This is a genomic window from Halobacteriovorax sp. RZ-2 (assembly GCF_043196685.1).
Lineage (GTDB): Bacteria > Bdellovibrionota > Bacteriovoracia > Bacteriovoracales > Bacteriovoracaceae > Halobacteriovorax_A.
Genome location: NZ_JBEBMR010000003.1, coordinates 173,015 through 230,685, shown reverse-complemented (window position 1 = coordinate 230,685; position 57,671 = coordinate 173,015). Strand labels below are relative to the sequence as shown.

Genomic DNA, 57,671 nt, shown 5'->3' with positions numbered 1-57,671 from the left:
CTTAACTTTCTAACAACTTCTTACTAACTCAATTACAGATTTGTCGTTTACTCTCCAAGGCCCTACTATATTTCTTCACGAACTAAGGAGAGAATAGTGAAAAAATTAATCATAAGCGCATTATTGCCATTCTCAATCTTTGCCATGGATAAGACAATTTGTGGAATGGATGAGCGCGTACCATCAAGTGATCCAAAAGTAGGACGCTCTCTAGAAAGAGCAAGAGATAAGGCCGGTTGTACAGTTACATTAGTATCAAATTCATGTGCAATCTCAGTAGGTCACTGTGCCGCCACATTCAATGTTATTGAATTCAATACACCTCCTTCAACAAGAAGAGGTATTGCACACCCTGATCCAAAAGATATCTATCAAGCTGACAAAGCGACAATCAAATATAAGAGCAATGGCCAAGGTGATGACTGGGCCGTATTTAAAATTAAACCACACAAAACAACTGGACTTCTTCCAGGTCAAGCACAAGGCTTCTACCCTATTGCAAAAGAAGCTCCAGCTGAAGGTACACTTCTTTCAATCACTGGTTATGGAAATGACAATGAGTTTGAAAGAAAATTTGCTCAACAAAATAATATTGGGCCATTAACTGAAATTGGTGGTGACTACTATGGAAGCCATAGGCCTGCAATTTTAAACCACAGAGTTGATACAATGGGTGGAAACTCAGGTTCAAGTATCCTTGACTTAAACACTGGTGAAATTGTTGGTGTACACTCTCATGGTGGTTGTTACGGAAGTAACGAATCTAATGCAAATGCTGGAACTGTACTTCAACTACACCCAGAATTTAAAGCAGCAGTTGAGAACTGCCTTGCAAGTGAATAGATTAAATACTTAATATTTACTATATCGAAAAGGGCCCTCATTGGGCCTTTTTTTATCTATAAAGTCTACACAAAGCATTGATAAGAATTCAGAAATCCTCTAAATTGACCCATCGCAACACACAAAAGGATTTCCATGAATAGATTAACACCTATCTTTTTATTATTGTTATCGCCTTCAATATTCGCCTTAGAAAAATCAATTTGCGGAATTGATGATCGAATCCCTTCACATGATCTAAAAGTAGGTCGCGCACTCTATAGTGAAACAGCAACTGATGGCTGCACTGTAACCATGATTTCTAAAGACTGCGCTATCTCGGTAGGACATTGTCATAAATACTTTAAACTCATTGAATTTAATACGCCTGCCTCCGATGAAGAAGGAATTAATTACTCAGCAAAGGAAGATGTCTACAAGGTAGATGAGAGCTCTGTGATCTATAGCAACGCTGGCCCTGGAAATGACTGGGCCGTAATGAAGCTACTCCCAAATGCTCATACACAAAAATACGCAGGAGCGGCCCAAGGCTTTTATGAGCTAGACTATACAGTACCTGAAAGCAAGGCCCTTATATCGATTACCGGCCATGGTTACGATGTAGAAGTAGAAAGATCATTTGCTCAACAAAATGGAATTGGTTACCTAGAAAGTGTCGGAAGAACTGGAGTTATCCGCCATAAAGTTGATACTACAGGAGGGAATTCTGGCTCAAGTATCATTAACTTAAAATCAGGAAAAATTATTGGCGTACACTCTCATGGGGGTTGTTCAAATAGTCATTATGGATATGCAACAAATCTCGGTACGAGTGTTGCCACGAATCTTAATTTTAAGACGGCCATTCAAGCTTGTTTAAAATCAGAATAAAAAAAAGCCTCTCATATATTCAATTGAGAGGCCTTTTATTTTCTATGATTTCTTTTTTTTCTTTTTACCTTTCTTCTTTTTAGAACCTTTCTTTTTTCGATTCTTAGCAATGAAGACACCAGCTCCAACAACAAGTGCAATGATTAGATAAAGTGTCATATCATCGCCACCAGAGCCTTTACCTTTTTGTCTTTGCCCACCAACACCAATATCATTAAGGCCAGCTTCATTATCTAAGAAGTCACCCGAGGCACCAGGAACAGCTTCACCTTTGTTACCTGCAAGCTTAAGCCCATCAGCATTATTCTTAATACGAGAGAACACCTGCATTGTTTCGATGATCTTATCAAAGATTGGCTTATAAGTTTGGTAGTGTTCTTTAGCAACAGAGAATGTTACCGCAACTCCTAACTCTCCTTTTACTGTCGCAAGGTAGCGAGTAAAAAAGCCAGGAACTTCACTTGATAAGTGAAGAGAGTCTACCCAAGTGTGACCTTGACCTTGAATCTTCTTCATTCTTGTATATGAAGGCTCAGAGATTTGTGTTTTACCACCAGGTAGTTTAAATGTTTTGGCCTGCTCAAGATAGGCCTTGTATTGAATAAGATCATCTTGCTTACCACGGTGCTTTGCCGCGAAAATAATGATGGCCTCTTTCTTTCTTCTGTCATTAGTGGACTGACAAACATACTCACTTCCCTCAATCGAACATTCCCAACCATTTGGTAGTTCGAACTCAAGAAAGTTAGAAGTATAAGGTTTCGCAATTACAGCTGATGTTGCCAGTAGGTAGAAAGCAATTAAAATTTGCTTCATCATCGATAATATCCTTTTTATGTTTATATTCAATATTTTAGCTTAACTTACAATTATATCAATTACTAAATATTTCCTCATTTCAGCTACTTAATCCTAGCAGCAAAGCCTTTTTCTATTGGCACCTTACGATAGCGAGCTACTACCTTAACAATGGCCGATGCACTCGAGACTTCATAAACCTTTCCTTGGGCAACTAAGATATTGCCACCAAAGTAGTCAGTCTTGTAAATATCAACAATATTTCCGGCCTGGATGTCATCAAGAGATCCATGATCAATCTTGATAAAAACACCTCTTGGTGAAACCTTAATAACATTGGCCTCAACAGAGTATTCTTTAAAACTCTCTTCAAATTTCTGTTGTGCTGTCACACCACCAGTGGTCCAACTTAGGCCAATCGTTGTATAGAAATCTTTATCTGTTGAAGTTCCTAAAACCTTTGTCCCAACAGTAGCGTAGGCAAGGTACTTATTACCAAATATCGTTTGTGCACTAGCATCAAGATTTACAAATTGACGATTAATGGAATTCCATCTTGAAGTGTAGCCACTTGCCACAATAGGTTTTGAATTAGGATTGTCTGTGTATTCATCTCCACCGAGTGAATAAACACCATTAGCAGAAAACCAGAAGGCCCAGTCAACATAGTGTTTAACAAGACGAGCATCAAAAGTAACTTCAGATGAAATAGGGGCCCCAGGGATACGATAACCGATCTTAAAATCGTATGACGTCCACTTAGTTGATTCAAATTTTGCCAGGAAATTAACTTTGATATCATTTCCACCATCACCTAGGATTAACTCATCACTTGGAGCTGAACCAGAGTATGTATCGACAGTGTAAGGTCTGAAGCGATAGATTGCACTAAGAGCAAAATCTCTTCCGCGTTTTTTATCTAGGCCATAGAAGGCCCCAATATAAAAAGATTCAAGTCCTGCTGTGGTTTGAGTCTCATTTGTATCGCCACTACTAACATAGCGGCCTTTAAGACCTGCTAGAAGCTGAAATTTTGACATGATGGCATATTGGTAATCAAGATTAGCATCAAGAAGATTGTAGCTTACGTCATCATTATAAACGACTTCATTTCCATCGCTATCAACCTGAGAAAGAGTTGAAGAAAAACTTCCCTCTATCTTAACTCTCGATGCACCCTTATTTAATGCTGTGGCATCTGATTGATAGATACGAGGATTTGCCAAGGCAAGCGGCCCAGCGGCAAGTAAAGTCGTTAACGTAATAAAGATCTTTATAAATTCCATATGTTATATAGAATAACCTTCTTTATTACTTTTTAATATAGATAGAATTCTTTTACCTAGCAGGCGATATTTTGCTGTCTTATCCCGAGTTTATCAATCAAGATTTTCGTACACCACTTTTTCTCGGCCAAGTAACTTTGAAAGACAATCCCATTCTCACTTGCAACCCGCTTCATCGACAAAAGGCCAATACCATTAGAGGCCTTATCTAAATCAGCATGCTGATCAATTTCATTGGAAAGAATGATTTGAATCTTTTCACCAATATCACTGATATGACAGTGAATCTTCCCCTCAGGCCTAGACCATAGGTAGATATTCTTTGAAATATTTTTTATGAGTCGTTCAAAAATTTGTTTATCACAAGAAAATTCGATAGGGGCCAGCTCACGCCCAGAGGCCTCAATCACTAAATCCACACTGAGCTGATAGATCTCAAATTGCGTCTGACATGTTTGAATTAAGTCGGCGAATCGATAGGGGCCATTTTCTTTTAAACGATTAAATTGTGAGGTGATTTGATTTTCCAGTGCCGCAACTTCATTATAGATGACTTCTAGGCCGGCCTGATCCATCTGCCCATCACGAGACTCCAGATATAATTTTAGCCCATGCGTATGGTTAAGAAGATCATGAAGGAAATGAAGAGCTTCATTATTTTCTTTTAATTTTGAATCAGACATAAAAAGGCCTCTATTTTTAGAGGCCTTATTATTTCTTACTTAGATTAATCCGTCGTACTTTGCTTCACTACCAAGGGCCTCTTCAATTCTTAGTAGTTGATTGTATTTTGCAAGACGATCACTTCTTGAAGCAGAACCTGTTTTAATTAGTCCGCTTGAAGTTGCTACCGCAAGATCAGCAATGAATGCATCACTTGTTTCTCCTGAACGGTGAGAAATAATTGCTCTGAAGTCATTTTCAAAGGCCAGCTTTAGCGTATCAAATGTCTCACTTAGAGATCCGATTTGATTGATCTTAACTAAGATCGAGTTTGCTTGCTTCTTCTCAATACCTTCAGCTAGAATCTTCTTATTCGTTACAAATAAGTCATCACCAACTAGTAGACACTTATCCCCTAACTTAGCAGTCAGCTTTACCCAACCAGAATAGTCAGCTTCGTCCAGCCCGTCTTCAATTGAATATATCGGATATTTTGAAACTAAATTTGAGTAATATTCAACCATATCTTCACTTGAATAGCTCTTACCTTGCATTTGGTAACTACCATCTTTAAAGAACTCTGATGCTGCAGCATCAAGAGAAATTGAGATATCTTGACCTGGTTTATACCCAGCTTTTTCAATTGCACTTAGGATTAGATCGAGGGCCTCTTCGTGTGACTTAAGCGATGGTGCAAAACCACCTTCATCACCAACATTTGTTGAATATCCTTTTTCAGTTAAAACACTTTTTAAAGCATGGAAAGTTTCAACACCAGCTCTTAGGTTTTCACTAAATGACTTTTTCATATGAGGAATAATCATGAATTCTTGAATATCAAGATTATTTGAAGCGTGTTCACCACCATTGATAATATTCATCATTGGTGTTGGAAGACGGTACTTATCACTTGCTACTGGAACACCTAAGTCTTCTCTTAAGTAAGCGTATAGTGACTTTCCTTTTTCAAGAGCACCTGCACGAGCAACACACATTGAAACAGCAAGGATCGCATTAGCACCTAGCTTTTCTTTATTTTCAGTTCCATCAACATCAAGCATTACTTGGTCAACCGCTCTTAGATCAAAAACATCCATTCCGATGATTTTTGGTGCGATATATTCATTGATATTTGAAATTGCCTTTCTAACAGACTTTCCAAGGTAGTAAGACTTATCACCATCTCTTAACTCTAAAGCTTCTTTAGAGCCAGTTGATGCCCCTGAAGGAACCGCTGCACGGGCCATGAAACCATTTTCAGTTACTAGGTCAACCTCAACAGTTGGGTTTCCTCGTGAGTCTAAGATTTGACGTGGAGTTATAGATTTAATTTTAGACATATACCAATCCTTCGTTAGTTTAAAATTTGCCATATTTTAACTTACGCTTTTAAGGATCGTCACTTAGAAAAAGGGAAAACCTTCTAAATTTTGTTTTTTAACTTTGCGCCATAAATCAGGACTTCGACTATCGCGATAGTAGAAAAAATCAACAATGTCGCCATCATTAGTTATGACACATTGATCGGCCATATGCTTGGCCACATGATAACAAGGAGAGATACTATGGGCCCCAACACTGGCCTTAAAAAGATCTTTTACGAATGGATAATGAGTGCATCCCAAAATGATATAATCATAACTCTCCTTCTCACTTGAAGGAAAAATAGACTCGACAATCTCTTTAGAAATTTCTTCTTCATTTAATCGACCACTATCAAAGCTATCTTCAATAATTTTTGCAAGATTCTTTGAGACACGATACACCAAGTGACCTGCGGGATCATAACGATCTTTTAAGCTCTGAAATCGCATCGAGTCGGCCGTAATTTTGGTTGTAAGAACAACTCCCTTTTGCTGCTTAAGCTCAGGTCTTAGGTTAATCACATTAATAAATGGCTCAATTCCAAAGAATCGAATAGAAGGATAATTTGCGCGTAACTCATTAATGGCCATGGCCGTTGCGGAATTACAGGCAATTAAGATTGTATCGATACCGTGCGAGATGAAGTCATCAACAATATTTCGACAAAAGCTAAACACTTCTTCTTTTGTCTTATTACCATAAGGTGCATTTAGACGGTCTGCAAAGTAATAAATTTCGCAACGATCCATAAGTTTTGCGACCTCACGCAATACGCTAAGCCCACCAATGCCTGAATCAAAAATCCCTATCTTCAATATTTCACCTTAAATGCTAGACATCCCTAAAAAAGTCGTTATTTTATCTCATATGGGTATTAAAAATAAATTTGTAAACTTTTTCACTAGAATTAATAAAAATCGTCTATCTAATGATGATAGCAGAGACAAGATCTTAAAGTCTATGCAAGACTCACTACAAAATCCGGTGCGAATCTGCTTGGCCCATAATAATTTTGAAAAGTCTCCATTACGTGAGGATCGTAAAAACCTTCACGATATCTACCTCCACACTGAAGCACAAGATAGCAACTTATTAATGCACTTCGATCAAATGAGTATATTGAACTTAGTGGACAAAGAATTTATCGAATACCAAAAAGAAGTCTTAGACTTTGATGCAAAAAAATACGAACACCTGGCAATTAAGGCCATGATCGATGGCTCAATTGATTCTCTTAAAACGATTTCGCCTAAGAGCGGATTAAATGAAGACAAGTCACTTGAGTGGCTCAAGGTAACACTACTTACTCTGAAAAAGTCTCTTGCTCGCATTGATCACAGAAGCACAATCTTAAGTTACAAGGTTTTCTTTGGACAATGGGAAGAGTCACCTATCCTAAGAGTGATGATTTATAATCTTGATATCAAATTAACTTTTCTTGCGGATCAATTAAAACTGGAAGTTAAGAATAAAGAGAATCGTGCAGAGTTTGACTCTCAGGCAAAAAAATATGAAGCCAACTTCAGTCAGCTTCATAATGATGTATTAAATGAAGTTATTAATTTATTTGTTAGCTTAAAACAAAGTATCAATTAATTCCTAATTAAATTTAGAATTAAGCTTTGTTAAAAATTCCTGTGCACTTGTGGTAGCAATGGCCGTGTACTGGTAAGAATCTAGGATTTCTGACTGTACATCTTTTTTAAGAGCATAAAGCTTTTTAAGATCAACGCCCTTAGGCTTTCCTTCAGATAGCTTATTAAGTTGTTTATTGATTGAACGAAGCTCTCCAATATAAGTGTTAATTTCAATCTCCGTTCCAAAAGAGTTTAAGTTCTTTGTCGAGTTAATAAGAATCTCAGAAAGATTTGAAGTCTTCTTCTTTTCATTCTTTAAAGTCGCAACAACATCATACTTACCACGACAATTTGTAATGCGCCCTTTTAGAGAAGGACAATTAAAAGCAAGATTCTTAATCTCATAACGAACCTTTGTGTTATCACGAAAACCAATTTTTGCAATCACACGATTAAGGTTTGCGATAATATCTTTTTTAAGAATTTTTGCTGCCTGATTCTTATCAAGTCCTAATTTGTGATTCTTTAGTTTAGTCAAAACTGAAGACTTTGCGTTTGCTGCACTTTCAATATTAACTAAGTTATTCTTTTCTAATTTGATATTAACGAGTGAGTTCTTTTCGACTAAAAGAGATTCGTCAATAGCGACTTCTAAAGTCTCTGTTGAGGATTTCTTCTTAAGGCCAACTTGTAGTCTCGGTCGCTCAATTCTTGTAAAGGCCAATTCCTTATACTGTCCTTGTCCATAATTTTTGAAAGTATAGATCTGTTCAGACTTAAGCTGAAAACGAATTGAATCAATATCATCTTGAATTGTTTCAACTGCAAAAGTATTTGCAGAAAGAGCAATTGCTGTCATCATTAGAGTTGATTTGATGAATGATTTCGTTCTATTTCTCATTTAATTTTTCCCTCAAAAATAAAATTAGGCTAACTGACGCCTTCAATAATATCAGTGGAAAGTGTTCTTTTGTGCTTAGTTGAAAAATAGTAATGCCATGTTCATTTTCTATGCACTAAATTTTTGACACACCTACAGGAATCTACGCAGTTTAAATTTTATTGCATTTTAATCCAATGTAATTACAATTAATTATATGAAAATAGATGTGGATATTGACAAGTTTTCAGGGGGTTACAAAGTGACGTTCCCCCTATCTGAATTCAGTGACTTAAGTGACTTTAAGATGAGTATTGCTATCATTAAGGTATTTAGCGCCGACATGGAGCTTGAGCCAGAACTAGAGGTAGATGACATCAAAGAAATCGTCGAAAAGACTAAAGAGCTAGATCAGGATCGATTTATTGTAGAAATCTATGAAGACGGAATTGAAGTCGATATCTAGAAGCCTTCTTCTGTATCTCTAAGCTGCTTTCTTCTTAACCATATCCTTAACCCAGTCAGGGGCCAAGAAATTTGACTTAGGAAATGGTAGCTTGTGAACTACGATATCTTCAAAGAAAGTTGGCACGTAATTACACGGTACCATCTCTCCAATATACTTTCCTGTTTGTGGATCCTTACCTGTCTGAACCCAACGGAAAATATCACGAACAATATAATTTCCATTATTATCGACACCAAGAACTTCTGAAATATGTGAAGTACGACGTCCACCATCATGATAACGGCTACATTGAACGATAATCTGTAGGGCACTTCCTACCATCTTTCTAACGGCATCAGGTGGAATCTTTGTGTCACCCATAAGACATAGCGTCTCAAGACGTGTACAAGCATCAATTGGGTTATTGGCGTGAACAGTTCCCATTGAACCATCGTGACCAGTATTCATTACCTGCACAAGATCTAGGGCCTCGTCTCCACGAACTTCCCCTACAATAATTCTATCAGGGCGAAGTCTCATGGCAGAGATAACAAGATCACGAATTGAAACCTCTTCAATCCCCTTTAATTCATCTGCCTTTCTTGTTTCAAAATTAACAACGTGTTCGGCATCAACTTGTAGCTCGGCCGCATCCTCAATAATGATAAGACGTTGTGTTTTAGGAATTCGTCCCCCTAAAACATTGAGCATCGTCGTCTTTCCAGAACCAGTCCCCCCTGAAACGAGAATATTCTTTCCAAGGTAAACACAAATATCTAAGAATCTTGCAGCAACATCAGACATTGAACCGAATGAAATCATATCCTTTAGTGTTAAGCTGTCTTTAGAGAATTTACGAATGGCCACAGTTGTTCCATTCTTTGCCATTGGAGGCAGAACAACGTGAATACGAGAACCGTCTGGAAGACGAGCATCCAGACGAGGATTGTCTTCATCAATTGTACGGTTTACTGATTGGGCAATGGCACGCATTGCTGAGATTAGGGATGATTCATCTTCAAATTGATTTGGAACTTTGAAAACAAGTCCTTTCTTTTCAACAAAGATTTCATGAGGGCCATTGATCATAACTTCAGATACACCCTCATCTTCCAGAAGGTCACCAATTGGATAAAGTAAATTCTTAATCGCATCGCTAAATACCGAAGACATAATCCCTCACAATCACTTTTTATAAATTACTCTAGTCGTCTTTTGGACGCCATACGCGCACTCGTTCACTTTCACGAGATGCAATCTCTCTTTTTTGTTCGTCTTTCTTTGCCTTTTCACGTGGATGCTCAATGACAGTTAAAGTCCCACTTATCTGTCCTGATGGGCAATAGAATTTAAAGCGGCCAGGGGTATCAAGAAAAACAGAAGCTTCTCTAACTTCACCCTTCTTGGCCTCAACGTATACTTCGTGCTCTTTCAAAATAAGACAACTTGGTAAATTTGTCGCTGAAGTGACATAGAGATTAAGCTTCTCACCTACAAATGCTGTTACTTTCGAAGGAAAAAAACCTTTGTCAGTAGCGATAATCGACAAGTCTCTTTTTGGAATATCAAACTCTTGCTTATGGAAATAAGTCTCCTTAATTCCAAAGGCATAAGTTGTCACAATCAATGTAATTAACGTCACAGCGAAGCTTTTCATAATTTATTTATCGGTAACTTAGGAGGGATACTTTAGTCCTCTACTCAAACTTAGCTGAGGACTTTAGTCGTTATTTCAATGGTTTAAGAACGTTAATAAATCTTATGAATTAATTTAGTTATAAAAAATTATCGGTGGCACTAAAATAAGGACATATTGTTTATAGATTTAAGAGCAACTTTGCGATTTTAATTGATACGGAAATCAAGACAAGGAAATCAACATGAAGGCACTCATCATTGACGACAAAAGAACAATATCAGAATCACTAAAGTCACTTATTGCAAGTAGTGGCTACTTCGCAAATGTGTCAATGGCCTCAAATGGTCTCGATGCCTGCAAAATGATAAGAGACGATAATTATGATCTTATCGTCATTGACCTAAACCTACCGGAAATGGGTGGCCAAGAAGTCCTTCAGTATATCGAGCAGCTCTACGGCGTAAATAGCATGGAAGGAAAGAGGAAGGAGAACTACCCTCATATTATGCTAATCTCTGGCGATATTGACGTTGAAAAAATTCATGATGCTTCCAAGTTAAATGTAGAGGAAGTCCTAACCAAGCCTTTTAACGTTCAGGACTTTAATCATAAGCTCTATTCAATTCTTGAAAATTTAAATGGTGAGATTATCGCTGCTTAGTTTTCTTTAATGCCTTAAAATCAAGAACGATATTTCCATCCTTCACATTCATCTTCACAGATGTTGAATCAAGGCCAGCACGTATTTGAACCGACTGTGTAAAAGATGATTTTGAAATACCATTTGGCGACTTGATAACTTTTTGGCCTTTAATAATGACAAGTCCTTCTTTAACTTCAATATTGACCTCATCGTCCTTAGATACTTTGATAACAAGTGTGTCAGCATCCTGCCAAAAGTATTCAACCATATTGACGTGACGATTGAAGCGATCAGGCAGACCTTGGATCTGTCCCATCTTCTGCATTCTCTCAAACATCTTTTGTATTTCAGAATCAAAGCTATCACCTGCCTGCATCTGCTTCATCATTTCATCACGCATCTGCATGATCTGATCAACAAGCGGATCATTACCTTGGCCATAACTTACAGCTGAGAGTGTAAAAAATGTGATAAAAATTAGCTTCTTCATATCTATAAAATCTTATCATAATTTTAATAAGTTAGACACATTCAGAGCAAAAATCCCACCACATTCACAATGCATCACAGCATTCAGAAACCAACAAATTCTTACATTAAGGCCCAAATCAAAAAAAGACTTTTACATAGTGTAAAAAATTCAGAAAAATCATATCTACGCTAAACCAGAAAAAGAATTGGCAAATCAATAATATACTTTTCAGGGAGGACTGATTTGAAAAAAGGAATTTTAGCTCTACTACTTGCATGTGTATCGACTTTTTCTTTCGCATGTGACGAGCACGGAACAACAGGAATCGTAGAAGACAACAACCTATGGATTCCTTCAAATGTTAAAAGTATCAACACAATTTCTGAAGGTGAATTCAATGAAATCATCGATAAGATTGAAGCGATCTATGCACCAATTATCGCTGCTAAAGGTAAGACTTTAGAAATCGAAAGAAAATGGGAAGATGGAACTGTAAACGCATACGCTCAGCAAATTGGTAACACTTGGCGTGTTAGTATGTTTGGTGGTCTAGCAAGACACGAAACAATTACTAGAGACGGATTTGCATCTGTTGTATGTCACGAGCTTGGTCACCACCTAGGTGGAGCACCAAAGAAAGCAAGCTGGTGGGGATCTTCTTGGGCTTCAAACGAAGGTCAAGCTGATTACTTCGCAACTTCTAAGTGTCTAAGAAAGTTTATGGAAAATGACGACAACGCTTCAATCATGAGCGAAGTTAAAGTTCCAGCTGTAGCAGTTAAGAACTGTGAGACAAACTTTGTTAACGAAAATGAATATGCAATGTGTTTAAGAGGTTCAATGGCAGGTATGTCACTAGCTAACCTTTTCAGAGCACTAAGAAACATGACAACTGAGCTTAAGTTTGACACTCCAGACCCAGCTGTAGTTTCTAAAACTAATGACAATCACCCAGCACCACAGTGTCGTCTAGATACTTACTTCCAAGGTGCTCTATGTACTGTTGACGCTTACACAGATGTAGATCAAAATGATGCTAACATCGGTACTTGTAACAGAACTGAGAACTTCACAACTGGACTAAGACCACTATGTTGGTTCAAGCCTGGTCAAGCTGTAGTTGAAGCACAATAATTTGAATAAAATTATGACTAAATAAAAGGGCCCGCAAGATGCGGGCCCTTCTTATTTCTGGACTATTTTTAAAGATTAGTCTTTCTTACGATCTTTCTTCGAACGAGTCTCAAGATCACCATTGAATACTTTAAGTTGATTGATGTAATCCTTGTATCCAAATGTTGAGTCATATAAAGCCTCTAACTCTTGGGCCAGTACTTTATATGTTTCTTTTGCTTCTTCATTAAGCTTTCCAGCGGCTGCTGAGGCCTTATATTCTTTTTGAAGAGCACCGATCATTGTGTTAGCAACTTTTGCGTTGTTATCCCAATCAGTTTTAATTTCTCTTTCAGTAGCAGTTAAGATGATAGAGATTAATGTTTCAACTCTATCTTCTTTGTATCCATCATCACCAAAGTTAGTTGTTGAGTTCGTTAGGATTGAGTTGAAGTAATCTGCAACTGCTTTATCAAAGTTCACGCTTGCACCAGATGCTCTACGTGAATTCATAACTCTTCCACCAACTTTTGATGTTGCATTACCAGAAAGCCCATTTTGGATGATAAATAATGGATCAACTCCTGTTACACGAACAGGAACTCTCTTTGATTCACCAGCTTTTAGAGCTGAAGCAGTAGCTGCATAAGTCTTACCATCGTTCATTGCCACAGAGATATCAACTGAAGCTGAAGTTTCTGAGTTTGATGGGTTCTTAACTGTAACGTATACTGTTGCATCCCCACTGTTTACAGAGTTGATACGAGTTTCTGCTTGATATACTGGAGCAACATCAAGGATCTCGATTCTCTTAGAGTCAGTACTCTTAAGCTCATAAACCTTTTTGATATCGCTTCCGTCGATACTAACAGTTAAGTATGCTGTATCAAATACGCTTAGGTTATTTGAAAGCTTACCTTGAGCTTTTGCTGAAGTATGAGTAAAGTTCAGTGAAGCTGGTGCCGTTACATATTCAGAGCGAGCTGAACCTGATTCAAAAGATGAAGAATCAAGAGAAACTTTGATATTTCCAGACTTAAGACCAAGGTTTCTTAAACCAAGAACAGACTTAAGTGACTCACCTCTTGTAAAGATTCCATTTCCATCCCCTGATAGATCAAAACCTGTAATCTCAACCATTGGGTTATTTACGAAGTACTCGAAATTCTTATTCCAAGAGGAAACAAATAGGTTTTCATATTCTTTAGCAAATGAAGTTGCAGATTGTGCCTTATAAACTTCATCATATGCTTGTTGTTTTGCAAGATCACGAGCAACTATTAGACCTACTGCCTTACCAGAGTCTTCACCAAGGTTACGTGCCATTGTATGCGTTGATACGAACGCCTTACCAAAGTGTTCTTTAGCAAGATTTCTATATGACTCAGAGAATGCATCTGCGTAAACATTCTTTAGGTCTTGTGCAGATTTTCCAGAAACTGTACGGTAGCGTGTTTCAAAGATTGGACGGTTTAAATCATCAACTTCCTCATAAACATATTGTCCGTTGGCGTCTTTCTTAGGCTCCTTTTCCCCAGTCGGTTGTCCATTGGCGTCAAGAACATCAACTTCAACGATGACTCTTTTTTGGTGGTAACCAATTTTATACTGGTAGGCTTCCTTAACATCTTGAATATTACGATAAGCAATTGCCTCTTGCTCATCTGATGCCTTGAACTTATTCCATGCACGAGATGTTGACTTCCAACCATAATCTTTAAAATTATACTCTCCGTAAGCAGAGAAGAGATCCCACATTGAAACAGTGTGAAGACCTTTATCGAATAAAATAGGAGTTGAAGAACACTTATCAGCTAGGCTTGATCTAAGACCAAATTGTCTAGCGACTGCACGAGCATGAATTCTCTTTCCGATTGCAGATGAAGAAGAAACCCATCCAGCATTGATAACATCATTAAAAGATCCACCTTTACCATCTCTTGAGTAACCATCATCGAAACCTTCAAAGCGAGGTACTTTTAACACATCTGAATAATCTCTTGAAGGAGCTGTCACAGTTTGTGAAGCATCATCTCTAACATTATCTCTGAAGCGAGAAATGATTTCCGACTCAGTTGAGTAACGAGAGTCTTGTGCTGCCTTATTCTTACCAAGAGCTACTGCGTTTTCAATTGTTACACCTTTTAGTGCACGTTGCTCATCTCTAAGGATATCCACTGAAGGATTTGAAGTCATGTTGAATCCACGGTAAAGACCTTGTTGGTAACCATCAACACAACCAAGGTGAGTCCCTTCTCCAGCTGCGTATACAGCGGCCATACGCTGAGCAGACTGAACTCCACGCTCACACATTTGAGTATGTTCTTTATCCATATTTGGATCATCATAGACTTTCTTACAAACAGTCTTTGAGATATTACTTAGGTTCTCTGGAGTATAAATCCCATCCAGAGAAATCCCTTCAATAGATGAATTGTAATAACCAGCGATTACTGCTGGAGCTTGCGACATTAAAAATGCAGCAACTAGAAGTTTTTGTTTTTTGTTGTTCATTCTCTTCTCTCCTTTTCGTTCTTACTTTGTTTCAAAATTAATAACGTCATAGTTCAGATTTAATTCGTTATCCATTATATTTTTCTTAATTAATTCATTTAGTGTCTTCTTCGCGTGATTACTAATTGCAATATTTTGCGAGTTTAAATCTCTTAAGACCTGCTCTTTTAAATGATGAGCATTCACATAGTGTGGGTACTTAAGTTTTCTACGCTCAACCTCACAAATGACATCTGTCTTATATGAGTCATAGAGGTTATCCGGCGTCTGTAGTCCTTCTGGTGGATAGATAATTTGAATAAGATTTCTTACAATTGGAATTTGATTCCAATTTGAAGTAATCACATTACCAAATGCCCAGTTTACAAAATCCGAACACACACCTAGTTTTCCATAATCTTCTTTATTCTCGACCTTCTTTAAGGCCTTCTCTTTTCGACGAGTCATCTTCTTTGCACTCTTCTCATTCACTCTTAGCCAAGCAAAGTTCGTGCGGTAATCGTCATAAGTATCACAACCATCTGAGTGACACTTTCGATACCCTTTTTTGATCTCAACAAATGGAGGCATCTTATCTTCTTCATCCTTACCCCAGTTAAAGCTTAGAGGGTAAAATCCCATTGTATTGATACGAGTATCTCTTTCTATTTCTGTAATAATCTCAGCGTGTCTAAACTCAAGGCTGCGATCATTAAATTTTAAAAATTCAATAAGCTTGATCGCTCCAGAAGTACGAGGACTAAAATCTTCGAAAAGATCAATATCGCTTTCGATCGATCTTCTCAAAAGAATATTCCCAGGCCCTCCAAGTAGAGAGCATGCCTGTGTTGCGCGATAAAACTTATACTCAGTCTCTTTAAGCCCAAGTGTTGGATCTTGTTTTGTTACAACTAATTTACTATTTAGGTCTTTCGCCTCTAAAGAAAATAAGTTGAATGCCTTGTATACACGAGATAGGAGGATGCGAGCGCTTTTTGTATTGGTCTTTGTAAGATTTACTAACTGTCTAGTCTCTGACATAAGCTGTGTAAGCTTTATAAACTTGGCCTCATCGTTAATATCAAAGTCTTCAAGCATATCTTCTACTTTTTCAAAAATCTTTCTATGCTTTAGGTAATCATAAGATGACCTAGTATAGCGCTCGTGACGACGATCATGATTGGACATATGATTGCGTCTAATAAATTGAGACAGGTGATCAATCATTTTTATCATTGAAATTTCTAATTCATCTTGAGCATTATAGAAGTCTGCTAGTAGCTCCTCTTTTTGCGCAATAAACTCTTGTTGCTTCTGATAGGTCTTTGCAACATTTTTTAACGAGCGTGAAACTTGGACATAAATATCTTCTTCTTTTAAGTAATCAACAAGAGCAAGGGCACTTGCGGAAATTTGTGAAACAAGGATCTTACGAGATGAAGGTAATTTGTCATGGCCTTTGGTTTTTACAAAAATAGGTATTAGGCCATCAAGGTACTTAATGAATTCTTGAGTTTCTTTATAAGCAAGCTCATCTGAGTACTCACCATTCTTATCACGACCTAATTGGCCCTTCTTTAAAACTCTCTTATGAAACTTTCTAATGGCCGTATGAATATTTTCAAATTGATAATACGCAGAAGTGTACTCATCTCGACGAAACTCAGAGTGGCTAACTCTGGACATATTTCTTAGGCGTGAAAGAACTTTTGACGAGGCCCTTTTCATGGAAAGAATTTCGCGGTGAAACTCTGTTGTAGGCGAGGCCACAATCAAGAGATTGAGTAAAAGAATAGAGACAAACTTTAATAAAGTCGTTTTCTTTAGGTATAGCATGGCAATTAATATGCAAAGCTAGTGCCACTACTTATGATTAAATTATAAGCATTTAGAGAATGGAAAGTGTTCACTATTTAGACATACAGCTATTTAGTGAACATCAAAATAAAAAAAGACCTCGCAATGCGAGGCCTCTTCTAAATCGTATTACTCGTAATATTGTTGTTCTGGTTCCCCAACCATTTCTTTACTTAATTAGACCAATTTCTCTAAGACGTTGGTTTAGGAAATCACCTGCCGTGATATCTTCCCACTTCTTACCTTCACCGATACAGCTTTCTAGGCATGCTAGAGATGCTTTTGAGTGTGGGTGGACAAAGTATGGCATTGAGTATCTTTCTTCACCAGAGTTATCTGGATTAATTACTCTGTGAGTAGTTGCAGGAAGTACGTTATTTGTAAGTCTTGCCATCATATCCCCAGAATCAACAACAAGTTGTCCTGGTTTAGAATCTACGTCTAGCCAAGTTCCATCGCGGTCTAGCAGCTGTAGTCCAGATGATGTTGCACCAACAAGCATTGTGATTAAGTTGATATCCTCATGAGCACCTGCTCTGATTGAATTTGTTGTATCGTGACCAGTTGTTGGTGGATAATGGATCGTTCTTAAAATTGAATTTCCATCATTAACCATCTCTTCAAAGAAACCTGCAGGAACATCTAGTCCCTTACCGATTGCCTCTAAAAGAATATTTGCAGTAGCATCCATTGATTCGTAAAGAGAAAGGAATTTCTCTTTGAATCCTGGTACTTCTGCCGGCCAAATATTTTCAGGGTAAATACCTTTATACTGTGAAGTTGCTGCAAGCTCGCGCCCTACGTGCCAGAACTCTTTTAAGTCTGGGTGCTTGCTATCTTTTGCGTGCTCCATTCCAAATGGAGTGTAACCACGTTGACCACCATTTTGACCTTGGTAGTTTAGTTTTGTTTCTACAGGTAGAGAAAAGAACTTCTTAACCATATCGTAGGCTTCATCAACTTTATTCTGATCAACCGTGTGGTTATCAAGAATAATAAAACCGTACTCTTTAAGGCCATACATTAATTCGTCCACAAATTTAATCTGCTCAGCAGTTGAGCCTTGTGTGTAAGAAGTTAGGCTTAATTCAGGAACCTTTCTTTCATTATTATTTGCTGTACTCATAATGACTCTCCATTGTTCAAGTCGGATTAATTAAGTTGATAAAAATTAATTACAGCTCGCATAAATTAAAGTCAATAATGCTAGCTATAAGCTTAAGCTAATACAGTTTGTAATTACAGATAGATAGAGCGTAAATTTTAGAAATTAGATAGTAAGGATACAATAATTATCCCTTAAAAATGGCGCTACCAACGCGAATACAGTCGCTGCCAAGTTCAAGGGCATCGTCCATATCACCACTCATGCCCATTGATAATTTTAAGTCCTTATCAATAGCGTCACGAATATCCACTAATTTTTGAAAGCTTAAACGAGGAGCTAGTCCATCAGCAGCGGCCATGGTCATTAGGCCCACGATTTGAATATTGGCCATATCCTTGGCCTGGTTAATGAAGTCTCTAACAGATTCAAGCTCCCAGAGTCCACCCTTTTGCTCTTCACCACTTGTGTTGACTTGAATATAGAAGTCACAAGGGGAATTAAGTTTTTCATTAAAAAGACGCATATGCTTTAAGTTATCAAGGGACTGAACACTTTTAAGATTTGGAACTTGGCAAATCTTTGCAATCTTATTTGATTGAATATGCCCAATAAAGTGCCATCTAATATCACCAAGGCCAAGTTCAAGCGCTTTTTGGGCCTTAGGCATAAGAGACTCAACACGATTCTCGCCAAAGTCTCGATGGCCTAGGTCATAGACTGTTTTTATATCTTCAAATTCACTATACTTGGTTACGGCCAAGAGCTTATTCTTGTCCCTTACTTGCGCGAGAATTTTTTGATAATTTTCAGAGATCATTCTTCAGATTTATTTTCTTTTTTCTTAAAACTTACAGTCACTTCATAGTCTTCAAGAATTGATTCAACGATTGTTTTCGGATCGACGTTCTTTAAGTAACTACGAAGCTCTTCACGAACAGAAACAACAAAGTCTTCTTTGGTTTTCTTCGCATTAGTTACAAGCCCAGAAACAATATCTTTAGGAAGTGGTAGGTCTTCTAAGACTTTCTTAACTGATTCCTCAGTCATAAAAGCTGCCCCAATACCAATTGAGACAACTTTCTTTATCGTATCACCTAAAATTCCATCTGATTTATCTGTTTTCTTAGACTCGCTCATGATTGACTCACAGACCTTTTGCACGCTCGTAGAAGCTTTTCATCATTGATGGTAGAGAAGTTTCAGTTAACTTATTTACAATCATCTTAGATCCAGGAATAAAGCCCTTCACTTCAATCTCTAAGCTATAAGTTACCTCTGTCTTTCCATCACCAAGATCCTTTAGATCCCAGCCACCATCATTTATCTTAAAAAGATCACCTTTCTTGAATCTCCAAGCAACCTTGCTTGGCCTACTCATTTCCATATCGAGGTGATAATTTAATTTTTTTATCATATCAATTGAATATTCAACAACACCACTTTCATCAGTCATATCATGAACCTTGATATCATTAACACCTAGTACGAATTCTGGGTATGATTCAAAGTCAACAATAACGTCATATAGTTTATTAATATCAATATCAAAAACTTCAGTGCGGCTTGCCTTGGCCATAATCAACTTCCTTGTATGTAATCAAATAATTAGTAGCGTGGTTTTGTATCAAAACGATGTTCAGCAGTAATCCTTCTAATAGTTCCCGACTGACTTCTCATAACGATTGATTCAGTCACAGCACCCCATGACTTGAACTTAACACCATTTAGGAAACTTCCATCTGTTACACCAGTTGCACAGAACATAACATTACCAGAAGCTAGCTCATCAATTGTGTAGATCTTATTAATATCGTCAATTCCCATTGTTTTAGCACGTGCAATTTCCTCATCATTTCTTGGCTTAAGTCTTCCTTGGAAGTCTCCACCAATACAACGAAGTGCTGCGGCAGCAATAACACCTTCAGGAGCACCACCTGTACCAAAAAGAATATCAATACCGCTATCTGGCTCTGAACAAGCAATAGCAGCTGAAACATCACCATCACCAATAAGCTGAATACGAGCACCAGCATCTCTTACTTGTCTAATCAATTCTTCGTGGCGTGGACGATCGAGAATCACGGCAGTTAAGTCTTGAATGCGACATTTTTTTGCTTCTGCTAATCTCTTCAAATTTTCAGCAGGAGTATCGTCAATATTAATAAGTCCCTTTCCTTCAGGACCTACTGCGATTTTTTCCATATATGTATCAGGAGCGTTTAGAAAGTTACCTTTTTCAGCAATGGCCATTACAGCAATTGAGTTCCAACCACCGTTTGCACAAACTGTTGTTCCCTCAAGTGGATCAAGGGCGATATCAAGCTCAGGCCCATTACCAGAACCAACTTTTTCACCGATGTAGAGCATTGGAGCTTCATCGCGCTCACCTTCACCGATAACAACTGTAGCGTCGCAATCAACAGAGTCAAGCATCGTTCTCATCGCATCGACGGCCGCCTGATCTGCAGCCTTTTCGTCACCACGTCCCATTAGCCTAGCTGAGCTAATAGCGGCCATTTCAGTTACTCTTACAAATTCCAAAGCGAGGTTTCTATTCATTATCAATCCTTTTAATTCAAAACATTTAGCTTTATTTTAAGGAGTTAAACTTCAATTGAAAAGCATCGTTTTGAAATAAATAATTTAATCTAACTAATAAGCAGTTTAGTGGAAATTAACCAATAACCTTTCGCGTTAGAAACTCAAGATCTCCTTCAGAAATAAGATTCTTTGGAACATGTGCAACAAGCTCACGAGCAAAGTCTAAACGGTCTTGATCAACTGGAGTATCAATTAAGAACTCGAATTCTTCTTCATGAGTCAACGGCTTATCAGAACTTCTTACATTGAGAACTTTCCCAGTTTGAATCCCTTCACCATCAGTCCACTCAAGAATAGAATCCATCATAAGAATTTGGATCTTAGAGATTTCGCCGTCTCTATGATGCCAAATAAAGATTTCAAATGGCCCATCACAACGCAGCCATGTCTTAAGCCCACCAGGTAGCTCAAGCTGCTCGTCATATTCGTGAATCGGTCTAAGATTTTTCGACACATTTGCTATTGAAAGAAAATTTAATAAGGTTTTATCGAAGATATCATCTTTAATGAATTCAATCCCAAGATTGTCTTTTTCAACTCTTTTTACTTGGCATTTTACTTTTACTTTTTGGTCATACCAATGGATCTCACCAGAGAACTTTTCATCCATCTGAGCACCCATATCACCATCACTTAGCGTTAAGCTCATTCCACCATATGAAATATCTCGAACTTGATAATTTTTTGAATTATCTTCTCTTTTAAAAACTAAGTAACTGAACGGAAAACGTGGAAACACACGCTTTTCAATAGATTGGTGACCTGTCTTAATAAGATTGAGATGCTTTTTCATAACTCGAGTTATCCTTTTATTCGATTTAAGTAATTTATGTTAATTATTATAGACGTTTATGGGCCGAAGGTTTAAAGTTTAATAAATAGGAAAAATCTTCATTGAGTAAATATGTCAGAAAAAAATACGCAAAATACAGTCTCACAAAAAGAAATCCTCAGCGAATGGGAAATCGATAATCTACCAAATCGCCTCACAATCTTTCGTGTCGCACTTATTCCAGTTATTTGTCTGACTCTTTACCTCTGTTTATTCGAAGAAAATATCTTTAAGGCCACAGTAAAAACACTTGGCTATATTGCAGCTTGGACATTTGTCTTGGCCTCGGTAACGGACTTCTTTGATGGTTATATTGCCCGAAAAAGAAATATCGTTACTGTCTTTGGTTCGTTTCTTGACCCAATTGCTGATAAATTCCTCGTTGTTTCATCTCTTATTCTTTTACAGGCCCTTGATCGCGTCAACGTGATTGTTGTCATTGTTCTAGTTCTGCGTGAAATGTATATGACGGCCCTTCGTTTACTAGCGATGGAAAAAGGTCTTAAAGTAAGTGTTAACCAACTTGGTAAATGGAAGACAACATTTCAAATGATGGCCATTCCAATGCTAATGGCCTGGGATAAACCATTTGGCTTTTCTTTTCCTCTAGTGGGAACAATACTCATTTACCTTTCATTCGTCTTTTCAGTCTTCTCGGCCCTCGTCTATACCTTTGGCCTTTTTAAGAAAATTTCAGAAGTCAGAAAAGAGCGAAAACAAAAGTGAAGGATTAATTATCATGGAAGATAGCTTAAAAGAAATTATTATCACTGTCTCAGGACAAGACCGCCCTGGTATTACTGCAAGCCTGATGAAGGTAATCAGCGAAAATAAAACTGATATAACAGATATCAACCAGGCCATCACCCATAATTTACTTTCGCTTTCTTTTGTTATCAAAGTAGGAAAAGAGAAAAGTGAAAATCAAAATGTTTTAAAAGAACTACTCTTTACGGCCCACGAGATGGGACTCAAGCTTGAGTACTCAATTGTCGGAAAAGAGACAACTTATAAAACACCATACAATAGCTTTATTCTTAATTGTGTCGCACCTAAGAAAATTTCAGCAGACTTCATCTCAGATGTTGCTCAATGCTTGGCCCTCAACGGGATCAATATTTATCGCATTGATAATGTATCGAAAGAAGGTTTTAACTCTCTTGAAGTCCTAACAGATGTTCCAGAGAAGGTGGCCTTAAATAAAGTAAAATCTGATCTACTTAATATAAGTAATGATCATCATACGGATATTGCCTTTATCCGTGATGACGTCTTTAGAAGATCAAAGAGACTCATCGTATTTGATATGGACTCAACTCTTATTCAGGCCGAAGTTATTGATGAACTTGCCAAGGTTCACGGAATAGGGGCCAAGGTTTCAGAGATCACTGAAAGGGCCATGAACGGTGAAATCGATTTTAATCAATCACTAATAGAAAGAGTCTCACACCTTAAAGGCCTAAGTGAGAAAACTCTTCAAGACATCTCACTTAATCTTCCCCTCACTGATGGTGTTGAAGACTTTATTCGAACAGTCAAGAAATATGGTTACAAAGTTGCTGTCATCTCGGGTGGCTTCACTTACTTTGCTAACCACTTAAAAGAAAAACTAGACCTAGACTACGCCTTTGCCAACGAATTAGAAATTGAAGGCGGAGAACTTACAGGACGTGTAAAGGGTACAATCATCAATGCCGACCAGAAGGCCGTTCTTGTGAACCTAATTGCACAGCAAGAAAATATCTCACTTGAACAGGTTGTTGCTATTGGAGACGGTGCTAATGATCTGCCTATGCTAGCACAGGCCGGACTGGGAATAGCCTTCCACGCCAAAGACATCGTGCGCAAAAATGCTCAAAACCATATGAGCCATGGCCCAATGACGTCAATTCTATACTTTTTAGGTATCCCTGGGGCAGAGTCAAAACAATAAGTATTGTCGTCATTAAGTAAATTCTTGGTGAACAAGTTAACAAAAGCTTAATTTTTCATTGGCGGGCCAAAACTAATTTGATAAAAAGCTCTTATGCGTGAAATGTTACAATCAAAAATTCACAAGGCCGTGGTTACACAGGCCGACCTAAACTATATTGGCTCAATCACTATTGATGAAGAGTTACTTGAGTTAGTTGATTTATGGCCAGGACAAAAAGTTCTTATCGTCTCTAATACAAATGGAGCACGTCTTGAAACTTATGTCATCAAAGGCGAGCGTGGTTCGGGAGAAATCTGCTTAAATGGAGCAGCGGCCCACCTTATTAATGTAGGCCACGAAGTCATCATCATCGGCTTTCAAATGACTGATCAAAAAGATATCAGACCAAAACAAATCTTAGTCGATAAGAATAATAAGTTTATTCAATATCTCTAAATTTTAAAAGCTTATGCTACAATAGTGGCATGTTGATCAAGCTAAGTAAGAAGCAGGATACTTTCGAGGCCAGCAAGGATATTGCTCAATATTCGAAACTAGAGACACTTGAATTCTCTGCTAAACATACATGCCATATTATCATCGACTGCGGTGAACTTACTGCTTTAAAGAAGCTCTATATCTATGCAGATGGAGCACATGGGCAGTGCCGGCTAACTCTTAAAAACGCTCAAGATCTTGAAGTTCTAAAACTTAAAGGCATTAGTGACTCCCATGAATTAAGTGCAAGTCATCTTCAAAGCTTAAAGATTCTTCAACTAGCAAATTGTAATCTTAAAACAATTCCAAATTGGTGTTGTGAACAAAGAGCTCTTGAGTCTCTTGAGTTACAAAATAATCAATTAGAAGCTCTTCCAAATGAATTTGAATGGCTTACGGGGCTTAGGCGACTTAATATCGACAATAATCAATTTCAAGAAGTCCCAAGAGTCCTAGCAAACTTAGAAAATCTTCACCATCTGTCATGTGATCACAATAAGATTACAGATGAGAATCTCTATCATTTTAAGAAATTAAAAAATAGCTAAACTTCTGGCCTTATTCGACTTGAGGCCTTACGAATACGATCGATTAGAGTTTCTAAAAGATTTCGAAACCACTTAGGCTGCTTACTGAGGTAGGTTTCAAACTTTACCGAAGGAATAACAATAAGCTTAGAGTTTGTCAGGGCCTTAATCGTAGCACAACGAGGTCCGCCATCAAAGAAGCTCATCTCACCAACTAACTCTCCAGGAAAGATCGTTCCAATCTTAACTTCCTGATCGTTTCTGACCTTAAAGACACCTAGAGTACCTTCTTCAAGAATATAAACTTCAGTGCTCTCATCACCTTCACGAATTAGATACTGGTCAGCATTTATGAATAAATTTGTTGGACTGCTCATCGTTAAAACCTCAACCTACACCTTTATTTTTTCGTTAGTTGATCTCAGCCTATCGGCCAGGGTCTTCATCATACTCTGTAACCACTTAGGCCTTGATTCAATAAACTCATTAAATTTCTGCGCATCAAAAATCTCAAGTTCACAATCCGTAATGGCCTTCACCGTAGCACAACGCTCTCTCTTATCAAGAAAGCTTACTTCACCAACGAATTCGCCACTGTAGATCGTTCCAATTTGCTTGTCTTTACCCTCGACCTTCTTAAAAACCGCAAGAGTTCCCTCTTTAAGCAGATACATACAATTACTTTCTTCGCCTTCATTGATGATGGCCTCACCAGGAATAATATGAATTGTTTCTCTCATTTCAACTCCGAGTATTTAAACAAAGAGAATACGATGACATTCCTCGACAAATTCACTCTGCTGTTCAGTTAACTTAAGATCAACTCTAGTTAAATAATAATCCTTGTCGACAATTAGATCAATCAAAGAAGGATTTTCTGGCACACAAGCAATGACTTTGGCGTATTTTGCCGTAACCAAGTAATCCCCGCACTTGAAAGAGAATTTAGGTGTTGCCCCATATACCCACTCCCAACTCATATTGGCCTGAATCTTCTCCATCAGAGAGTCGGTTACGCAGATATCTTGTTCAGTTAATTCAAATGAGTCACATCTTGAATCGTAATTCGCTTCAAAAGAGCTCATGATAGAGTCAACAATTTCAGACTCGCTGATATCACTTTTAACTTCTTTTAAGTTTATCACCTTTGAAGGAACAGACTTGACACCCATAGCTGCTTCGGCCGTGAGCTTAGAGCGCAGGAGATCATTTAACTGATTCAAATTAGCGTCAATAAGAAGTGTGCCATGGTGAAGGGCACTATGCTTTGTTTCTTTAAAGGCACAACCTGAAATCTTATAATCCACATCGTTATGAAGGAGCCTAAGGTCATGGCGTTCATTCTCAAAAGCATTTATCCCTAAAGACTTAAGCCCACTAACTACAATGGATGCATTTATGGATTTATCATAAGAGGACTTTGGACTAATGAATGAGTAATTCATATTTCCTAGATCGTGATAGACACATCCACCACCACTTTGCCTTCTAACCAGATTAATTCCCAACTCTCTGATCTTTTTAACCTGACACTCTAGCCATGGGTTTTGAAACTTTCCCATGACAATACTTGGGGCGCTTTTCCAGAGAATGAGAATTTGCTCCTGACTATTTTCTGATTGATGCTTGCGAAAGAGATAATCTTCAAACGCCAAATTAACATAAGGGTTTGTTGAGTGAATATAATAGAATTTAATTGAATGAGAGTTCATGTGCTGAATTTATCATTCCTCACTTAATCGTTGAGTAATGCTAGAGTCAAGCTCACTTACATCAAATTCCTTAAGTGCACGCGTTGATTTTCGACAAAGCTTAAGCTTCTCAAGTAGTCCTTTGCTTTGATCAGGAAAGGAATCATCTTGAAGTTCAATTTCTTCAATCGTTTGCTCTAATGGTGCACAACCATTTTTTAAGATAACAAAAGAAAGGTATTTTGATATAGGAAGCTCTTTCACATTAGTTCGAGAACTTATATTAGAGATATATTCTTTACTTTGCTCCTTAAGAGAATCTAACTGACGAGATAACTCTAGTTCAGAACTCATTAGAGGACGAGCAAAAGTATTAGAAGTAAAAAATGTTATAAAAAGGGCAAAGATTGAAGTTAATTTCACTAGGCCCATCGAGTCTATTGCTTTCATATGTAATTCCTTTTACATAGCAGCTATTTTGACTCAATTTGTCTTATTTGGCAACGACTTAGCAAATTTTAACACTTCTTCAAAATTGGTTGCCAAATACTTCACTCCATCAAGAGGATAGCGATTCTTAAGATGAATCGTTTCAAGAAGTGGGAAATTTAGTTGATCACTAACTTTATCCCCTACCATATACGATTTTTTAAGATCGACAGCAAAATCAAAACACGCCTCAAGAAGCATACCTGGATGAGGTTTTCTTAAAAGAGAGTGGTACTTATACTGCCCAACACCCTTGGTAAACTCAAATGGAGCGATATAGAAAGCATCGATTAAATGGTGAAGAGATTCATTTAAAGCAGCGTTAAATACTTCAACATCAGTATACTCAAACATCCCCTTTGAGACACCCGACTGATTCGTAAGAACAATTTTAAGTCTTTTCTTATTATAGTCATCTAAGAGGAATTCATAGGCTCCCGCAACGAGTTCTAACTCAGACGTCTTATGAACATATGAATGATCGATATTTAAAACACCATCGCGATCCAAGAATAGGGCCTCTTTATAATCATCTTCGCTAAAGTAGCGATTTAAAACCGGCATGACTTCTTTTGTAAAATTAGGCATTCCAACTGGATCGATTTGATCAATATAAAAAACTCCTCCCGCACTATAGTAATCAGCACAAACAGAAATATCTCTCACTTCAGGGAAGAATTTTTCACATGCTTCAAGCTCATCACTATTGAGATTTAACTTAGACAGATAGTAGTATTCACAATTTCCAGTCTTTGGCATCTGATAGAGATTAAAAAGGTCAGGCTTAACACTACTTTTGGTCGTAATTAAGAGAACAGTTTTTCCATCATTCAAGAATCCTCTCAATTGAGAATCTCCATGAAACTCATGAATTTCAAATTTACTAGTGCCACCAAAGCATTTTTTAATTTCTTCTAGGTCTCTTTGGCATAGAACGATATCAAACATATTAATCCTTTTTGTAATCAAATTTCATCGAACAATTGATCTTATACGATGGGGCCGTAAATTTATTCATGGGCTTTACACGAATCTGTAATTTATCCTTTTCAATTTCAATATTAAAAGATGATATCTCAGGATTAAGCTCACAGATAGAAATCTTAGCGGCCTGGGCATAATTAACAACATGACAAAAGTCTAACTTATATGTGTTGTGCTTATAAAAACAAATCCCTTGAACAACATCTTTATTACCAAGGCCCATAAGAGGCAATAAGGACGCAATAAACTTATCCTTATCTTTTTCAAGCAGTCCCGTAAATATATTATGATAGTGTTTAATAAGGCTTCGATAAAGCTCAAATAAATCCTCACGGTCTGCACCTTCCAACTCTCCTGGAAGTTGAGTCATTTCCCACTGTGAATCAAAGCGTCCACAATATTCTAAATCATAACGTTCATAGAGCTTCTTATTAAAATGAGAAAACTCTTGATCAATATATTCATTTAAAGTGTGTTGAGTAAAATCAATATCAGAATATGACTTAAAGTACTTTTGAAAAATACTCTTGGCCCCGGCCGACTTTGTTGTAATATTGGCCCCACTCTTAACGAGTTTTAAACTAATAGGAATAATACGAGTTTCGTCATTGTAGAGAACCTGGGCAACAATATCTGCTTCATGTAATTGGGACTTAATAAGGTGATCACTCAATTTTCCGACAACTGTAATATTCGTGATACTTCCCTTGATATTTTCATTAATCGAGCGGGCCATCTCTCTTGCAAGCTTTGGTAACTCTTCCAATAGAGTACGGGCATGAAGCCTCAACCAACTCTCATATTCACGCATCATTTTTAAAAGTTCATGATCAATATTCTTAAGAAAATTAGCTTCAATCTTATTTAAAACAGAAATCTCTTTAGCAACGAGAAACTCAAAGAGGTTACCTTTGATCTCATTCTTCAAAGCTTCAAGTTGGGTACGGTTATGAATTTCTTTGAAATTATTAATGAATTGGTTCTTGCCAGAGCTTTTCGACACTTAATTTCCTTAACTCGATATCACGTAAAAAAATATCATTTTTTTTGTGGCCAAGTGAGTTTCTCTTTATTATTCTTTCTTCAATAAATGTATCTCAACACTACTGGAATGTCATGATTGGATTTCCATCTATTCTAGAAGGAATAGAAGATTTAAACCGCGAGCAAGTTGAGCAACTCCTCCACCGCGCCCAGGAACTTAAATTAGGTTCCCCGGCCAGACTTCCCCTTAAAAGAAAAATTTCAGTCGCAACATCTTTTCTTGAGAATTCTACTAGAACAAAATTATCATTTGAAATGGCCATCAAAAAGCTTGAAGGAATTCATATCAATTTTGACGCTGAGAAATCATCACTAAAAAAAGGTGAATCTCTGGAGCAGACACTACTAACTCTCTTCTATCAAGGAATTGATATTTGTATTGTACGCACGACAGAAACAAGACTACTGGAACAATTTAAGGACTACCCACCGATTAAAATCATTAATGGTGGTGATGGAACAAACCAACACCCGACACAGGCACTCTTGGACCTATTTACTCTCAAAGAATACTTCAAAGGTGAGCTGGCCGCAAAGAAGATCTGTATTGTTGGTGACTGCACACACTCAAGAGTAACTCACTCCCTGATGGACCTGTTACCATTATTTGGAATGCAGATAACTCTTTGTGGGCCTAAAGAATTTATGCCATCACACCTACCTTCAAGTGACCTTATCAAAGTAAGTGATGATCTTGAAGGAACCTTAAAAAACTCAGATGCAATTTATCTGCTTAGAATTCAAAATGAACGACATGAAGAAAGTTTTGATATGTCGACATATAACCAACAGTGGGGAATCAATGTTGAGCGCCTCATAAGAGTTGGTAAGGAAGCTGGAAAGGTTCCACCTATCTTCCACCCTGGACCTGCCAATATTGGGATTGAAGTTGATAGTGAAATTATTAATTCAGATTTATGGATGGCCCATAAACAAGTAGAAAATTCCATTTATATTCGCATGGCAATTATCGAGGCCATGATAACTAATGGCGACACTAAAATCGGTGCTCGTTATAATAAAATCTCTGCACTAAAAGGACTGACGGAAAATGACGAAAGCAAATTTAGATAGGCATGCACTCCTATCTCAATCTCAAGAATTACTCTTTCAAAAATCTCTTAAAACGACTCCTATTTTCCTTCATTTTCCAGATCAAACAATTTTCAAAGCCTATATAAATCTCCAGCAAAACGATCATCGTCTACAAGATGGTATTTTTGGAGAAGCGGCCTTTACGACAGGAATGACTGGTTATCAAGAAACGGCCACAGACCCATCATTTCTTGGTCAACATATTATCTACACAACGGCCCATGTCGGAAATTATGAGTTTAACGAAGAAGTCTCTCAAGGCTTAAACTCAAACAAACCTTACGCAGCTAGTTTAATCGCAAGAAATTTCTCATATAATAAATTCCTAGAAAATTGTGATCTGCCCCTAATAAGTGATGTGGACACAAGAGCTCTTACTAAGTATCTATCTTGTAAATCCAAGGATCACCGTTGCCTCATCACAACATCTGAACAAGCGCCCGACTTTTCAATATATAAACTTGAATGTAACGATCTTTCAAAAGTGTCATCTCAAGAGAAGAAGATTATCACTAGTGGAGACAATCCGATTGTTGTCATCGACTACGGTATCAAGAAGGCCATTGTTAATTACTTAAAAGATTTAGGATACCCACTTGTGGTTGTCCCACATCATACGCCAGCACATGAAGTTGAGGATTATAGACCAAGGATGGTCTTTTTATCTAATGGGCCAGGTGACCCAAAGCTCTACACTAGTGAAATAGAAACGGTAAAAGAGCTCTTAAAAACTGATATTCCAATTCGAGGAATTTGTCTTGGCCACCAATTAATTGGCCTGGCCTGTAAAATGGAAACAATCAAGCTACCTTTTGGCCAACGAGGAGCAAATCACCCAGTCTATTCACACTATAACCAAGATCTACTTATCACGAGTCAAAATCATGGTTATGCAATTGAAAAGGATTCATTTGATCAAAAGAGACTAGAAAACGAATTTGGACTAAAACTATTTTGTGAATATACTTCCCTATTTGATCGTTCACTTGAGGGACTAAGAAGTTATGACTCAAGAATCAGAAGTGTTCAATTTCATCCGGAATCAAACCCTGGGCCGAAAGACGCAGCAATCTTTTTTAGCGAGATCAAAGACTTTCTAAAAACTGGTGCTAAAAAGATAACAACTGAAGAAATAAAAGAGCTTCCAAAATATCATGAAGGAAAACTAAACTCTCCATATAAGAAGATCCTTCTAATTGGTTCAGGCCCAATTAAAATTGGCCAAGCTTCAGAGTTTGATTACAGTGGAACCCAGGCCCTGAAGTCTCTTAGAGAATTAGGTTTTGAGGTTGTTCTTCTAAACTCAAACCCTGCCACAATCATGACAGATAAGGATATGAGTCACCGTACTTATATTGAACCAATCACAAAAGAGACGATTAAAAAGATTATCGCAAAAGAAAAAGTTGACGCCGTTCTTTCCACAATGGGAGGGCAAACAGCACTCAATATGTGTATTGATCTAGAAAAGGAAAACTTTCTAAAAGATAATGGTGTTGCACTCTTAGGTGCAAATATTGACACAATTGAGAAAACAGAAGATCGTGAATTGTTTGCAAAAGAGCTCGATAAACTAGGTTATAAATCAGGAAAGAGATTTAGTGCCAAAAGCTTTGATCACGCACTAGAACTAGCTGATGACCAAGTTAAATTCCCACTTATTATCAGACGAGATTTTGCACTCGGTGGAAAAGGTGCGGCCCTTGTTCATAACCTTGATGAGCTTGCCCAAACCCTTTCTTCTAGTGATATTAAATTTCCAATTACAATGGAGAAGTCCCTGCTAGGTTGGAAAGAGCTAGAACTCGAAGTTATGGTAGATAAGAATCGCTGTGGTGTTGTGATCTGTTCGATCGAAAACGTTGATCCTTGTGGGATCCACACAGGAGACTCAATTACAGTTGCGCCAGCACAAACAATCTCAGACCATTGCTACCAACAACTAAGAACAATGTCTCTTAATATTGCCAAGCATATGAATGTTGTGGCCGGAGGGGCCAACGTTCAATTTGCCGTTAACCCGAAAGATGAAAATGATATTGTTGTCATTGAGATGAACCCTCGTGTGTCTCGCTCTTCGGCCCTTGCCTCGAAGGCCACGGGCTACCCTATTGCTAAAATCTCAGCAGGACTTGCTGTAGGCTTAACTCTTTTTGAGATCCTAAATGATATCACACGTATCTCACCGGTGGCATTTGAGCCGACACTCGATTATGTGGCAATTAAGATTCCAATCTTTCCATTTAATAAATTCCCTTCAAGCTCTCAAATCTTAGGCCCACAAATGCGCTCTGTCGGTGAAGTTCTGGCCCTTGGAGGAAGCTTTAACGAATCCTTCATGAAAGCACTAAGAGCAACAGAGCAAGGACTTGAGATCCCAAGCTTAGAGCAGCTCAAGACAACACCATACCCTATTACTGAAGAATATCTTCTTGAAAGATTAAAGAACCAAAGAGAGTTATCACTTCTAACTGTTTTAGAAGCATTAAGATTTGGTATTACACCAGAAAAAATTCACGAAGTAAGTGCAATCACACCTTGGTTCATCGACCAAATGGTTTGTTTTCTCGATAAGGAATTAAAACTAAGACAAGATACCCAAATCTTGGAAAACAACGACGAACTCTATGAATTAAAAAAGCAAGGCTTCTCAGACAAGTACCTTGCCCTTCTATCAGGTCAAAGCCAAGAACAAATTTTAGATAAGAGAGTCTCTGCCGTTATTAGGCCTGTTTTTAAAGCAGTAGACACATGCTCTGGTGAGTTTAATGCCCTAACACCATACTTCTACTCAACTTATACACAATTTAATGATGTCCAAAGAATCGAAGAAGAAAGTTGTGCAATCTTTGGCTCAGGCCCTAACCGCATTGGACAAGGGATTGAATTTGACTACTCATGTGTAAAAAGCGCGATGGAATTAAAAGAGCAAGGGATTAAATCGATACTTCTTAACTCAAATCCAGAAACTGTTTCAACAGATTATGACAGCTCTGACAGACTGTACTTAACACCACTTTTCTCAGAAGATCTTTACGAGATTCTAGCTTTTGAGAATCCAAATCATGTCATCACATCTTTTAGTGGCCAAACTGGAATTAATATCCGCGCCCACCTAGAGGCCCCTTTTAGAACAAAGCACCAAGAGTTTAACTTCTTAGGGCCAAGCCTTGAACTATTAGACACTGTTGAAGATCGTAAAAGATTTGATCTTCTTACGAAGGAAATTGATCTTGCCCACACAACTTCAAAAGAAGTTAGGGGGTATAAGAACCTTATTAATACCATCACTGAAATTGGATACCCAGTTATCATAAGACCTAGTTATGTCATTGGTGGAGAGAGTATGTTTATCTTTGAAGGCCCTGCAGATATTGAAAACCTTCCACAAGAAACTCTTAAGTCACTTCATGAAAATACAATCGCATTTCAGGTTGAAAACTATATCTCAAATGCACTTGAGTACGATGTGGATCTTATTCGAGACAAAGCTGGAAATACTGTCTTTACCATCTGCGAGCATATTGAATATGCAGGTGTTCACTCAGGGGATTCTGGAATGATCTCTCCTCCAGTGAAGGCCCGCCCAGAGATCGTAGAAAAAATGAGAAAGCTTGCAACAGATATGGCCAACACAATGGAAATCACAGGCCCTATTAATTTTCAATTTGCACTTAAAAGTGACGAAATCTACTGTATCGAGGCCAACCCAAGAGGTTCGAGAACAATTCCATTCCTATCAAAGGCCTATGATGTCAATCTTGCTGCCATTGCTACGAAGGCCTTACTTGGTAAAGAAATCGAAAATCATCACAATTTTGAAAGTGAATATAAAATCATTAAACAATCAACATTCCCATTTGATCGTTTTGTTCAAGACTCAATTATCCTTGGCCCAAAAATGAGATCAACTGGAGAAACACTTGGTATCGATAAGAATCGAGACCTTGCTATGATAAAGTCATATCTTGGCAACTACCCAGACCTTCTCAATAAGAAGTCTGTTCTCCTATCATTAGCAAGAAAAGATGATGAGCAACTCATTCAAAATATTAAAGAGCTAAACTCTTTAGGCTTTAAGTTTTTTGCCACAAAAGGTACCTATCATTTCCTCAAGCAGGAATGTGCAATTAAGGCGACACTCGTTGATAAGTTGGCCGATGATGCAAATAATATTGGAATGCTTGAGGCCATTAAAAATGACGATCTTGCCATGGTACTTAACACACCTCTAAACCAAGGGCGATCTCAATCAGATGGAGAATTTATCAGAAATACGGCAATTCAATATGCGGTTCCTTGTTTTACAAGAATTGAAAATATCAATGCCGTTTGTAAGGCCATCATTGCGGCCCATTCAAAGCAGTCGACACCAGTAAGCCTACAGGAGATGACAAATGGATAAAACATTTGTTGCCCTTGACGGTATGACGAGACAAGAGGTTTTCGGCCTCTTGTCAGATTATCCACAAATCAAGAATGTTAAAGTTGGCCTAGAATTATTTCTTCGCTACGGTAGAGATTTTGTTAAAGAATTATCACACAAGTATCAAGTTCAAATTTTTCTCGATCTTAAACTTCATGATATTCCAACAACCGTTGCTAAGGCATGTGCAACACTAGAGGGCCTAAATATACGCTTCCTTACAGTTCATGCAACTGGTGGAGCAAAAATGCTTGAACTTGCCCAAGAGAGTATTTCAAAGGCCGTTGCTAATTGTGAAATCTTGGCCGTAACAATTCTTACATCCCACAACGAAGATGACATTGAAGGAATTTGGGGCCGCACTCATAAAGAAGCACTAACGAGCTTACTAAATGAAGTTGCAGCATCTAGCGTAAGAGGAATTGTATGTTCTGGTGCGGATCTAGAGATTGTAAAAGAATTTGAAGAAAAAGCTTCGCTGAATTTTACCAAGGTATGCCCTGGGATTAGGTTAGGTAGCGATCATGATGATCAAGTGAGAGTCATGACACCTCAAGCGGCCATGGATGCAGGCGCAAACTTTCTCGTCGTCGGAAGACCCATTACTAAGAATCCAGAGGTTTTACGAGAAAACCTCTTTCCTTAACATGATATGTAATTACATTTCCCAATAACTTTCTTCTAGACTTTGCTCCTTAACCGGAAGGTTATGTGAGAGTCTAGGAGACTTCTGCTTTAGAACTTCATAACTCGTGCGATTTGCATACTTACATAATTGGTGAATTGAAGAATACGTTAGATACTTGCCATCGTGCTTAATAGAATGAGGTAGTAGTTTTTGGTGATAAACATTTGCCGCAATATCATGCAAGATTGCAGAAAGTGCTGCATCTCCGGCACCATTTGTATTTTCAATATTCTCAGGTCCTCCCATAAATGGATTGATATGAGAATAAATCTTAACTGGCCCACTACAATCAGCTTTTAACTGAGAGCGAGAGTATTCAAATCTATTATAATTTTCAATCGACTTAGAATGAAGCTTATCCTTTGTCTCACGGGCCCTTGTTTCACATGCCCAAGAAGCAATATAGAGTCCTCTTTCCCCATCTGTAATAAGTGCTAAATCGGTATAGTCTAAAATCTCCTCTCCAATAAGTAGCGGATCATCCATACCAAGTAATGCCTGGGCCTCGTCACGATTCATCGCTAAGACATTTACATTTTCTCTAATGAAGTTTTTGAAGAATTCTGTATCACTTTCTATCAGAGAGCTTGTTCCAAGAGCAAAAACAACTGGTATGTCATTTTCTTTAGCAATACTTACGGCCTTAAGAGTTGCTTTATAAAGAGGAGCATTACGATCTCTTAAAAGGAATGCTGTCACTAGCAAGGCGCTTGAGTTTTTTATGAGGTCATCAGGTATAAACTCTTCTGTTAGTTGATTCATGATCCCCTTTCCAATAGCAAAGGTTCTCTCTTTATCTGGAGTAATCAAACACATTGCTCTGGCCATCTGGCCGGCACATGGCTGGAGGTAGCTAAAATCAACTTTAGAAGAAGTACTGCAGATATATTTAAAGGCGTAGTCACCTACCTTTATCGTTTCACAAATTGTTCCAAGTGCAAAAGACTGATCATCAGACAATACCGAGTAATTGTGTAAAGTATTACCAACCGCTCCTCCTGCGTACTGACCAAGTATTCGGCCTTCTTCATACGAGCGTTGATAAAGGTCTTCAACATCCTTATCAGATAGTACATAAGACTCGCCTGCCTTAAGGCCAAATTCTTCTAATAGTTCAAATGAAGCATCAATTTCAATATCAACAAGAAGCTGATCGATGCCAACAATATAAACATTTTCTTTGCGGTTAAAATCTGTCTCAAAAGAAAGTCGACCCTTGGCGCTTACTGGAAAGTAATGCTTTGATCTTCTCTTACCTGGAAATCTCATAAATAATCCTAAACTAATGTAGTCAAAAATTCTATTTTGATTATAATAGATATATGAAAAAACTTTTAGTGTTAATTTTTTCTCTTACTCAATTAAGTACTCTCGCCTATCGTTATGCCGTGACAAAATCACGACAAACAATTGTCTACGCTGACGTTAACCTTTCGGCCCCAATTGGCTACATTCGCAGTGGGAGAAAAATTAAAGTCGGAGACAATGACCTAAAACAAGGGACGATTGTACCACTAGTTGTCTCAGGAAAGATTGCATATGTTAGGACTAATGATATAAGTTACTCGGTTTCGGGAACAAAACTCGAGCATGTTCCTGAAGTTACAGATCACGATGTGAAGACAATATTCACAAATGATGCCCAAAGACTAAAAGAAAATAGTTTCATCTCTCTCGATTACGCAAGATTTGAGGCCGGTACGGAATGGGACGACTTTCAGGCAAAATACGCCAATGAAACTTCTCCCGCCTTTAATCGTTTTAATCTAGCGATCGAATATCGTGACCCTAAACATCGTCATGGCTTCAAAATAACACTTGGCTACCTAACTGCTTCTGCAACATACAGTAGCATCAACAGTGTTCTGGGAGAGCTTCAATATCAGTATCGTTTGATTAATCGCAACAGCTTTGTTGCAGAAGGTTTTGCTGGCCTGATTCTAACGGGTGATTTTGAACAAGAAAACTTTGGCGAGAAGGCAACTGGAATGGCCTATGGATATAATATTGGTGGGCGTATTCGATTTGCACCATATTCAAGGGTTGGCTTTTATGGCCAGGCAGGACTAACGGCCCTTTACACAAGCTCAATGGATAATTTGGTTACAGAAACTGTTTCTTCAATTGGAGGTGTGTCAATTGGAGCAGGGATAAGCTTTCGCCTCTAGCTCAAAGAGCTAGAAGCATTTAATAGAGTTATTGTCACCATCATCGTTTTTGTAGCTTACAAAAATCTGATCAAGATTCTCATCGTATTCTACTTTAACGAGATAATTATCAAATACTCCAGAGAACATGTATCGACTTTTCATCGAAACAAATACCGATAGGTAAATTGTATTATCATTTGGACTCTCTAGCTCAACTTGATTTAGAGAATAAATATTAAATTTTAATTCGTCGGCATCAACAGAGAAAGCGGCCTTTTGTCCATCTAAACAAACCTTCTTATAGTCTCTTTTGATGGTATCCATTACGATCTCTTCAATTTGCTCTGCTCCCCAGCCAGTTTTTGCACCCCAGCCAGTCTTGAAATCAATATCGATTTGATTTTCTTTATAAGAAAATGGCTTCTCGCTAGAAATTAGTGCGAATGTATTAAATGAGATAATAATAGATAGTAAAATTGATTTAAGCATTTCTTTCCCTCATGTATGATGAGGTATTTATCCTATACCAAGGCATTTTCATCAAGTAAGTGTGTAATATATTTAGGTACTTACTAAATAATTTTCTCTATCTGTCGATATGTAAACTATGGAAATTAGGGGTATAGACCTATTTAGCTATATTGATTATCGTCAGTACTTAGAAGATATCTATCTAGGCCGTAAATCTGTTGATAAAAAGTATACATTTGGCCGTTGGGCCAAAGAACTTGGGATCTCAAGTGTCTCAGGACTTACCATGATTATCAAAGGCCAAAGGCATCCTGGGCCTCAGATCACGGCCATGTTAATTAAGAACCTTGAGTTAAATAAGAAAGAAGCAGAATTTTTTCAGACCTTAGTTGATGCTAAGAAAAACTCTAAGGGTGATGAAGAAACTTTTAAGGCCATTGTTGAAAAACGCACTTCAGATGTAACAAGGGCCGATCGCCAAGTTGAATTTAAATGGGAAATGGCACTATTAAGAGAGATGCTTAAGTGGAGCGACTTCAAGACTGCTAAAGACCTAAGTGCTAAGAAAATGATCTATAAGGGACAAGAAGACTACTCACACATTTTAAAACAAATGAAGAGTGCAAAGATCATCAATATTGAGAATTCAAAAATATACTTAAATAAAGAATACACTCCACAGTACAAGCTTGATATGTCACAATTTCTCCCTCTTCATAAAGAGATTTGTGATCTATCGGCCGATAGTTACTATCTTCCAAAAGAGCAAAGGGTCTTAGAGCACTTTCTCATTAATGTAAAAAGATCAGACCTACCTGAAGCAAAGAAGAAGATTATGAAGTTTATTGATGAATTCACAGAGGAATTTGACTGTGAAAGCGGAAATAGTGAAGAGCATCAGATCTTTACCCTATCGACACTCTTCTTTCCATTTACTGCTTAATCATTGTATTAGAAATCATTATACTTGATAACTTTCCAGGGCCCATACAATGTAGCCTCACTTGCATCTGCTTTTCAATCTGCGTGTGGCCGATTAGAGCACACTGGGAAGGTATGGCATAATTATATTTTAGCTTTGTGCTAACCTTATCCTCGTCACTTGTAATTAAGCGAATATTGTCACCAAAGAGTCTCTGCATATCAGTATAGATTGCGCCTTTAGAAGAACTCAGCTGTCCCATCTGAAAAATCTGAGAGAAGTTTCCACCAGGAAAACTTGACTCACGATTAATCGCAGTCTTTGAAGTGCTGATAATTCTTTTGCCATCAGTTACAACAAGGTGAATATGATAGCGTCCTTCGATATAAATCGAATAATTTTGCTCTTCTTTATAGACGGCCAAAATTGAAGCAAGTGGATCATTCCAATCACTCTCAAACCTTAATGTTCGTCCACCTCTAGAAAGCTTGAAAGATAGCTTATTTAGCTCTTGTTGGCGTGTAATCAAATACTCACTTATAAAATCACCATCAGCAGTCGAGCGAACTGTGGAAATATTCGACTGATGAATTTGAAGAGATCTCCCCTTTTTAATAATTTTAAAATTTTGGGTATCATCAAAGATAATCTCGTAATATTCATTGAAGCTAACTTCACCAAGAGCATAGACGATTCTAACTTGGCCACTATTTTGAGACTCTTTATCTTGTTCAAGAAATGAAACAAATTGTAATTTCTTAAAGAAAGGTAGATCAAGCATTTCTCTAATCTTTGTATCAAATTGATATGACTCTAAGGTTCTAATTTGTAACTTCACCTTATCATCTTCAAGAGATGGCAATAGATAATAAGGCCTCTTTTTTTGTATATTATTTAAAAAGTCGATTGGGTCTGTATTATTATCAACTTGAGGTAACTCAAAAACCTTACTGACAAGTGGAACTAAGACACTCCCAAGCTTATTCGTTTGCGTTCTTATAAAATTGAAATATGGACGTCCTCGATTAAAATCCAGCCCACCAAATTGAGTTGCATTCAAGCTCCATCGAGAGTGCTCTCCAAAGAGTGGCCTTCCTCGCGAATCAAATGATTCAAGAATATACTCACGATTGTTAGATGATGTACCATAGACAAGAATATCAAGCTGACCATCAATATTCATATCCACTTTCATGACGCTAATAACTTTTATATCCTTAGAAAATTGAATCTGAAATGGTTCAAAGCTTTGTCTCTCTTCAGACAAGTAGAATATACTCTTTAGCGAGCGGTTATTTAAAACAAAGTAGTCTTGCGAGCTTTTCTTGGCGTCAAATTCAATAACTTTTTGCAATTGAGAACTTTTAATATTTGGTGCAATTCTCAAAAGAGCACCAGCTGCAATTTTTGAAACCTGTTTCTTATAAGAAATAGGAAGAGGCACAAAGAACTGAGCATCAAAAGATTTATCAGAAATAAGAGCATCATCTTTTACGAGGCTCAACTTAAGCCTTTGCCAAGTATCAATATCAAGACTTGGTATTTTTACACTTATTTGAACTCGGTTTAAACCTTCTTTTAGTGATATTTGACGGCATGTCTTTTCATCGTATATCACCATCGAACCGAGGCAGATTCTTGCATCTTCGAGTACATATTTAGAATAGATATCAAAACTTAGACTGGCGCCATAGTTATCATCTACTATTTTATCAATTGTGATACTATCCACCCCTTTTGTTAAAATGACTGGTGGCAGAGGCTTATTAAAACCAGTACTAAATGAATCCATGAACTTTTGATAGTCGGCCATTAAGAGATCAGATTCAGAAAGAGTTCTTGAATAAGATTTTAATTTTGCTAAAAAGTCATAGCTATTAATGGCCAGGTCTTTTAATTTAGCTGCAGCGGCAAGGGCCGTAATATGTGCAATAGAAAAAGATGTCCCCGTTTTAATATCATAATTACCGACACGTAGAACCGTTGATTCCATACTTGATGGAATTGTACCAACAAGTTTTTCTCCTGGAGCATAGATATCAACAGTCTGGCCGTAATTAGATGAAGATACTTTTTGACCTTGAATATCAATTCCACCTACACAGACAACACCGTTATAATTACAAGGAAAGATATTTCTTCGTTTGTTATTATTTCCGGCCGAGGCAACAACAATAACATTCTTCTTTAGAGCATAATCAATTGCACTAACAACCTGAGGAGTCTCGATAACTTTTGGGATCCCTAAAGATAGATTCAATACTTGTGCGCCATTATTTACGGCAAAAGCGATGGCCTTGGCCAAGTAGCTAGAGACAACTTTCCCATCATGAGTAAAGCCTCTAAAGTTTGTGATGGCCTTAACTGGCATAATTTCAATATTCTCAGGAAGTAGTCCATCAATACCAACACGATCTTTTTTGGCAGCTAAAAGTCCTGCAACAAATGTACCGTGACCAATCTCATCAGAAACATTCCCATTTCCATCAAGGACATTATAACCGTGACAAGGTAGGGCCTTTTTCTCTTCTTCAGTCTTACCGACACAACCTGGGTAGAACCAAATATTATCTTTGATTTCAGGGTGATTCACATCCACGCCAGTATCGATAATAGCAACAATAACCTTGGAGCTGCCAAATTGATCAAGCTGGGCCTTAGTGAAATAATTAATGTCAACACCCTTAACACCATCAATATTTTCAAATCCTAGCTCAGATGTCTTTCTAATATATGACTGGCCCGTATTTTTGATATTCCATTGTCTTTGAGATAAGTCGATACCAAAGCTACTTTGAGTAATAATAGAGCACATAAGAATAGAAAGAGCTGTGACTTTATTAAAAATCATTTTAGAGTCTCCCTATACCATAGCCCTAAGACTTCGGCCTTGATCATCCCAAGAACCTTAACAAGCTTATTAATTGGCCCACCAAAATTTCTCGAATTAATTTTCCCATAAGAATTACCGACAATTGGCTTCATCATTAGCTCACTTCCAACACGGTAACCTGATAATTGCGATTCAATATAGATATTATCTTCGCCAAAAAAGTCGAGTAGTGTCTTTGCATCAACATACTTAGCAAAGTAGTGTCCAACATGGGCCAAACACTTAAGTCCCTTTTGCGTTTTATTCTTATTTAAATACTTATTACACCAATAAAGCTTACTTCTAATGGGATCGAGATCACCACAGCGAAGCTTTTCAGAAATCGTACGGCCTGTATTATCGTTGTCTCGCCCACCACGTCTAAAACATCTTCTAATCTTCATTTTACGTGTGATTTTATCTAGATCTTTTGAAGTAATTGAAAGAATCTTCTTTACCGATTTATCAAAGAAATGAATCTTACTCTCCAGTCGCACAAAGTGCATATCTCCAGCATCATTGGCATCCGAAGGTGTATAGAAATTAAGATTGAAGGCCTCATTTTCTTTCTTAAGATACTTCTTAATTGTCTTTTCCTTCATGATGGCCTTTTCATGAGTCTTTCGATAATGCATATACAATTCATTCATATTATCGAGAGTTGGCCTAGCATCAACATCACTTAGCTTAGATTCAAACTTTGTCTCATATGTTGTTGCGGCACCAAAAAGGTCCTTTCCAGGGTTTTTATAATAGTGCTTTGCTTCTTCAATCATAGGAATGTAGCTCTTATCAAAGCTCACATCTAAGTTATTAATAAATTTCTTTAAATTATAAGAGGCAATATTCTTTAAGAATTTTCCAACAGCAATCCCGTCCATCTCTCCAAATGTTGATGAAATCAATTTGATATTGACTTGATCCTTAATTTTAACAAAGAGTTCAGTAATCGACTTAAAGGTACGAGAGACGAAAAATAAGAGATTTAGGTTAAACGTTTTATCTTTCGAATTGTTATAAACTTGAATATCTTCTGGCCCCATTGCCTCATTAGAGCGATCTCTGAGTATTGATAGAAACTTGGCCGCATTTTGTGAAAACACTAAATCATCTTGTTCTGGGTCCATATTTATTTCATAGAACTTTAAGTCCAGCTTCGATTTAATTGATGCAGCTTCACTCATAATAATTGGGATTAAATATGAAATTCCACCACGAGCTCTAACTTCATTTACATTGGCCTCATCATAGTAAACTTGAAATTTATACTTTGATTTTCGAGTAATATGAATTCTTGAAAGTTCTTTGTACTTAGTACTAATCGAACCATATCCATTGGCCACACCAAAAAGAGGGGCATTTAGAGACAGTGTTACATCTGGAACAACAGATGTTGAGATAATAATCGACTCTCCTATTCCAAAATTTTGAGAAATTTCATTATAAATTGCATGAAGATCTTCTCTTCTTGTTTCATTATTAAGATCTGAAATATTGATTGATTCTTTTAATCTCTCTTCGATATTACGTAGTGTCTTACCAACTAACATATTCTTATAAGGAGTCTTAATCGCCTCCCTTAGATCTTGCAGGGGCCTTACATGAGTATAGCTTGTATTGATTCCAATATTTGGAAAGACTGAACCACCAGTTGTTTGTGAAATAAACCTTTCAAGCCCAATGAAAAGCCCTAGGTTTGTGGTAAATCCAATTGTGTCAGCAAGTTGAACGAAGTTATCTGTTCCAAGACTTTGTCCTACAACAACGTCGCGGCCAAAGATAATATTTCCTCTAACGACAGGTGACTTCCAAGAAGAAAAAGGAAGAGGTGGAAACTCTCCGTGCTCAGCGAAGTAATCAAGAGCAAAGTCCTTATTGGCCAGAAAGTCTTCTTGTAACCACTTCACCTTGGCCTTTGATAAGTCAAAAGCACTTAGGCCTTCACTAATTTTTCCAGTAATCCATTTAAAAGTACTACTTTGTGCTTCTGAAAAAAGAAAGGCCGGAATATCATCCATTGGCGACTTACTAGCTCCAAAGCTAAATTGGCCAGCATAACCTTCAAAGCTGTGTGGAATAAGAAAACCATCTTCAACAAGAGGATCTTCGATATCTTTCTTATATTCAATAAGAGGGGCATTTATCTTTAATGTCGAGATAAGATTATTTCGTCGACCGATAATCTTTTCGATTAAAAGCCTTTCAACAACTTTTGGATAGTGAGACTGTTTAACGATTTGTGTGATTTCATTGCGATTTAAATTTCCTATCAATCTTGCAATCCATTTTACATCATCATAGGTAGCACTGAAATCAGTAGAGCTTGGATATTCAAAAAGTAGATGATCATTTTTGATCTTTAAAAAATTAAATGAAAATTTATTAATTGATTCTTCTAAATTTAGAAGTGAATAAACAACAATTAAGCTTCTAAGAGTACGAAGATCTTTAGTATCATTAATTGAAGTTAGGGCAACGTCATAAAAATCATCTTCTTTAGGATGTCTTACGAAAATATCCTTTAAGATAAGGTAGTCACTTCCCTCTTCGACAAGCCAATTCTTATATGAAGCTCCCAACTTAATAACGAGCTCTACATCTTTAAAGTAGTCTTTTTGTTTTTCGTCTTTGAAATTGATTTTAATATTCTTAAGGTATTTAGAAGTTGGAACAACATAGCCTAAGCCTCTAAGCATATTCTTACGAAGAAGAATTGTATGAAGTGTTTTTGAAAGGTGTACTTGAAAATTACCTTCACTATTTTGGGCATTAAATCTAAGGACACCAGCAGGAGAGCTGATAACTCCAGAGAAGCTTAATGAGTCAGCGTCTCTAATTGGTAAGAGAGCATCGTCCTTAAAACGAGAAAAATTATTGGCCCCATTCCATAGATTTGATAAAACAGGAGAAAGAGTTGAGAGATCAATGCCTTCGGCCTGTAGCTCATAGGCCTGTTCAGAATCAATTGGGCCATATTCTATACTATAAAGATCCGATGCCGGTAGGGCCTCACCATTTATGGCAACAAGTCCATCGGCGGCAAAGACCTTTGCCGTTAAGATCGAAATCACTAAAATCAATATACTTAAATTTAAAATTTTCATTACGCTCTAAAGTAACAATATTTGGCGCTAGAATTGGATCTTTTGAAAGATCTACAAGTGCTGTTTAATCGCTGTACAAGTTCAAAATAAAAGGGCCCATTCAGGCCCTCTTAAATGTGTGGTATTTGGATATAATTTCAATAGCTTATAATTCAATTGAAAGTAATTCTGGAAGGATAACATCCTCGATATTTTGAGTTGTTGTCCCAAGGTGTCCAGCGACATCATCAAGAACTTGCTCACGTGCACTAAGATCGTTCTTAGCTGCCATAAACTCTTCAATCGATTTTCCAGTAAAGTGCTTGATATTATTTGCAATTGCCTGCTGATCTTGCTCAAGAAGTTCACCATCTTTTGCGTTTTCAAGCATTTTCTTGATTTCTTTTTCCATTGTCACAAGAGAAAGTGCCTTATCAGCTGGAAGTTTGAAGGCCTGAGAATAAAGAGATGCTTTATTAAACATTTGAAGCTCATCATCATTGGCGGCCATTAGACCTGTATCCATTGTCTCTTCTTCATCTTCATAGTAGTAACCAGTGTCAAAACCTTGGAATACTGGATCACCAAAAACATCTGATCCAACGTAGTCAACGATTTCATAATCGTCACCCCAACCGTCACCAATAATTCCTAAGTCCCATGCATCATCTGATTGAACGTCACGGAATTCATCTGCAAGACCTTGGTTATTTGAGTAATAGTCCCAATAAGCAAGAGTTCTAAGGTATGTAATATCAACTGCTACGAATTCATTATACTTAGCATCGAAGTAAACAAAGAAGTCCTCTCTAAGAGAATCATACTGATCCTTCTCAAGAGTGTTTAGGTCATAGTAATAAGGATCAACACTATTTAATGCCGATACAAATCCTTGTGCTGTTACGTATGGAGAAGTGTATCTTCCATAAGTCGACGATGATCCAGAGCCTCCGCTTCCACCGCAAGAAACAAGTAACGTACCAAGTGCTGCAACCGCTAATAATTTTTTCATTTATACTCTCCCTCAAAAAAATTGAAACCTTTGCTATTCAGCAAGGCCAGTCATTAATAAAATCTTCGTGATTTTAAAATTAGAATAATGAAACTAGTTCAAGATCCATGCCAACTTTTTTCTCACAAACTTGATGCATTTAGTACCATATTGGCCCTAAAGTGGATTTTTTACTGGTGCTATAAGAAACTGTTAGAAAAATTGGGTTCAAGATGCACCTTGCACCGTGACAAATCAATGCTCCGCGTTCCAAAAATGTTTTAGGATCCTTTTAAGATTGACCACTTAGACAATATTACTTATATTTTATTTTTAAAATATAAAGGTTATTTCACGATGAAAGAAGCTATGGATATGGACATTGAAATTGTTGAAAAGAGACTACTTGAGTATCTTCCTCATTATGAGGCCTTCTTTTCTAAAGTTGGTTTTAAACGCATCGAAGGTGCCGTCTTTGGCGTACTCGTCTATTCTTCAAGGCCACTTGCTTCAGATGAAATCGAAAAAATTCTTGGGCTTTCACAGCCGGCAGTTTCTAGTGCTTTAAAGACTCTAGCAACATATAAGATGGTCATCTCTCATGATCATCCTGAAATTAAACGCATGAAAATTCACGAGGCCAATGATGATGCCATCAATATTGTCTCAAATATTGTAAAGAAGCGTGAACTTGAGATTATTGAAGAGTTTGAGAATATCACTGCTGAATCACTAAAACTCGTCCATGATGAAAAAAGAAAGAAGCGTTTAACAAATATCTTAACAACTACTCGCTTTGCTAGATCGCTTAGCGAATTTATCATTTCAATCAGCAAAGAACTCGATAACCCTTATATGGCCATTGAAAAATTTCCGATGGTAACGAAAGTCTTAAAAAACTCCCTCACAGATATCAATCAAATCAAATCTGGGATTACTTCAGGGTTAAAGAACTCTTTCTTAAATATCGTATCAAAAATTGAAAATGAAAAACATAATAATGGAGTCAATGAATGAACCTATCACGAGTCGTTATCACAGGTGTGGGCCTAACTGCACCAAATGGAAATAGCTTAAAAGAATTCCGCTCAGCTCTTTTAGAGCAAAAGTCAGGAATCACATATGAAGAAGTACGTTTTATGGGGCAAATCCCTGTAGGAAAATGTGATTTTGACGAAAGAAAGCATCAAAAAGGTAAAATGAGAAAGCGCGGAACTCGTGTTGGTGGTATCTCTGTTTACTGCTCAAAAGAAGCATTAGAAGATGCTGGATTAGATATTAATTCAATGGATAAGTCTCGTATTGGGATTTATCTAGGAATTACTGAACATGGCCCAGTTGAAACAGAAGAAGAGTTATTCCAATTTTATAAGAATAATGATGAGAAGCCAGAGCTTTGGACTCACCATCATAACCCTAGAACAGTTGCCAACGCACCTGCCGGAGAGGTTTCTTTAAATCTTGGAATCACAGGACCGCATTATACAATTGGTGCTGCATGTGCCGCAGGAAATATGGGGGTTATCCAAGCTGTTCAAATGCTTCAACTTGGGGAAGTCGATCTTGCTCTTGCCGGTGGTGTTTCAGAATCATCAAACTCATTTGGGAACCACGTCTCATTTAAAGCACAAGGGGCACTAGCAGACTACCCTGAAGATCAAACTCGTGCTTCACGCCCACTAGATAATAACAGAAACGGAATTGTTATCTCAGAAGGCGGATGTGTTTATACACTAGAAAGACTTGAAGACGCTCTTGCTCGTGGTGCAAAGATTTACGGTGAAATCGCTGGCTACCATACAAATAGTGATGCAACGGACTTCGTTCTTCCAAACCCAGAGCGCCAAATGGAATGTGTCCATAAGGCCATCGCTAAAGCAGGAATTACAATTAATGATATCGATATTGTGAACCTTCATGCAACTGGTACAAAGATGGGAGATATCCAAGAAGTTGCTGGTATTAAAGAAGCTTTCAAAGATTCACCAGAAGTTGCTGTCAATTGTACAAAAGGCTTAATCGGTCATGCCATGGGAGCGGCCGGAGCACTTGAACTTGCAGGAAATCTTCCAAGTTTTGAAGATGGCCTTGTTCACCCATGCCACAAAATTGATGAGATCGATCCAGAGTGTGCCATGGATCAGCTTGTACTTGAAGCACCATTAAAGAAAGACGTGAAATATATCCTTAACAACTCATTTGGGATGTTAGGTATTAATTCAACATTAATCATAAAGAAATACGAAGCTAAGGCTTAAATTAGAAACAGGAGAAAAATATGACACCAGAACAAGTAAGACAAATCGTAGTTGATATTATTGCAGACATCGCAGTTGATGATGATGTTACATCTATTGATGATGCAACTCCACTAAGAGATCAACTAGACCTAGATTCAATGGACTTTCTTGATATCGTTATGGAACTTAAGAAACAACACTCAATCGAAGTACCTCAAGAAGATTACCCTGAGCTTGCTTCTATGAATTCTTGTGTTGCTTACCTAACACCAAAATTCCAGTAAGTTTAATAAAGGCCACGTCACGTGGCCTTATTTCAAAAGAAATAATATGACACAAAAATATGACGTAATTGTAATTGGCGCTGGAATGAGTGGACTTGCCGCAAGTATCCGACTTGCGATGTTTGGCAAGAAAGTTGTCTGTTTAGAGAAGCACTCAATCTCTGGTGGCCTTAATTCTTATTACAGACGTGGAAAGAGAAATTTCGACGTAGGACTTCACGCCCTGACAAATTTTGCAACTCGTGGTGAGCGAGGAAAACCTCTCACGAAACTTCTTAAGCAATTAAGACTACCGTGGGCCGAACTTGATCTAATTGAACAGAAGCAATCAAAGATCATCTTTCCAGAAACAAGTCTCACTTTTACAAATGACTTTGCAGTTTTAACACAAGAAATTGCTGATAAATTTCCTGCATCAATTGATGAGTTTAATCAATTTGTTGCCTATATTAGAGACTTCAATGAAGTCGCCTTAAATAATGAAACTTATATGGCAAAGGATGTTGCCAGAAAATATATAAAGAATGAAAAGCTTATCTCCATGATCTTCGCTCCCCTTCTAATTTACGGATCAGCATGGGAAGATGACATGGACTTTTCTCAATTTGTTATCATGTTTAAGAGTATCTATCTGGAAGGTTTTGCTAGACCTGATGGTGGAGTTAGAAAGATCATTAACCTCTTACTTGATAAGTATGAAAAGCTTGGTGGAGAGCTTCGCTTTCGCGCAGGCGTTTGTTCAATCAACACAAATAATGAGAAAGTAACAAGTGTTACATTAGAAAATGGAGAAGTACTTGAGTGTGACAAGGTCATCTCTAGTATGGGCCACCCTGAAACCATGGCCATTACAGAGGGACAGACTTCGCAGAAAGTCGCTGTTGGGCCAATGACTTTTTGTGAAACAATTCTTTGTCTTGATGAGCGTCCAAAAGACTTTGATATGAATGATACAATTCTTTTTTACAACGAAAGAGAAGATTATCAGTATCGCGGGCCTAGTGACTTTATCGACAATAAAAGTGCCGTTATCTGCTTTCCAAATAATTTTGCCAATGACGATAGTGATGAAGGCATTATCCGTCTTACCTATATGGCAAATTATGAAAAGTGGAAAGAATTGGTAAGCACTGATCGTAAGGCTTACCTGGCCATGAAGAACGAAGTCTATGAACAATCGCTTCAAACATTAAAAACACTTTATCCGAATGCTTCTTTGGATGAAAATGTGAAATTTAAAGATGTCTTCACACCTCATACTATTGAGCGCTATACCGGTCACCTTCGAGGTTGCGTTTACGGTTCAACTGATAAGTTAAGAGATGGAAGAACTCCAGTTCAAGGACTTTATCTTTGCGGAACAGATCAAGGTTTCTTAGGAATTATTGGTTCTATGTTAAGTGGGATCTCCATGGCAAACCTTCACGGACTAATGGAATAAAAAGGAAAGATTCGAATGAAATATAATAATGTCGTAATCGAAGACTATGCCTATATAGAGCCTCCAGAGGTTCTAACGAGTGATAAATTAGAAGAACTTCTTGAGCCGATTTATACAAGACTTAAACTGCCTCACGGAAGGCTTGAGCTTATGACAGGAATAAAGTCGCGCGGATTCTGGCCGAACTCAACTAGGCCTAGCTCCATTGCTAGCGAAGCTGGAAATATTCTCTTAGATAAGCTTTCTAAGAAAGGCATTAAAAAGTCAGATGTAAATCTTCTGATTAGCTCAAGCGTATGCCGTGATTTCTTAGAACCTTCAACGGCATCCGTTATTCATGCAAATCTAGAGATGCCAAGTGAGTGTATGCTCTTTGATATTTCTAATGCATGTCTTGGAATGGTTAGTGCATGGGAAATTGTGGCAAATATGATTGAAACGGGTGCCATCAAACGTGCCATTATTGTTTCAGGTGAAAATAGTGCACCTCTTTTAGAGAACACAATTAAGACATTGAATGAAGATCAAAGCATTACGAGAAAGTCGGTAAAGAAATTCTTCGCAAACCTTACGATCGGCTCTGCTGGAGTCGCCTATTGTCTTGCTCACAAAAGCGAAGCACCAAATGCACCACAAATCACTTCAATCACTAATCGCAGTGATTCAAAAGCAAATAAGCTATGCCAAGGTGACGGTAATCCAGAGTCACTTGTCATGGAAACAGACTCTGAAGAATTATTAAAATATGGTAAGGCACTGGCAAAGAAAACTTTTGATGATTCAAAACTTAATCCAAAAGAAATTGATATCGTTATTGGCCACCAAGTTGGTAAGGCCCACAAAGAAGTTGTCCTTGGTAAGCTAGGTCTTAATAAGCATGAAACCTTTGATACATTTGACACTCTTGGAAACACAGGTTCCGCTGCCCTTCCAATCACTCTGGCAAAAATGAGTGATGTTCAAGGGATTGAAAAAGGTAAGAAAATCGCCCTCGTGGGCATAGGCTCGGGGCTTTCATGCTCAGTCCTAGGAGTAACTTGGTAATGAATATGACAGTAAATACATGGCAACATGAATACCCTTTTAGAAATAACTTTCTTGAAATTGATGGAAAGAAGTACCACTACTTAGACGAAGGAAATCCTGAAGGTGAAGTAATTATCATGCTTCATGGTAATCCAACGTGGTCATTCTACTACCGTAATATTGTAAAAGAATTACAAGAGGACTATCGCTGTATTGTTCCAGATCATTTTGGTTGTGGACTTTCTGACAAACCTCAGGACTATGAGTACACATTAGAAAATCATATCAATAATGTCCTAATGCTTATTGACCAACTAGAGATTAAGAAATTTAAGCTTCTTGTTCACGACTGGGGAGGAGCGATTGGAATGGGTGTAGCGACTTCAAGGCCACAAGATGTGACAGGAGTCATCCTTCTTAATACTGCGGCCTTTAAATCTCTTGATATTCCAAAGCGTATCGCACTTTGCAAGCTTCCAGTAATTGGAGAGCCAATGGTAAGGGCCTTTAATGCCTTTGCATGGCCTGCTACATTTATGACAACGACAAAACCATTAGCAAAGCATATTAAGGAAGGCTACCTTCACCCATATGATAATTATGCTAATCGTATTGCAACAGCTCGCTTTGTTAAGGATATACCTTTATCAAGTAGTCATCCTACATATGCAAGACTTTCTCAAATTGAGGATAATCTTAAAAATGTAACATGCCCTAAGATGTTTCTTTGGGGAGCACAAGACTTTTGCTTCAATATGAAATTCCTAAAACGTTGGAAGGATTTCTACCCACCAGAAAGTGCAGAAACGAAGTATGTCGTTTATCAAGATGCTGGCCACTACGTTATTGAAGATGAAAAAGATAATTGCCTCAAGGAAATAAAAGGTTTCTTAAATGAATATCGCGCATAGGATTGAGAACTGGGCCCAGAAAACACCTGATAAGGTTTGTATTAAGTTCCCAAGAAAAACAGGTAGTGGTTACTACTATGATGAACTTAGCTTCAAAGAGTTTAATGATCTAAGCTCACACTATAGTGCTACTTTAAGTCTAGAAGGTATTCAAAAAGGAGATAAAGTTCTACTCTTTGTTAGGCCTTCATTTGATTTCCCGGCACTGACATTTGCCCTATTCAAAATTGGAGCAATACCGATCTTAATTGATCCGGGGATGGGCCTAAAGAATCTATTTAAAGCGATTAAAGACGCAAAACCTGACTATTTAATTGCTGTTAATATTGTTCATATTCTTAGAATGTTTAAAAAGGACAGCTTTAAGACAATTAAGAAGTTCTTCACAACAGAAGGCAAGATCTTTCCACACCTAACAACAATCAAATCGTTAAAAGAAAGAGACCAACTTAGTTTTGAGACGCAAAAAGTAGAAAGTAGCGACCTTGCTGCCATCCTCTTTACTTCAGGAGGAACTGGGCGACCAAAGGGCGTTGAATACACTCATGAAATCTTTAATCGTCAAACAGATGTCTTACAAGAGTTATTTAACTTAACACCAGAAGATGTCGATGTACCAGGATTTCCACTCTTTTCATTTTTTACAATGTCCATGGGTATGACTAGTGTTATCCCTGACATGAACCCTAGTAAACCTGCAAAGTGTAACCCCGAAGCACTTGTTAAAAATATTAATGATAATGGCGCAACATTTATTGCTGGCTCACCAGCGATCTGGGAGCGTGTTGGTGACTATCTAGAAAAGACAAATCAAACTCTTAAAAGCGTAAAGCATATTGTCATGTTTGGTGCGCCAGTTAGAAATGAAGTCCATGAGAAATTAATAGCACGCCTAGAAAGAGAAGATGCCGACACATATACACCATATGGGGCAACAGAGTGCTTACCAGTAAGTTGCTTTAATGGACGTGAAGTCTTAACGAACACTCAATTTGAAACGGCCCAAGGCGGTGGTACTTGTATTGGTCAACCTTGCCCAGGTGTAGAGATTAGAATTATAAAGGATGTCGATGGTGTCATCAAAGACATTAAAGACACAAAGCAACTTGCAAAGGGTATGGTTGGTGAAATCATCGTTCGCACCAAAACAGCAACTGCTGCCTATCATGAGCTTCCTGACAAAACTCGTGAGGCTAAAATCTATGATGGTGATACTTTTTGGCATCGTATGGGTGATCTAGGAAAGATGGATGCTCAAGGGCGTGTTTGGTTCTTTGGCCGAAAGGCCCACCAAGTAAAGGCCCATGCAACGACATACTACCCTATTTCAACGGAGGCTATTTTTAACAAGCATCCTCAAGTTAAAAAATCTGCTCTTATTTGGACCCTTAGAAATAACCGTGTTCGTCCAGCGCTAACGATAGAGCCAACAGGTAGAGTGATGAACAAGTCTAGGCTCAAGCAAGAGCTAAAAATTATGGCCAATAAATATAGTCACACAAAAGATATCGATGAAATTTTTATTTGCTCTAAATTCCCAGTCGATATTAGACATAATATTAAAATTGATCGAAAGGCCCTAGCGCAAATGGCCCAGCAAGGAAAACTTAGGTAATAATATGAAAATTCTCGTCACTGGTGTAACTGGCTTTCTTGGCCATCATATTGCGAAAGACCTTCTAGGCGAAGGCCATGAGGTCATCAATTTCTCAAGACGTCACACAAGTGAGGTCGAGGAACTTGGAATCAGAACACATCAAGGTGATTTAACAAATTTTCAAGATATCAAAGATGCTCTTACAGGTATAGATGCTGTTTTTCACGTTGCTGGAAAAGTCGGTATGTGGGGAAAGAAAGAAGATTTTGAAAGAATCAATATCGACGGGACAAAAAACCTTTTAAGAGCAATGAAGGAAGCTGGCGTTAAGTACCTGGTCTACACAAGTACACCTAGTGTTGTCTTTGGAAAAGAAGAGATAAAAAATGGTGACGAATCCCTTGCCTACCCAGAGATCTATTTAAACGAATATGCCAGAACAAAGTCAGTGGCAGAAAGGCTTGTCTTGGAAGCAAATGAAGCAAACTCGAGACAACTACTAACCACAGCAATTCGTCCACACCTTATTTACGGCGAAAGAGACAAGAATATCATTCCTACATTAGTAGAGAGAGCTAAGAGTGGCCGTCTAAAAATTATAGGAGAAGGTAATAATCTTGTGGACATCAACTATGTTGAAAATGCTTCACTAGCACACGTTATGGCCCTTAAAGAACTAATTCAAGAAGCAAAGAATCAAGGGAAGGCCTATTTCATTGGCCAAGAACGCCCGGTAAACCTATGGCACTTTATCAATGAAATCTTAATGGCAAAAGGTGTTGCACCATTAACGAAGAAAGTATCATTGAAGTTAGTTTATCTTATTGGAGCGATTTGTGAGTTCATTTACAAGTTAATTGGCAAGTATGAGGGCCAGCCGGCCATGACAAGATTTGTGGCCTTACAAATGGGAACCTCACATTACTTTAAGCACGACAATGCTCTAAAAGACTTTGGCTACTCTCCTAAAATTTCAATTGAAGAATCAATTGAGAAGATAAAAAACTAAAGCACTGAGAACAAGTCGGTAGATTAAGAAATAGCCAAATTGGATACGCTTAATTAACTTCATAAAGAAGTGAATTGTGGCAAGTCCTACGACAAATGAAACGATAACGCCCACAACACAACTTAGCATATCAAATTGTGCTCCTTGCGGGTTGCCTATAAGGTTGTATGTTTTAAGTAAAAAGGCCGCAAAAATTAAAGGCAGTGATAGTAGGAAAGAAAAAGAAGAAGCGTCTTCCTTTGATAGTCCTAAGAACCTCGCTGCAGTAATCGTAATCCCCGAGCGTGAAACTCCTGGAAAAATAGCAAGAACTTGAGAAAGGCCAATCACAATTGAAGAAGAGGCCCTAAAACCTTCCATATTCTTATTTGTTTTACCAATTCGATCTGAAATAAAGAGAAGAATTCCAAAAAAGGCCAAGTTAAAAGCAATAAAGACTTCGTTACGCCCATAGTTTTCAGCAGTTGATTTTAAAATTAGTGCAAAGAATCCTGTAAAGAATGTTGCAATGAGAAAGTTCTTAGTGAAGTTATCGCAGCTCTTACCGGGAATCAGAAATAGCACAGCATTTTTTACAATTCTTTTCACATCATTAAAGAAATAAATCCCTACGGCCAACGCCGTACCAACGTGCATGGCAAGATCAAAGAAGATACCTGGATCTTTAAAATCGTAGATAAAAGGTAGAAGTGCGAGATGCCCTGAGCTAGAAACCGGTAAAAACTCTGTTAGCCCTTGAATTATTCCATAGACGACTGCCATCCATAATGTCATCTCTCAACTTCCTTTGTTACTTTTAACGCTTGCGTTTGCGCTTACTCTTTTTAGAACGTGTCCCCTTTCGTGGAGACTTCTTTAATGCCTTCTTTTCATTGTCTTGTGAAAGCAAATTAATATCTTTTAATTTTAGAGCAAGAAGGATGTCATTAAAACCTTTAATTGTCGCCTTCGAATAAGAATTCTTATTTTTGTCCATGGCCAATTGAAAAACCAGACTAAAGCGCTGTAAGGCCGAACGAACACTAGCGATATAGTCTTCATTTTGTGATTCTAATGCCCTCCTAGCATCCATCTTATAGTATTCTACAAGAAAGTTTTCCAGTCCTCTTGTATAGTCGCGAGTAAACTTAATATCTGTTTTATTTGAAATAAGATCAAAGCCGGCAAGTGGATTAAAGATCCCATCCTTTACCCAAGTTTGCAGTCGTTCATTTACTTTTTCTCCCCATCTCGCTTTAAAGAAAAGTGTATTTGCGAAAGCTGTTTGGGCCTTATCATTATCAAGGTTTCGGTCCCAAATGCTCTTGTAAACAACAGGCTTTAAAAGGGAGAGGCTAAAGAAAGTTTCGCGGTAAATGATATTTTCACCTGAATAGTCTTTTTTCCTTATGAGAATATTTTCACCGCTTTTGATAAAGTCGATATAGTTGTCATTGGTAATTTCAAGTAATTTCTCTAGCTCAATTTTAAGCTGTAGATAAGGTAGAAATTGAAAATGCCCTTTTAAAATGAGCCTAGGAATACTCTTATAATTGACGAGAAATGCATTTGAGATCAGTTCAAAAAGCTCAAGACTTGCTCTACCACTTAGGTAGTAAAGATCATCATCTCCCCTTTTTGACAATTCTAGCACCTTACTCAACTCAGGATAATATAGATCAAAAAGAAATAAGTTATCACGGGCGATCTTTACAAGTGAATAAAGATCAAAGCGTGATGAAATTTTAAAGATACCCTTATTTTTAAGTTTCGTATCCCAAATTGATATTAATGGACGATAGATCGTTTTTGAATCGACCTTTCTAATTTCAAAGCTAGGCCTTATGGTAAATCTTGAATTATCTAAATTGGTAAAACTTGAAAAACCTAGACTTGTGGAACCAATTTCGGTGAACGATTCAAAATCAGTAATCTCTCCTTCCACAAAAGTCTTTAGACCAAAATCCACAAATTGACTACTAAATAATTGCTGCTTATACATGAGGGCACTAAATGGTGTGAGCCCAATCGAGACAACACAAATTATTGTAGCAACTAAGTAAGATAATACTTTTGATTTATAAGTAATTCTCGAGGCCGTAAGTTTCACACTTATTGGTGACTCCACCCCTCTTGCAAATATATCCAAAATGAGTCGCACTGGTAATAAGATCAAGCGCATGATGGCACCTAATCTTTTTTGTATGGCCGAGCCCGCTGCAAGTCTAACACCACAAACATATTGGCCGAGCGTGATACTAAAGAATAATGAGCAATAGAATACATAGAGAAAGTATGTAATCAAGTAGACATAAAGATGTTGGATTGAAGCACCAAGGTTTTTAATATTAAAGATTGCATTTGTAATAGATAAAATAAACTCACTACCCAAAAGCCCATAACTTATAAATAAGCAAAGGCATAAATCGATAATGGTAGCAGTAATTCTTAGGTAGCGATTTGTATAAAACGTCATAGATAATTCAACCAACGGCCACTATTTTTGGCACTCAAATTTTAAATATTCTCAATTATAGAAGTATTTTAACACCATGAAATCTCATGTTCCATCACATAAAATCAGCGACTTATTTGCACCCTTGAGTATTTATTTAACCAATTCATTAGGTCAAGCATCAATTCATTAATAAAATAAAGAAAATTACTAAAATGTCGATAAGTATAAAGCATTGAATTGACAGGGGAAGTAAAGTGAAAAGATTAACGAAGGCCAAAGAGCAAAATAACTTAAGAAAGAAAGGAACAGGTTCCTCTTTCAAAAAAGTTAAAGTCAGCGTAATGGCGTTAACACTTATTCACTCATCTATTCCGATGAGCGCATTCGCTTTTAAGAAAAATGGTGAGTCTTGGTCAGAGTTCACATCTGGTTCAGGAATGAAGACTGTTATTGGTGGACTAAATATGATTGGGGATATCTCTCAACAAATGTACAACCAAGGACGCCTATCAAACACTGAGATCCAAGCACTTCAGGCCTTCAACAAATCAAAGGCCGATGCTCAACAAAAACTTCAGTCAAGAAGAATGCACCCTGCTTTTAACTGTCCTCTTGCACCAGAGCCAATTCTGGCACCAAATGGGGCCTGTAGTATTGGTGGGAATCTTAAGATCCCTGAGCAAGCACTAGAGTTTGGACAAAATATTTTAAATGAATACACAAGCTTTCTAAAACCAAGAAATACTCCTCCATATGTTGGTTCTCAATGTATTGAGGATGGAATGAAGAGTATTCAAGATAACTTTGCTTCAATGACTTCTCAGTATGATCGCATGATTGAGCAATTCGAAGCAGAACTTAAGAAAGTAGCAGAAATTCAAAAGAAAAATAGAATTAAGATCAAAGAAGTTCACGCTCTACTTAATGGTGGTGGAAATAATGTAAGTCAGGACTTCATTAATACTGACTTTAATAAAATTATGCCAGCTTCATGTGTGGAAGCATATGATGTAAATAAAATCATTAAGAAGCAAGGTGGACTTGTTGGCCTAAAAGATAGAATGAGTAGTGATGACCGTAAGGCAAAACGTTTTAGAGGAAGCTCTCTTATCACAATGAGAAATCAAATTGAATCTGATAAGAAAAAGGTTGCTCAAAGACTTGCGACAGGTGGTTACGATGAAGCTCTAAGAGAAGACCTTTTTAAAGGAACTCAATTTGCTAACCTATTTTCATCAGCAAGAACTTTTGCAGCTCAAAATACAACAGCTAAACTTAAGAAAGTACAAACAATGCTTTCAAGCCTAGGTGTTAGTGATGCTGACCTTCCAAAGTTTGATGATCCAAGTTTCTTAATTAAAGTTGATCGTCTCGCTTCAAAATCAGAAGATT

55 protein-coding genes (2 of these 55 running past the window's edge) are annotated in these 57,671 nt (G+C 37.6%); 25 read left to right on the top strand and 30 right to left on the bottom strand.

Going from position 1 to position 57,671, the window contains the following annotated elements; genetic code table 11:
• The 3 genes from ABMA78_RS12765 to ABMA78_RS12755 form a co-directional block, all read left to right on the top strand.
• Positions 1-5, top strand: the 3' portion of a protein-coding gene (locus tag ABMA78_RS12765) for an AMP-binding protein (protein ID WP_392860558.1). It extends 2,095 nt beyond the left edge of the window; 5 of the gene's 2,100 nt are visible here — the last part of the coding sequence; its start codon lies off the left edge, out of view; it ends in the stop codon at positions 3-5.
• A gap of 91 nt (positions 6-96) precedes the next feature.
• On the top strand, positions 97-843 hold the full coding sequence (locus ABMA78_RS12760) for a trypsin-like serine peptidase (protein ID WP_392860557.1): 747 nt from the start codon (positions 97-99) through the stop codon (positions 841-843).
• A 135-nt stretch (positions 844-978) separates the two neighbouring features.
• Positions 979-1,713, top strand: coding sequence for a trypsin-like serine peptidase (locus ABMA78_RS12755; protein WP_392860556.1), 735 nt, complete (start codon positions 979-981; stop codon positions 1,711-1,713).
• 42 nt (positions 1,714-1,755) lie between these two features.
• Here the strand turns inward: ABMA78_RS12755 and ABMA78_RS12750 are convergent, their stop codons facing one another.
• The 5 genes from ABMA78_RS12750 to ABMA78_RS12730 form a co-directional block, all read right to left on the bottom strand.
• The gene (locus ABMA78_RS12750; RefSeq protein ID WP_392860555.1) at positions 1,756-2,532 is read right to left on the bottom strand and encodes a hypothetical protein; all 777 of its coding nucleotides are present in this window, start codon (positions 2,530-2,532) and stop codon (positions 1,756-1,758) included.
• Positions 2,533-2,615: 83 nt separating this feature from the next.
• Positions 2,616-3,797: a hypothetical protein gene (locus ABMA78_RS12745; protein WP_392860553.1), complete on the bottom strand. Its 1,182-nt coding sequence runs from the start codon at positions 3,795-3,797 to the stop codon at positions 2,616-2,618.
• A 56-nt stretch (positions 3,798-3,853) separates the two neighbouring features.
• Positions 3,854-4,480 carry a hypothetical protein gene (locus ABMA78_RS12740; protein ID WP_392860551.1) on the bottom strand — a complete coding sequence of 209 codons (627 nt, stop codon included), beginning with the start codon at positions 4,478-4,480 and terminating at the stop codon, positions 3,854-3,856.
• A gap of 39 nt (positions 4,481-4,519) precedes the next feature.
• Positions 4,520-5,800 carry a phosphopyruvate hydratase gene (gene eno / locus ABMA78_RS12735; protein WP_392860549.1) on the bottom strand — a complete coding sequence of 427 codons (1,281 nt, stop codon included), beginning with the start codon at positions 5,798-5,800 and terminating at the stop codon, positions 4,520-4,522.
• Between the two features lie 63 nt (positions 5,801-5,863).
• Positions 5,864-6,640, bottom strand: coding sequence for a glutamate racemase (locus tag ABMA78_RS12730; RefSeq protein WP_392860548.1), 777 nt, complete (start codon positions 6,638-6,640; stop codon positions 5,864-5,866).
• A gap of 52 nt (positions 6,641-6,692) precedes the next feature.
• On the opposite strand from ABMA78_RS12730, the gene ABMA78_RS12725 reads away from it, so the two are divergent.
• Positions 6,693-7,421 (top strand): hypothetical protein, encoded by a 729-nt coding sequence (locus ABMA78_RS12725; protein ID WP_392860546.1) that lies wholly within the window; start codon positions 6,693-6,695, stop codon positions 7,419-7,421.
• Between the two features lie 3 nt (positions 7,422-7,424).
• Here the strand turns inward: ABMA78_RS12725 and ABMA78_RS12720 are convergent, their stop codons facing one another.
• Positions 7,425-8,303: a hypothetical protein gene (locus tag ABMA78_RS12720; RefSeq protein ID WP_392860544.1), complete on the bottom strand. Its 879-nt coding sequence runs from the start codon at positions 8,301-8,303 to the stop codon at positions 7,425-7,427.
• Between the two features lie 196 nt (positions 8,304-8,499).
• Here ABMA78_RS12720 and ABMA78_RS12715 point away from each other — a divergent pair, with 196 nt between their 5' ends.
• Positions 8,500-8,748 carry a hypothetical protein gene (locus ABMA78_RS12715; RefSeq protein WP_392860543.1) on the top strand — a complete coding sequence of 83 codons (249 nt, stop codon included), beginning with the start codon at positions 8,500-8,502 and terminating at the stop codon, positions 8,746-8,748.
• A gap of 18 nt (positions 8,749-8,766) precedes the next feature.
• On the opposite strand, the gene ABMA78_RS12710 is transcribed toward ABMA78_RS12715, so the two are convergent.
• A complete protein-coding gene (locus ABMA78_RS12710) occupies positions 8,767-9,903 on the bottom strand; it encodes a CpaF family protein (RefSeq protein WP_392860541.1) in 1,137 nt (378 codons plus the stop codon).
• A 31-nt stretch (positions 9,904-9,934) separates the two neighbouring features.
• Positions 9,935-10,387, bottom strand: a complete 453-nt coding sequence (locus tag ABMA78_RS12705) for a hypothetical protein (RefSeq protein WP_392860539.1) — start codon at positions 10,385-10,387, stop codon at positions 9,935-9,937.
• Positions 10,388-10,610: 223 nt separating this feature from the next.
• Here ABMA78_RS12705 and ABMA78_RS12700 point away from each other — a divergent pair, with 223 nt between their 5' ends.
• Positions 10,611-11,030, top strand: coding sequence for a response regulator (locus ABMA78_RS12700; RefSeq protein ID WP_392860538.1), 420 nt, complete (start codon positions 10,611-10,613; stop codon positions 11,028-11,030).
• Here ABMA78_RS12700 and ABMA78_RS12695 read toward each other — a convergent pair.
• Positions 11,017-11,502 carry an Hsp20/alpha crystallin family protein gene (locus ABMA78_RS12695; RefSeq protein WP_392860536.1) on the bottom strand — a complete coding sequence of 162 codons (486 nt, stop codon included), beginning with the start codon at positions 11,500-11,502 and terminating at the stop codon, positions 11,017-11,019. The two genes, ABMA78_RS12700 and ABMA78_RS12695, sit on opposite strands and share 14 nt — an antisense overlap.
• Before the next feature lie 225 nt (positions 11,503-11,727).
• On the opposite strand from ABMA78_RS12695, the gene ABMA78_RS12690 reads away from it, so the two are divergent.
• Positions 11,728-12,618 (top strand): hypothetical protein, encoded by an 891-nt coding sequence (locus ABMA78_RS12690; protein ID WP_392860534.1) that lies wholly within the window; start codon positions 11,728-11,730, stop codon positions 12,616-12,618.
• 75 nt (positions 12,619-12,693) lie between these two features.
• Here the strand turns inward: ABMA78_RS12690 and ABMA78_RS12685 are convergent, their stop codons facing one another.
• From ABMA78_RS12685 to ABMA78_RS12650, 8 genes are all read right to left on the bottom strand, one after another.
• On the bottom strand, positions 12,694-15,111 hold the full coding sequence (locus tag ABMA78_RS12685; RefSeq protein ID WP_392860533.1) for a hypothetical protein: 2,418 nt from the start codon (positions 15,109-15,111) through the stop codon (positions 12,694-12,696).
• 21 nt (positions 15,112-15,132) lie between these two features.
• Positions 15,133-16,818: a hypothetical protein gene (locus ABMA78_RS12680; protein ID WP_392860532.1), complete on the bottom strand. Its 1,686-nt coding sequence runs from the start codon at positions 16,816-16,818 to the stop codon at positions 15,133-15,135.
• Positions 16,819-17,116: 298 nt separating this feature from the next.
• Positions 17,117-18,073 carry an isopenicillin N synthase family dioxygenase gene (locus ABMA78_RS12675; RefSeq protein WP_392860531.1) on the bottom strand — a complete coding sequence of 319 codons (957 nt, stop codon included), beginning with the start codon at positions 18,071-18,073 and terminating at the stop codon, positions 17,117-17,119.
• A gap of 166 nt (positions 18,074-18,239) precedes the next feature.
• Positions 18,240-18,872 (bottom strand): YggS family pyridoxal phosphate-dependent enzyme, encoded by a 633-nt coding sequence (locus tag ABMA78_RS12670; RefSeq protein ID WP_392860530.1) that lies wholly within the window; start codon positions 18,870-18,872, stop codon positions 18,240-18,242.
• Positions 18,869-19,192 (bottom strand): hypothetical protein, encoded by a 324-nt coding sequence (locus ABMA78_RS12665; RefSeq protein WP_021267294.1) that lies wholly within the window; start codon positions 19,190-19,192, stop codon positions 18,869-18,871. Before ABMA78_RS12665 ends, ABMA78_RS12670 begins: the two co-directional genes overlap by 4 nt.
• Before the next feature lie 7 nt (positions 19,193-19,199).
• Positions 19,200-19,631 carry a type II toxin-antitoxin system RatA family toxin gene (locus ABMA78_RS12660; protein ID WP_392860529.1) on the bottom strand — a complete coding sequence of 144 codons (432 nt, stop codon included), beginning with the start codon at positions 19,629-19,631 and terminating at the stop codon, positions 19,200-19,202.
• A gap of 29 nt (positions 19,632-19,660) precedes the next feature.
• The gene (glpX, locus tag ABMA78_RS12655; RefSeq protein WP_392860527.1) at positions 19,661-20,614 is read right to left on the bottom strand and encodes a class II fructose-bisphosphatase; all 954 of its coding nucleotides are present in this window, start codon (positions 20,612-20,614) and stop codon (positions 19,661-19,663) included.
• Between the two features lie 115 nt (positions 20,615-20,729).
• Positions 20,730-21,449 carry a PilZ domain-containing protein gene (locus ABMA78_RS12650; RefSeq protein WP_392860526.1) on the bottom strand — a complete coding sequence of 240 codons (720 nt, stop codon included), beginning with the start codon at positions 21,447-21,449 and terminating at the stop codon, positions 20,730-20,732.
• 111 nt (positions 21,450-21,560) lie between these two features.
• Between ABMA78_RS12650 and pgsA the strand changes: the two genes are divergently transcribed.
• The 4 genes from pgsA (at position 21,561) to ABMA78_RS12630 (ending at position 24,449) form a co-directional block, all read left to right on the top strand.
• Entirely contained in the window at positions 21,561-22,214 is a 654-nt protein-coding gene (pgsA, locus tag ABMA78_RS12645; protein ID WP_392860525.1) for a CDP-diacylglycerol--glycerol-3-phosphate 3-phosphatidyltransferase, read from the top strand.
• A gap of 13 nt (positions 22,215-22,227) precedes the next feature.
• Positions 22,228-23,421, top strand: a complete 1,194-nt coding sequence (gene serB / locus ABMA78_RS12640; RefSeq protein ID WP_392860524.1) for a phosphoserine phosphatase SerB — start codon at positions 22,228-22,230, stop codon at positions 23,419-23,421.
• A gap of 93 nt (positions 23,422-23,514) precedes the next feature.
• Positions 23,515-23,859 carry an aspartate 1-decarboxylase gene (panD, locus tag ABMA78_RS12635; RefSeq protein WP_021267374.1) on the top strand — a complete coding sequence of 115 codons (345 nt, stop codon included), beginning with the start codon at positions 23,515-23,517 and terminating at the stop codon, positions 23,857-23,859.
• A 29-nt stretch (positions 23,860-23,888) separates the two neighbouring features.
• Positions 23,889-24,449 (top strand): leucine-rich repeat domain-containing protein, encoded by a 561-nt coding sequence (locus ABMA78_RS12630; RefSeq protein WP_392860523.1) that lies wholly within the window; start codon positions 23,889-23,891, stop codon positions 24,447-24,449.
• Here the strand turns inward: ABMA78_RS12630 and ABMA78_RS12625 are convergent.
• The 6 genes from ABMA78_RS12625 to ABMA78_RS12600 are packed head-to-tail and all read right to left on the bottom strand — an operon-like array spanning position 24,446 to position 28,595.
• Positions 24,446-24,805, bottom strand: coding sequence for a Crp/Fnr family transcriptional regulator (locus tag ABMA78_RS12625; protein ID WP_392860521.1), 360 nt, complete (start codon positions 24,803-24,805; stop codon positions 24,446-24,448). The genes ABMA78_RS12630 and ABMA78_RS12625 overlap by 4 nt on opposite strands.
• A 15-nt stretch (positions 24,806-24,820) precedes the next feature.
• On the bottom strand, positions 24,821-25,168 hold the full coding sequence (locus ABMA78_RS12620; protein ID WP_392860519.1) for a Crp/Fnr family transcriptional regulator: 348 nt from the start codon (positions 25,166-25,168) through the stop codon (positions 24,821-24,823).
• Positions 25,169-25,183: 15 nt separating this feature from the next.
• The gene (locus ABMA78_RS12615) at positions 25,184-26,140 is read right to left on the bottom strand and encodes a lipoate--protein ligase (protein WP_392860517.1); all 957 of its coding nucleotides are present in this window, start codon (positions 26,138-26,140) and stop codon (positions 25,184-25,186) included.
• Between the two features lie 12 nt (positions 26,141-26,152).
• Positions 26,153-26,569 carry a hypothetical protein gene (locus ABMA78_RS12610; RefSeq protein ID WP_392860516.1) on the bottom strand — a complete coding sequence of 139 codons (417 nt, stop codon included), beginning with the start codon at positions 26,567-26,569 and terminating at the stop codon, positions 26,153-26,155.
• Between the two features lie 33 nt (positions 26,570-26,602).
• Entirely contained in the window at positions 26,603-27,556 is a 954-nt protein-coding gene (locus tag ABMA78_RS12605; protein ID WP_392860514.1) for an HAD-IIIA family hydrolase, read from the bottom strand.
• 1 nt (position 27,557) lies between these two features.
• Positions 27,558-28,595 carry a hypothetical protein gene (locus ABMA78_RS12600; RefSeq protein WP_392860512.1) on the bottom strand — a complete coding sequence of 346 codons (1,038 nt, stop codon included), beginning with the start codon at positions 28,593-28,595 and terminating at the stop codon, positions 27,558-27,560.
• A gap of 44 nt (positions 28,596-28,639) precedes the next feature.
• Between ABMA78_RS12600 and ABMA78_RS12595 the strand changes: the two genes are divergently transcribed.
• Genes ABMA78_RS12595 through pyrF form a run of 3 tightly spaced genes read left to right on the top strand, consistent with a single transcriptional unit; the run spans position 28,640 to position 34,803 of the window.
• Positions 28,640-29,710: an aspartate carbamoyltransferase catalytic subunit gene (locus ABMA78_RS12595; RefSeq protein WP_392860510.1), complete on the top strand. Its 1,071-nt coding sequence runs from the start codon at positions 28,640-28,642 to the stop codon at positions 29,708-29,710.
• Entirely contained in the window at positions 29,688-34,136 is a 4,449-nt protein-coding gene (carB, locus tag ABMA78_RS12590) for a carbamoyl-phosphate synthase large subunit (protein ID WP_392860508.1), read from the top strand. Before ABMA78_RS12595 ends, carB begins: the two co-directional genes overlap by 23 nt.
• Positions 34,129-34,803, top strand: coding sequence for an orotidine-5'-phosphate decarboxylase (gene pyrF, locus ABMA78_RS12585; RefSeq protein ID WP_392860507.1), 675 nt, complete (start codon positions 34,129-34,131; stop codon positions 34,801-34,803). Before carB ends, pyrF begins: the two co-directional genes overlap by 8 nt.
• 12 nt (positions 34,804-34,815) lie before the next feature.
• On the opposite strand, the gene ABMA78_RS12580 is transcribed toward pyrF, so the two are convergent.
• Positions 34,816-36,114 (bottom strand): inosine/guanosine kinase, encoded by a 1,299-nt coding sequence (locus ABMA78_RS12580; protein WP_392860506.1) that lies wholly within the window; start codon positions 36,112-36,114, stop codon positions 34,816-34,818.
• Positions 36,115-36,167: 53 nt separating this feature from the next.
• Here ABMA78_RS12580 and ABMA78_RS12575 point away from each other — a divergent pair, with 53 nt between their 5' ends.
• Entirely contained in the window at positions 36,168-37,013 is an 846-nt protein-coding gene (locus ABMA78_RS12575; RefSeq protein WP_392860504.1) for a hypothetical protein, read from the top strand.
• Positions 37,014-37,022: 9 nt separating this feature from the next.
• Here the strand turns inward: ABMA78_RS12575 and ABMA78_RS12570 are convergent, their stop codons facing one another.
• The gene (locus ABMA78_RS12570) at positions 37,023-37,484 is read right to left on the bottom strand and encodes a hypothetical protein (RefSeq protein ID WP_392860503.1); all 462 of its coding nucleotides are present in this window, start codon (positions 37,482-37,484) and stop codon (positions 37,023-37,025) included.
• A gap of 118 nt (positions 37,485-37,602) precedes the next feature.
• Here ABMA78_RS12570 and ABMA78_RS12565 point away from each other — a divergent pair, with 118 nt between their 5' ends.
• Positions 37,603-38,409 (top strand): TIGR02147 family protein, encoded by an 807-nt coding sequence (locus tag ABMA78_RS12565; RefSeq protein ID WP_392860502.1) that lies wholly within the window; start codon positions 37,603-37,605, stop codon positions 38,407-38,409.
• Here the strand turns inward: ABMA78_RS12565 and ABMA78_RS12560 are convergent.
• The 3 genes from ABMA78_RS12560 to ABMA78_RS12550 all read right to left on the bottom strand — a co-directional run bounded on the left by ABMA78_RS12560 (position 38,399) and on the right by ABMA78_RS12550 (position 45,355).
• On the bottom strand, positions 38,399-41,239 hold the full coding sequence (locus ABMA78_RS12560; protein WP_392860500.1) for a S8 family serine peptidase: 2,841 nt from the start codon (positions 41,237-41,239) through the stop codon (positions 38,399-38,401). The genes ABMA78_RS12565 and ABMA78_RS12560 overlap by 11 nt on opposite strands.
• Positions 41,236-44,331, bottom strand: coding sequence for a hypothetical protein (locus tag ABMA78_RS12555; protein WP_392860498.1), 3,096 nt, complete (start codon positions 44,329-44,331; stop codon positions 41,236-41,238). The genes ABMA78_RS12560 and ABMA78_RS12555 overlap by 4 nt, the downstream gene beginning before the upstream one ends.
• Before the next feature lie 178 nt (positions 44,332-44,509).
• Entirely contained in the window at positions 44,510-45,355 is an 846-nt protein-coding gene (locus tag ABMA78_RS12550) for a hypothetical protein (RefSeq protein ID WP_392860496.1), read from the bottom strand.
• A gap of 336 nt (positions 45,356-45,691) precedes the next feature.
• Here ABMA78_RS12550 and ABMA78_RS12545 point away from each other — a divergent pair, with 336 nt between their 5' ends.
• The 8 genes from ABMA78_RS12545 to ABMA78_RS12510 are packed head-to-tail and all read left to right on the top strand — an operon-like array spanning position 45,692 to position 53,842.
• Positions 45,692-46,351: a GbsR/MarR family transcriptional regulator gene (locus ABMA78_RS12545; RefSeq protein WP_392860494.1), complete on the top strand. Its 660-nt coding sequence runs from the start codon at positions 45,692-45,694 to the stop codon at positions 46,349-46,351.
• A complete protein-coding gene (locus ABMA78_RS12540) occupies positions 46,348-47,592 on the top strand; it encodes a beta-ketoacyl-[acyl-carrier-protein] synthase family protein (RefSeq protein WP_392860492.1) in 1,245 nt (414 codons plus the stop codon). The genes ABMA78_RS12545 and ABMA78_RS12540 overlap by 4 nt, the downstream gene beginning before the upstream one ends.
• Positions 47,593-47,612: 20 nt before the next feature.
• Complete coding sequence (locus ABMA78_RS12535) at positions 47,613-47,858, top strand: acyl carrier protein (protein WP_103217109.1); 246 nt, start codon at positions 47,613-47,615, stop codon at positions 47,856-47,858.
• Between the two features lie 46 nt (positions 47,859-47,904).
• The gene (locus ABMA78_RS12530; RefSeq protein ID WP_392860490.1) at positions 47,905-49,299 is read left to right on the top strand and encodes a phytoene desaturase family protein; all 1,395 of its coding nucleotides are present in this window, start codon (positions 47,905-47,907) and stop codon (positions 49,297-49,299) included.
• 15 nt (positions 49,300-49,314) lie between these two features.
• Positions 49,315-50,343: a 3-oxoacyl-ACP synthase III gene (locus tag ABMA78_RS12525; protein ID WP_392860488.1), complete on the top strand. Its 1,029-nt coding sequence runs from the start codon at positions 49,315-49,317 to the stop codon at positions 50,341-50,343.
• A complete protein-coding gene (locus tag ABMA78_RS12520; protein WP_392860486.1) occupies positions 50,343-51,236 on the top strand; it encodes an alpha/beta fold hydrolase in 894 nt (297 codons plus the stop codon). Before ABMA78_RS12525 ends, ABMA78_RS12520 begins: the two co-directional genes overlap by 1 nt.
• Positions 51,220-52,851: a fatty acid CoA ligase family protein gene (locus ABMA78_RS12515; protein ID WP_392860485.1), complete on the top strand. Its 1,632-nt coding sequence runs from the start codon at positions 51,220-51,222 to the stop codon at positions 52,849-52,851. Before ABMA78_RS12520 ends, ABMA78_RS12515 begins: the two co-directional genes overlap by 17 nt.
• A 4-nt stretch (positions 52,852-52,855) precedes the next feature.
• A complete protein-coding gene (locus tag ABMA78_RS12510; protein WP_392860483.1) occupies positions 52,856-53,842 on the top strand; it encodes an NAD-dependent epimerase/dehydratase family protein in 987 nt (328 codons plus the stop codon).
• On the opposite strand, the gene ABMA78_RS12505 is transcribed toward ABMA78_RS12510, so the two are convergent.
• On the bottom strand, positions 53,819-54,616 hold the full coding sequence (locus ABMA78_RS12505) for an undecaprenyl-diphosphate phosphatase (RefSeq protein ID WP_392860482.1): 798 nt from the start codon (positions 54,614-54,616) through the stop codon (positions 53,819-53,821). The two genes, ABMA78_RS12510 and ABMA78_RS12505, sit on opposite strands and share 24 nt — an antisense overlap.
• A gap of 22 nt (positions 54,617-54,638) precedes the next feature.
• Entirely contained in the window at positions 54,639-56,297 is a 1,659-nt protein-coding gene (locus ABMA78_RS12500; protein WP_392860480.1) for a hypothetical protein, read from the bottom strand.
• Between the two features lie 236 nt (positions 56,298-56,533).
• On the opposite strand from ABMA78_RS12500, the gene ABMA78_RS12495 reads away from it, so the two are divergent.
• On the top strand, positions 56,534-57,671 hold the beginning of the coding sequence (locus ABMA78_RS12495; RefSeq protein WP_392860479.1) for a hypothetical protein. Its footprint extends 2,045 nt past the window's final position; only the first 1,138 of its 3,183 coding nucleotides appear in the window; its start codon is at positions 56,534-56,536; its stop codon lies off the right edge, out of view.

Excerpts from the sequence above, each read along its gene's own strand:
- ABMA78_RS12680 (WP_392860532.1), bottom strand. The coding sequence starts at position 16,818 with ATGAAAAGGGCCTCGTCAAAAGTTCTTTCACGCCTAAGAAATATGTCC.
- ABMA78_RS12530 (WP_392860490.1), top strand. The coding sequence starts at position 47,905 with ATGACACAAAAATATGACGTAATTGTAATTGGCGCTGGAATGAGTGGA.
- ABMA78_RS12620 (WP_392860519.1), bottom strand. The coding sequence starts at position 25,168 with ATGAGAGAAACAATTCATATTATTCCTGGTGAGGCCATCATCAATGAA.
- ABMA78_RS12560 (WP_392860500.1), bottom strand. The coding sequence starts at position 41,239 with ATGATTTTTAATAAAGTCACAGCTCTTTCTATTCTTATGTGCTCTATT.
- ABMA78_RS12715 (WP_392860543.1), top strand. The coding sequence starts at position 8,500 with ATGAAAATAGATGTGGATATTGACAAGTTTTCAGGGGGTTACAAAGTG.
- ABMA78_RS12670 (WP_392860530.1), bottom strand. The coding sequence starts at position 18,872 with ATGATCTCTGAAAATTATCAAAAAATTCTCGCGCAAGTAAGGGACAAG.
- ABMA78_RS12675 (WP_392860531.1), bottom strand. The coding sequence starts at position 18,073 with ATGAGTACAGCAAATAATAATGAAAGAAAGGTTCCTGAATTAAGCCTA.
- ABMA78_RS12545 (WP_392860494.1), top strand. The coding sequence starts at position 45,692 with ATGAAAGAAGCTATGGATATGGACATTGAAATTGTTGAAAAGAGACTA.
- ABMA78_RS12710 (WP_392860541.1), bottom strand. The coding sequence starts at position 9,903 with ATGTCTTCGGTATTTAGCGATGCGATTAAGAATTTACTTTATCCAATT.
- glpX (WP_392860527.1), bottom strand. The coding sequence starts at position 20,614 with ATGAATAGAAACCTCGCTTTGGAATTTGTAAGAGTAACTGAAATGGCC.
- pyrF (WP_392860507.1), top strand. The coding sequence starts at position 34,129 with ATGGATAAAACATTTGTTGCCCTTGACGGTATGACGAGACAAGAGGTT.
- carB (WP_392860508.1), top strand. The coding sequence starts at position 29,688 with ATGACGAAAGCAAATTTAGATAGGCATGCACTCCTATCTCAATCTCAA.
- ABMA78_RS12705 (WP_392860539.1), bottom strand. The coding sequence starts at position 10,387 with ATGAAAAGCTTCGCTGTGACGTTAATTACATTGATTGTGACAACTTAT.
- ABMA78_RS12660 (WP_392860529.1), bottom strand. The coding sequence starts at position 19,631 with ATGGCCAAGGCAAGCCGCACTGAAGTTTTTGATATTGATATTAATAAA.
- eno (WP_392860549.1), bottom strand. The coding sequence starts at position 5,800 with ATGTCTAAAATTAAATCTATAACTCCACGTCAAATCTTAGACTCACGA.
- ABMA78_RS12625 (WP_392860521.1), bottom strand. The coding sequence starts at position 24,805 with ATGAGCAGTCCAACAAATTTATTCATAAATGCTGACCAGTATCTAATT.
- ABMA78_RS12535 (WP_103217109.1), top strand. The coding sequence starts at position 47,613 with ATGACACCAGAACAAGTAAGACAAATCGTAGTTGATATTATTGCAGAC.
- ABMA78_RS12740 (WP_392860551.1), bottom strand. The coding sequence starts at position 4,480 with ATGTCTGATTCAAAATTAAAAGAAAATAATGAAGCTCTTCATTTCCTT.
- pgsA (WP_392860525.1), top strand. The coding sequence starts at position 21,561 with ATGTCAGAAAAAAATACGCAAAATACAGTCTCACAAAAAGAAATCCTC.
- ABMA78_RS12725 (WP_392860546.1), top strand. The coding sequence starts at position 6,693 with ATGGGTATTAAAAATAAATTTGTAAACTTTTTCACTAGAATTAATAAA.
- ABMA78_RS12630 (WP_392860523.1), top strand. The coding sequence starts at position 23,889 with ATGTTGATCAAGCTAAGTAAGAAGCAGGATACTTTCGAGGCCAGCAAG.
- ABMA78_RS12505 (WP_392860482.1), bottom strand. The coding sequence starts at position 54,616 with ATGACATTATGGATGGCAGTCGTCTATGGAATAATTCAAGGGCTAACA.
- ABMA78_RS12565 (WP_392860502.1), top strand. The coding sequence starts at position 37,603 with ATGGAAATTAGGGGTATAGACCTATTTAGCTATATTGATTATCGTCAG.
- ABMA78_RS12570 (WP_392860503.1), bottom strand. The coding sequence starts at position 37,484 with ATGCTTAAATCAATTTTACTATCTATTATTATCTCATTTAATACATTC.
- ABMA78_RS12510 (WP_392860483.1), top strand. The coding sequence starts at position 52,856 with ATGAAAATTCTCGTCACTGGTGTAACTGGCTTTCTTGGCCATCATATT.
- ABMA78_RS12610 (WP_392860516.1), bottom strand. The coding sequence starts at position 26,569 with ATGAAAGCAATAGACTCGATGGGCCTAGTGAAATTAACTTCAATCTTT.
- ABMA78_RS12515 (WP_392860485.1), top strand. The coding sequence starts at position 51,220 with ATGAATATCGCGCATAGGATTGAGAACTGGGCCCAGAAAACACCTGAT.
- ABMA78_RS12520 (WP_392860486.1), top strand. The coding sequence starts at position 50,343 with ATGAATATGACAGTAAATACATGGCAACATGAATACCCTTTTAGAAAT.
- ABMA78_RS12550 (WP_392860496.1), bottom strand. The coding sequence starts at position 45,355 with ATGAAAAAATTATTAGCGGTTGCAGCACTTGGTACGTTACTTGTTTCT.
- ABMA78_RS12580 (WP_392860506.1), bottom strand. The coding sequence starts at position 36,114 with ATGAGATTTCCAGGTAAGAGAAGATCAAAGCATTACTTTCCAGTAAGC.
- serB (WP_392860524.1), top strand. The coding sequence starts at position 22,228 with ATGGAAGATAGCTTAAAAGAAATTATTATCACTGTCTCAGGACAAGAC.
- ABMA78_RS12755 (WP_392860556.1), top strand. The coding sequence starts at position 979 with ATGAATAGATTAACACCTATCTTTTTATTATTGTTATCGCCTTCAATA.
- ABMA78_RS12745 (WP_392860553.1), bottom strand. The coding sequence starts at position 3,797 with ATGGAATTTATAAAGATCTTTATTACGTTAACGACTTTACTTGCCGCT.
- ABMA78_RS12615 (WP_392860517.1), bottom strand. The coding sequence starts at position 26,140 with ATGAACTCTCATTCAATTAAATTCTATTATATTCACTCAACAAACCCT.
- ABMA78_RS12575 (WP_392860504.1), top strand. The coding sequence starts at position 36,168 with ATGAAAAAACTTTTAGTGTTAATTTTTTCTCTTACTCAATTAAGTACT.
- ABMA78_RS12665 (WP_021267294.1), bottom strand. The coding sequence starts at position 19,192 with ATGAGCGAGTCTAAGAAAACAGATAAATCAGATGGAATTTTAGGTGAT.
- ABMA78_RS12540 (WP_392860492.1), top strand. The coding sequence starts at position 46,348 with ATGAACCTATCACGAGTCGTTATCACAGGTGTGGGCCTAACTGCACCA.
- ABMA78_RS12695 (WP_392860536.1), bottom strand. The coding sequence starts at position 11,502 with ATGAAGAAGCTAATTTTTATCACATTTTTTACACTCTCAGCTGTAAGT.
- ABMA78_RS12750 (WP_392860555.1), bottom strand. The coding sequence starts at position 2,532 with ATGATGAAGCAAATTTTAATTGCTTTCTACCTACTGGCAACATCAGCT.
- panD (WP_021267374.1), top strand. The coding sequence starts at position 23,515 with ATGCGTGAAATGTTACAATCAAAAATTCACAAGGCCGTGGTTACACAG.
- ABMA78_RS12685 (WP_392860533.1), bottom strand. The coding sequence starts at position 15,111 with ATGAACAACAAAAAACAAAAACTTCTAGTTGCTGCATTTTTAATGTCG.
- ABMA78_RS12650 (WP_392860526.1), bottom strand. The coding sequence starts at position 21,449 with ATGAAAAAGCATCTCAATCTTATTAAGACAGGTCACCAATCTATTGAA.
- ABMA78_RS12605 (WP_392860514.1), bottom strand. The coding sequence starts at position 27,556 with ATGTTTGATATCGTTCTATGCCAAAGAGACCTAGAAGAAATTAAAAAA.
- ABMA78_RS12700 (WP_392860538.1), top strand. The coding sequence starts at position 10,611 with ATGAAGGCACTCATCATTGACGACAAAAGAACAATATCAGAATCACTA.
- ABMA78_RS12720 (WP_392860544.1), bottom strand. The coding sequence starts at position 8,303 with ATGAGAAATAGAACGAAATCATTCATCAAATCAACTCTAATGATGACA.
- ABMA78_RS12500 (WP_392860480.1), bottom strand. The coding sequence starts at position 56,297 with ATGACGTTTTATACAAATCGCTACCTAAGAATTACTGCTACCATTATC.
- ABMA78_RS12525 (WP_392860488.1), top strand. The coding sequence starts at position 49,315 with ATGAAATATAATAATGTCGTAATCGAAGACTATGCCTATATAGAGCCT.